54 protein-coding genes are annotated in these 57,155 nt (G+C 60.8%); 6 read left to right on the top strand and 48 right to left on the bottom strand.

Translation table 11 applies throughout. The annotated features are described in order from the left end of the window. Positions 1–264: 264 nt before the first annotated feature. Entirely contained in the window at positions 265–2,433 is a 2,169-nt protein-coding gene (locus tag FH08_RS0115940) for a KAP family P-loop NTPase fold protein (RefSeq protein ID WP_031359273.1), read from the bottom strand. 366 nt (positions 2,434–2,799) lie between these two features. Here FH08_RS0115940 and FH08_RS0115935 point away from each other — a divergent pair, with 366 nt between their 5' ends. Beyond that, on the top strand, positions 2,800–4,062 hold the full coding sequence (locus FH08_RS0115935; RefSeq protein ID WP_031359272.1) for a multidrug effflux MFS transporter: 1,263 nt from the start codon (positions 2,800–2,802) through the stop codon (positions 4,060–4,062). 180 nt (positions 4,063–4,242) lie between these two features. Here the strand turns inward: FH08_RS0115935 and FH08_RS0115930 are convergent, their stop codons facing one another. Then, entirely contained in the window at positions 4,243–5,490 is a 1,248-nt protein-coding gene (locus FH08_RS0115930) for an NAD(P)/FAD-dependent oxidoreductase (protein WP_031359271.1), read from the bottom strand. A 153-nt stretch (positions 5,491–5,643) separates the two neighbouring features. On the opposite strand from FH08_RS0115930, the gene FH08_RS0115925 reads away from it, so the two are divergent. Next, positions 5,644–6,381 (top strand): class I SAM-dependent methyltransferase, encoded by a 738-nt coding sequence (locus FH08_RS0115925; RefSeq protein WP_031359270.1) that lies wholly within the window; start codon positions 5,644–5,646, stop codon positions 6,379–6,381. Positions 6,382–6,429: 48 nt separating this feature from the next. Here the strand turns inward: FH08_RS0115925 and FH08_RS0115920 are convergent, their stop codons facing one another. The 37 genes from FH08_RS0115920 to FH08_RS0115740 form a co-directional block, all read right to left on the bottom strand. Then, entirely contained in the window at positions 6,430–6,867 is a 438-nt protein-coding gene (locus FH08_RS0115920; protein WP_031359269.1) for a hypothetical protein, read from the bottom strand. A gap of 43 nt (positions 6,868–6,910) precedes the next feature. Beyond that, entirely contained in the window at positions 6,911–8,155 is a 1,245-nt protein-coding gene (locus tag FH08_RS0115915) for a beta-ketoacyl-[acyl-carrier-protein] synthase family protein (protein WP_419178008.1), read from the bottom strand. Beyond that, positions 8,152–9,378: a beta-ketoacyl-ACP synthase gene (locus FH08_RS0115910; RefSeq protein WP_031359267.1), complete on the bottom strand. Its 1,227-nt coding sequence runs from the start codon at positions 9,376–9,378 to the stop codon at positions 8,152–8,154. The genes FH08_RS0115915 and FH08_RS0115910 overlap by 4 nt, the downstream gene beginning before the upstream one ends. Continuing rightward, a complete protein-coding gene (locus FH08_RS0115905; protein ID WP_031359266.1) occupies positions 9,378–10,103 on the bottom strand; it encodes a 3-ketoacyl-ACP reductase FabG2 in 726 nt (241 codons plus the stop codon). The genes FH08_RS0115910 and FH08_RS0115905 overlap by 1 nt, the downstream gene beginning before the upstream one ends. Then, complete coding sequence (locus tag FH08_RS0115900; protein ID WP_031359265.1) at positions 10,100–10,579, bottom strand: hotdog family protein; 480 nt, start codon at positions 10,577–10,579, stop codon at positions 10,100–10,102. Before FH08_RS0115900 ends, FH08_RS0115905 begins: the two co-directional genes overlap by 4 nt. Positions 10,580–10,587: 8 nt before the next feature. After that, on the bottom strand, positions 10,588–11,772 hold the full coding sequence (locus FH08_RS0115895) for a beta-ketoacyl-[acyl-carrier-protein] synthase family protein (RefSeq protein ID WP_031359264.1): 1,185 nt from the start codon (positions 11,770–11,772) through the stop codon (positions 10,588–10,590). Then, complete coding sequence (locus tag FH08_RS0115890) at positions 11,769–14,177, bottom strand: MMPL family transporter (protein WP_031359263.1); 2,409 nt, start codon at positions 14,175–14,177, stop codon at positions 11,769–11,771. Before FH08_RS0115890 ends, FH08_RS0115895 begins: the two co-directional genes overlap by 4 nt. After that, positions 14,177–14,824, bottom strand: coding sequence for a LolA family protein (locus tag FH08_RS0115885; protein WP_031359262.1), 648 nt, complete (start codon positions 14,822–14,824; stop codon positions 14,177–14,179). The genes FH08_RS0115890 and FH08_RS0115885 overlap by 1 nt, the downstream gene beginning before the upstream one ends. Further along, positions 14,812–15,249 carry an acyl-CoA thioesterase gene (locus FH08_RS0115880; RefSeq protein ID WP_031359261.1) on the bottom strand — a complete coding sequence of 146 codons (438 nt, stop codon included), beginning with the start codon at positions 15,247–15,249 and terminating at the stop codon, positions 14,812–14,814. Before FH08_RS0115880 ends, FH08_RS0115885 begins: the two co-directional genes overlap by 13 nt. Then, positions 15,242–16,870, bottom strand: a complete 1,629-nt coding sequence (locus FH08_RS0115875; RefSeq protein ID WP_235210377.1) for an HAL/PAL/TAL family ammonia-lyase — start codon at positions 16,868–16,870, stop codon at positions 15,242–15,244. Before FH08_RS0115875 ends, FH08_RS0115880 begins: the two co-directional genes overlap by 8 nt. Beyond that, positions 16,827–18,548: a glycosyltransferase family 2 protein gene (locus tag FH08_RS0115870; RefSeq protein ID WP_031359259.1), complete on the bottom strand. Its 1,722-nt coding sequence runs from the start codon at positions 18,546–18,548 to the stop codon at positions 16,827–16,829. The genes FH08_RS0115875 and FH08_RS0115870 overlap by 44 nt, the downstream gene beginning before the upstream one ends. Next, the gene (locus FH08_RS0115865) at positions 18,545–20,233 is read right to left on the bottom strand and encodes an AMP-binding protein (protein ID WP_031359258.1); all 1,689 of its coding nucleotides are present in this window, start codon (positions 20,231–20,233) and stop codon (positions 18,545–18,547) included. Before FH08_RS0115865 ends, FH08_RS0115870 begins: the two co-directional genes overlap by 4 nt. Then, on the bottom strand, positions 20,230–20,838 hold the full coding sequence (locus FH08_RS0115860; RefSeq protein WP_051888313.1) for a hypothetical protein: 609 nt from the start codon (positions 20,836–20,838) through the stop codon (positions 20,230–20,232). The genes FH08_RS0115865 and FH08_RS0115860 overlap by 4 nt, the downstream gene beginning before the upstream one ends. 53 nt (positions 20,839–20,891) lie before the next feature. Then, the gene (locus FH08_RS0115855) at positions 20,892–21,143 is read right to left on the bottom strand and encodes an acyl carrier protein (RefSeq protein ID WP_031359256.1); all 252 of its coding nucleotides are present in this window, start codon (positions 21,141–21,143) and stop codon (positions 20,892–20,894) included. Then, entirely contained in the window at positions 21,140–21,445 is a 306-nt protein-coding gene (locus FH08_RS0115850) for a phosphopantetheine-binding protein (RefSeq protein WP_031359255.1), read from the bottom strand. The genes FH08_RS0115855 and FH08_RS0115850 overlap by 4 nt, the downstream gene beginning before the upstream one ends. Continuing rightward, positions 21,420–22,241, bottom strand: a complete 822-nt coding sequence (locus FH08_RS0115845) for a lysophospholipid acyltransferase family protein (RefSeq protein ID WP_031359254.1) — start codon at positions 22,239–22,241, stop codon at positions 21,420–21,422. Before FH08_RS0115845 ends, FH08_RS0115850 begins: the two co-directional genes overlap by 26 nt. Then, positions 22,225–22,935, bottom strand: a complete 711-nt coding sequence (locus FH08_RS0115840) for a beta-ketoacyl synthase chain length factor (protein WP_031359253.1) — start codon at positions 22,933–22,935, stop codon at positions 22,225–22,227. Before FH08_RS0115840 ends, FH08_RS0115845 begins: the two co-directional genes overlap by 17 nt. 690 nt (positions 22,936–23,625) lie before the next feature. After that, positions 23,626–24,477, bottom strand: coding sequence for a polysaccharide deacetylase family protein (locus FH08_RS0115835; protein ID WP_035566340.1), 852 nt, complete (start codon positions 24,475–24,477; stop codon positions 23,626–23,628). Between the two features lie 170 nt (positions 24,478–24,647). Then, positions 24,648–25,706, bottom strand: coding sequence for a HoxN/HupN/NixA family nickel/cobalt transporter (locus FH08_RS0115830; protein WP_031359251.1), 1,059 nt, complete (start codon positions 25,704–25,706; stop codon positions 24,648–24,650). A 34-nt stretch (positions 25,707–25,740) separates the two neighbouring features. Next, positions 25,741–26,853: a hydrogenase nickel incorporation protein HypB gene (gene hypB, locus FH08_RS0115825; protein ID WP_031359250.1), complete on the bottom strand. Its 1,113-nt coding sequence runs from the start codon at positions 26,851–26,853 to the stop codon at positions 25,741–25,743. Beyond that, positions 26,853–27,182, bottom strand: coding sequence for a hydrogenase maturation nickel metallochaperone HypA (gene hypA, locus FH08_RS0115820; protein ID WP_031359249.1), 330 nt, complete (start codon positions 27,180–27,182; stop codon positions 26,853–26,855). Before hypA ends, hypB begins: the two co-directional genes overlap by 1 nt. 37 nt (positions 27,183–27,219) lie before the next feature. Next, a complete protein-coding gene (gene hypE, locus FH08_RS0115815) occupies positions 27,220–28,266 on the bottom strand; it encodes a hydrogenase expression/formation protein HypE (RefSeq protein WP_031359248.1) in 1,047 nt (348 codons plus the stop codon). Then, positions 28,263–29,444 (bottom strand): hydrogenase formation protein HypD, encoded by a 1,182-nt coding sequence (hypD, locus tag FH08_RS0115810; protein WP_035566336.1) that lies wholly within the window; start codon positions 29,442–29,444, stop codon positions 28,263–28,265. Before hypD ends, hypE begins: the two co-directional genes overlap by 4 nt. Further along, positions 29,441–30,148: a D-sedoheptulose-7-phosphate isomerase gene (locus FH08_RS0115805; RefSeq protein ID WP_035566333.1), complete on the bottom strand. Its 708-nt coding sequence runs from the start codon at positions 30,146–30,148 to the stop codon at positions 29,441–29,443. Before FH08_RS0115805 ends, hypD begins: the two co-directional genes overlap by 4 nt. Next, complete coding sequence (locus FH08_RS0115800) at positions 30,141–30,470, bottom strand: HypC/HybG/HupF family hydrogenase formation chaperone (protein WP_051888304.1); 330 nt, start codon at positions 30,468–30,470, stop codon at positions 30,141–30,143. The genes FH08_RS0115805 and FH08_RS0115800 overlap by 8 nt, the downstream gene beginning before the upstream one ends. Next, positions 30,461–32,872 carry a carbamoyltransferase HypF gene (hypF, locus tag FH08_RS0115795; protein ID WP_200878754.1) on the bottom strand — a complete coding sequence of 804 codons (2,412 nt, stop codon included), beginning with the start codon at positions 32,870–32,872 and terminating at the stop codon, positions 30,461–30,463. The genes FH08_RS0115800 and hypF overlap by 10 nt, the downstream gene beginning before the upstream one ends. An 11-nt stretch (positions 32,873–32,883) precedes the next feature. Beyond that, entirely contained in the window at positions 32,884–32,988 is a 105-nt protein-coding gene (locus tag FH08_RS54375) for a DUF6893 family small protein (RefSeq protein WP_419178007.1), read from the bottom strand. Continuing rightward, positions 32,985–33,548, bottom strand: a complete 564-nt coding sequence (locus FH08_RS0115785) for a hydrogenase maturation protease (protein ID WP_051888303.1) — start codon at positions 33,546–33,548, stop codon at positions 32,985–32,987. The genes FH08_RS54375 and FH08_RS0115785 overlap by 4 nt, the downstream gene beginning before the upstream one ends. Then, on the bottom strand, positions 33,545–34,942 hold the full coding sequence (locus FH08_RS0115780; protein WP_031359242.1) for a hypothetical protein: 1,398 nt from the start codon (positions 34,940–34,942) through the stop codon (positions 33,545–33,547). Before FH08_RS0115780 ends, FH08_RS0115785 begins: the two co-directional genes overlap by 4 nt. Further along, positions 34,939–35,628: a DUF6084 family protein gene (locus tag FH08_RS0115775; protein WP_031359241.1), complete on the bottom strand. Its 690-nt coding sequence runs from the start codon at positions 35,626–35,628 to the stop codon at positions 34,939–34,941. Before FH08_RS0115775 ends, FH08_RS0115780 begins: the two co-directional genes overlap by 4 nt. Then, positions 35,621–36,268, bottom strand: a complete 648-nt coding sequence (locus tag FH08_RS0115770) for a DUF5947 family protein (protein WP_051888302.1) — start codon at positions 36,266–36,268, stop codon at positions 35,621–35,623. The genes FH08_RS0115775 and FH08_RS0115770 overlap by 8 nt, the downstream gene beginning before the upstream one ends. Beyond that, on the bottom strand, positions 36,265–36,804 hold the full coding sequence (locus FH08_RS0115765) for a NifU family protein (RefSeq protein ID WP_031359239.1): 540 nt from the start codon (positions 36,802–36,804) through the stop codon (positions 36,265–36,267). Before FH08_RS0115765 ends, FH08_RS0115770 begins: the two co-directional genes overlap by 4 nt. Next, entirely contained in the window at positions 36,801–38,627 is a 1,827-nt protein-coding gene (locus tag FH08_RS0115760; protein ID WP_031359238.1) for a nickel-dependent hydrogenase large subunit, read from the bottom strand. The genes FH08_RS0115765 and FH08_RS0115760 overlap by 4 nt, the downstream gene beginning before the upstream one ends. Before the next feature lie 99 nt (positions 38,628–38,726). After that, complete coding sequence (locus FH08_RS0115755) at positions 38,727–39,785, bottom strand: hydrogenase expression protein HypE (RefSeq protein ID WP_031359237.1); 1,059 nt, start codon at positions 39,783–39,785, stop codon at positions 38,727–38,729. Between the two features lie 504 nt (positions 39,786–40,289). After that, on the bottom strand, positions 40,290–41,288 hold the full coding sequence (locus FH08_RS0115750) for a fatty acid desaturase (RefSeq protein ID WP_063177210.1): 999 nt from the start codon (positions 41,286–41,288) through the stop codon (positions 40,290–40,292). Between the two features lie 96 nt (positions 41,289–41,384). Continuing rightward, positions 41,385–42,428 (bottom strand): sugar ABC transporter substrate-binding protein, encoded by a 1,044-nt coding sequence (locus FH08_RS0115745; RefSeq protein ID WP_031359235.1) that lies wholly within the window; start codon positions 42,426–42,428, stop codon positions 41,385–41,387. A 196-nt stretch (positions 42,429–42,624) separates the two neighbouring features. Continuing rightward, positions 42,625–43,734, bottom strand: coding sequence for an S-(hydroxymethyl)glutathione dehydrogenase/class III alcohol dehydrogenase (locus FH08_RS0115740; protein WP_031359234.1), 1,110 nt, complete (start codon positions 43,732–43,734; stop codon positions 42,625–42,627). 108 nt (positions 43,735–43,842) lie between these two features. Between FH08_RS0115740 and FH08_RS0115735 the strand changes: the two genes are divergently transcribed. Beyond that, a complete protein-coding gene (locus FH08_RS0115735) occupies positions 43,843–44,874 on the top strand; it encodes a LacI family DNA-binding transcriptional regulator (protein WP_031359233.1) in 1,032 nt (343 codons plus the stop codon). A 28-nt stretch (positions 44,875–44,902) separates the two neighbouring features. Here FH08_RS0115735 and FH08_RS0115730 read toward each other — a convergent pair whose 3' ends face one another. The 8 genes from FH08_RS0115730 to FH08_RS0115695 form a co-directional block, all read right to left on the bottom strand. Further along, complete coding sequence (locus tag FH08_RS0115730; protein ID WP_031359232.1) at positions 44,903–45,238, bottom strand: Rieske 2Fe-2S domain-containing protein; 336 nt, start codon at positions 45,236–45,238, stop codon at positions 44,903–44,905. Between the two features lie 154 nt (positions 45,239–45,392). Then, positions 45,393–46,682 carry a lactonase family protein gene (locus FH08_RS0115725; RefSeq protein WP_160172474.1) on the bottom strand — a complete coding sequence of 430 codons (1,290 nt, stop codon included), beginning with the start codon at positions 46,680–46,682 and terminating at the stop codon, positions 45,393–45,395. 177 nt (positions 46,683–46,859) lie between these two features. Continuing rightward, positions 46,860–47,936: a mannonate dehydratase gene (locus FH08_RS0115720; RefSeq protein WP_031359230.1), complete on the bottom strand. Its 1,077-nt coding sequence runs from the start codon at positions 47,934–47,936 to the stop codon at positions 46,860–46,862. Positions 47,937–48,038: 102 nt separating this feature from the next. Beyond that, entirely contained in the window at positions 48,039–49,184 is a 1,146-nt protein-coding gene (locus tag FH08_RS0115715; protein ID WP_035566360.1) for an L-talarate/galactarate dehydratase, read from the bottom strand. A gap of 115 nt (positions 49,185–49,299) precedes the next feature. Beyond that, positions 49,300–50,697, bottom strand: coding sequence for an MFS transporter (locus FH08_RS0115710; RefSeq protein ID WP_081889488.1), 1,398 nt, complete (start codon positions 50,695–50,697; stop codon positions 49,300–49,302). A 102-nt stretch (positions 50,698–50,799) separates the two neighbouring features. After that, a complete protein-coding gene (locus FH08_RS0115705) occupies positions 50,800–51,108 on the bottom strand; it encodes a Dabb family protein (protein ID WP_031359227.1) in 309 nt (102 codons plus the stop codon). 37 nt (positions 51,109–51,145) lie between these two features. After that, entirely contained in the window at positions 51,146–51,598 is a 453-nt protein-coding gene (locus FH08_RS0115700; RefSeq protein WP_031359226.1) for a nuclear transport factor 2 family protein, read from the bottom strand. Next, the gene (locus FH08_RS0115695) at positions 51,598–52,404 is read right to left on the bottom strand and encodes a dimethylmenaquinone methyltransferase (protein ID WP_031359225.1); all 807 of its coding nucleotides are present in this window, start codon (positions 52,402–52,404) and stop codon (positions 51,598–51,600) included. The genes FH08_RS0115700 and FH08_RS0115695 overlap by 1 nt, the downstream gene beginning before the upstream one ends. 171 nt (positions 52,405–52,575) lie before the next feature. On the opposite strand from FH08_RS0115695, the gene FH08_RS0115690 reads away from it, so the two are divergent. From FH08_RS0115690 to FH08_RS0115680, 3 genes are all read left to right on the top strand, one after another. Next, complete coding sequence (locus tag FH08_RS0115690; RefSeq protein WP_031359224.1) at positions 52,576–54,198, top strand: IclR family transcriptional regulator domain-containing protein; 1,623 nt, start codon at positions 52,576–52,578, stop codon at positions 54,196–54,198. 247 nt (positions 54,199–54,445) lie between these two features. Beyond that, on the top strand, positions 54,446–55,354 hold the full coding sequence (locus FH08_RS0115685) for a glycosyltransferase family 9 protein (RefSeq protein ID WP_031359223.1): 909 nt from the start codon (positions 54,446–54,448) through the stop codon (positions 55,352–55,354). Positions 55,355–55,358: 4 nt separating this feature from the next. Further along, positions 55,359–56,291 carry a glycosyltransferase family 9 protein gene (locus FH08_RS0115680; RefSeq protein WP_035566330.1) on the top strand — a complete coding sequence of 311 codons (933 nt, stop codon included), beginning with the start codon at positions 55,359–55,361 and terminating at the stop codon, positions 56,289–56,291. Between the two features lie 21 nt (positions 56,292–56,312). On the opposite strand, the gene FH08_RS0115675 is transcribed toward FH08_RS0115680, so the two are convergent. Then, positions 56,313–57,104 carry a winged helix-turn-helix domain-containing protein gene (locus FH08_RS0115675; RefSeq protein WP_051888299.1) on the bottom strand — a complete coding sequence of 264 codons (792 nt, stop codon included), beginning with the start codon at positions 57,102–57,104 and terminating at the stop codon, positions 56,313–56,315. Positions 57,105–57,155 lie beyond the last annotated feature (51 nt).

Raw genomic sequence — 57,155 nt, 5'->3', positions numbered from 1 at the left:
GGTGAGGGTAGCGTGGTGCGGATTGGTGTTAGGTAGAGGGTAGGCAGGGAACGGGAACTGTCAGTATTTTTGTGTGCAAGGCGTTAAAGGCCTGCTTCGCAGCAGACCAGAATCGAATCAAGCGTTATGAGCTCGGCCGGGTGAATCGATCTTCATAAAGAATAGCAAAGTGAATCGCCGTCGGCGCCGCAATCGCGCGCCGCGGAGCCAAGTTGAACCATCTCGCCTTGACTTACCTGCGGACGTGACGACACATCTAGCGAATCAGTCGTCGAAGTCCTCGAAATAGAAGCCGTCAGGATCTTTGCCCTCTCTGATCAGCTGTAAGCCTTTCAGATATCGATTGGTAGCAGCCCGTTGACGGACGGTAAGGTCCCCCCGGGATTGAAGCGAGAGGATTCGAGACTCCATCGCGTCGAGATCCATCACGACCGCCAGAGTCTCCATGGGGAGATGATAGGTTTCTCTCACCCTGTTGCCCGATCGCCTCGTACCTGTCCTGACGAATCTGTCGAGCAAAGTTAACAGTCGATCGTCTTCGAGCACGGGTTCGAAGACTTCGCGAATGCGCGCCGGGTCACCCCAAGCCTTCCATCTGTCGACGATGTCGTCGAGTGCAGACATAGACAACAGATCTTCGAGACTGGCTTGATTCAACCGTTTGCCGACGATGGCGGCAAGGTTTTCTGGGAATGCATCCTCAAGGTCAAGCAAACCCTTCGGGGCCTTCGATGGGTCACTTTTGGACTCCAACACCATGTCGGCAATTTCCACCAGTCCCGATAGGCCCGGCGAAGACGTTGCGAGACTTTCCAATAACTGTTGCCGAGCATGCGGCTCGATTCGCTCCATCAGCTTGGTTTTCAAGCCGAAAATACGCCAGCGGAAGGGCGTCAAAGAGCCGCGCTCGTCCTCTCCGCGAATCAAAAGGTGTGAGTGGGACATTAGTGCGGTTACTAGCTTGGCCGCTTGCCCGGCTTCGAGATCGTCGAAGTCATAGAGCCGCTCGATCAGCTCGCGAGCTTTTGAGTGGCCATCTGGGAAGACATGCTCCCTCGCTTCGAGCAACAGCGCGGCCATCTCTTCTGGCGTGTCTTGGCTTAACAAGCGATCCAACTCGGCCCGGGAAATGTGCCCTGCCGGGACGCCGAACCTGAAATACACGTCGAAGCATTCGGAACTGCATGGCCGGAGCTCCTTCCGCCAATCACCCTCATTACCGGAGGCCCAAGAGCGGCTTCCAAGTGCTTGAGTAACCTTGGGAAAGAGCCTGCCAATCAGCGAGACCAGCCACTCGCGCGAGCCTTCTGGAAGCGACTCCCGCCATTTCTCGAAATATGCCTTCTCGGCTGCCTTGCGGTAATCGATTTGGGTAAGGCGCCCGCAGAAGAATTCTTTGCCGTCGCGAATGCTAGCGTAGGCGGTCGGCTCAAAGACACGTAGGAACTCTAATGCGATGATATCGACCGGGTTAACCTCCCCCGCTAGCGGTGGGTACACGACCGAGATCGCATTGATGATACGGACAACGTCCCTAGGCTTCTCGACGCAACGATTTAGGCCGCCATGGAACACTTCGCCCCAGCGGCCATCGTCAAACGCGAATGGCATCGGCCCCGACTCGATGATCGCATCCAGCTCTTTGAACAGTTTCTGCTGCAACCGGCTCCTGTCGACCGCTGGCAAATGAAATGGGGCCTGGATGATCTTTTCGAGATACGCTTCTCCGTCCATCTTCAAGGAGGCGCTCAAAGCCTCGGCGACCTGCTCGCGATCGAAAAAGAGGAGATAGACCACCTCTGGGAAATCGGCCAGAGCCTTGATTGCTCGGAAAAAATCTCTAGCTTCGTCGGGCGTCAGCCGGTCAATATCATCGACGAAGAAAACGAAGCGCTTGCCACTGGCCTTCAAGGCAGCGGAGACTTTCTTCTTGACCTGAGGCACACCAGTTTTCTCGGCCAAGAATTTAAACCCAGGAAACCTGCCGAGCAACCAAGTCAGTGGAGTTTTGATCCAGGAATGCCCAGAATAATCCGCCGCAGCCGAAGCGATCTGCTTCGAATAATTGCCAACAAGTTTGGCAAGAGTGCGGACATGCTTCAGCCTGTCCGGAAGTTGCGCGGAAAATTGTTCTAGAAGCTGCGTGGCGATCTGCTCCCGGCCTTCGAACCACCAGGGATTGAAGTCCACCAAGACTGGGCGCTTATCCTCCGGCAACGCTTTCAAGTCATGCTTGATGAAATTCAACAGGCTCGATTTGCCGCTGCCCCACTTGCCGTGAACAGCCAGAACTAACCCCTGAGGATTGATGTTGCCCATTACAGCTTGAGCAAGCTGGGAAGCGAACGGTGCATACTCGAACTCGTCCTGCGCAGGGTCAGTTAGCGGTAGATCCGATCCCAAGTTCCGGCTGGGGGCAGTTGTTTGAGCCATCAAAACTTCCCTTTAAAACATCCACGCTTGATGAGCTGGCCGCGCGTCAAGGGTATAAAGCACCCCGGGAATCGTGGAAGCTGGTGGGTTTCAGTTGATATGCGAGCGGCTGTTGTATCTCAAAAGCTGCCGTCTCGGCAACCTAGATCGACGGGCGGCAACGGGTCGACCACGCCCGACCCCGCGGGGCGGCAGTCAACCACAAAACGACGCGCGACGCTGTTTTCAAACCATGCACTCGCAATGGGCATCGAGTCGAATTTCGAGACGACAGGCACAATACGCGGCTATGCCGCCGTACTGCGCCATGTTCGATCTTCGAACGCGCCGTTACCGCATCACCAAATTCGCCTCTCCAATGCCTTCATGAACCACACTACCCTCGACCGATCTGTCCCTCCCACCCCCATACCGAACTCCCCGCGCTTCCTGCTGTTCGTGATCTGTCTGTTCGCCTCCGCCGGGCAACTCGCGATCGACATCTACGTGCCGGCGTTACCCGCGATGGCGCGTTTCTTCGCGACTTCGCCTCAGGCAATCCAGTCGAGCGTTTCCGGCTACATGGTGGCCTACGCGCTCGGCCAACTCGTCTTCGGGCCCGTAGCCGATGCATACGGACGCAAGCCCGTGCTGGCTTTCGGCCTCGTCATTTTCACAATCGGCTGCCTGCTCTCGCTCGCCGCGCCGAACCTGGAGACGTTCCTCCTCGCCCGCTGCCTGCAGGGCTTCGGCATCGCCGCCACTAACCTGCTCGCGAAGGCGATCATTACGGACTCATTCTCCGGGCAAGCGCTGATGCATGCTTTCACCTACATGGCAATCGCGTGGGGGCTTGCGCCAATCGTGGCGCCGGTGATCGGCGCCCACCTGCAGACGTGGTTTGGCTGGCAGGCCTGTCTCGTCTTCCTGCTCGTCTATTCGCTCGTGATGTGGGCGGTGATCTGGCGATACCGCGAAACGTTGCAGCGCCCGGTACGCCTGGAACCGCGCACGCTGGTGACAAACGCGGGCAAGGTGCTCTCGAGCCCGGTGTTCCAAAGCTGCTTCCTCGCTCAGGGCCTGTGCTACAGCATCTTGCTCGTATTCAACATCATCGGACCGTTCATGGTGCAGAACACGCTGCACAAGCCGCCAACCTATTTCGGCTTCCTCGCGCTCGGCATCGGCATGATGTATTTCCTGGGCGGCCTGTCGAACCGTGTGCACAGTCCGCGTCTGCCGAGCCCGGAGCGGCGGCTGTACATTGGTGCGCGCGCGATGGCGGCCGCGTCGATTGTCATGCTGTTGCTTGCGCTGACGGTCGGCCTGCGCGTATGGACGCTTGCTACACCCGTGCTCGTGATGGGCTTCTGCGCAGGCGCGATGTATCCGACGTTGATGGCCAAGGGCAACTCCCTGTTCCCCCACATCGCGGGCCTGACGAGCGCGATCCTCGGGTGTGCACTGCTGCTCGTGTCGTCAGCTACCATGGGGCTCGCCGGCTTCTTGTCGGTGCAGGTCCTGACGCCGCTCGCGGTGTTCTTCGTGATCCTCGCGTTCGGTGTCGTCTGGATGGTGACAAAACTGCTGCGGCATCTGGCGCAACAGCAGCCCGACGCAACCGTGTGCCGCAACGGCAAGGTGGCGTAGCGAGTAGCTCCTGGGGATACTTCTGCCCGACGCGAACCGATCAATGGCACCCTCCCGCCAGTTCAACGTCGGAGCTTTATTTGCCGCATTGCGCTCGCTGGAGGTAGCTGTCCAATCCAACAAGCGCAATGCACGGCGACATCGCACGGATGGTCCTGCTCTCAACGCAATCACGCCCCCTCAAGCGCCCTTGCATATCTCATGAAGCGCGTTGAGCCTGCGCACGGGATCAGCCACATACGGATTCGATTCATCCCACGCGTAACCCGCCAGCACCGCACTGATAAAACGCGCGATCTGAGGTGTTTTATGCGGATAAAAGATGATGTCCTGCAACTCGCCCGTGTACCAACGCTCGACGAATGCACGGAACGTATCAATCCCTTTTCGTAGCGGCACATCGTACTCCGCCTGCCAGTCCGGCACCTCCCCATTGAACTGCCGCTCAAGCGTTTGTACGGCCAGATGCGCGGAGCGCAGCGCGATTGTCACGCCCGATGAAAACACCGGATCGAGGAACTCGCCCGCGTTACCGAGCAGCGCGTAACCCGGACCATGCAGCCGCTCGACGTTCGCCGAATATCCGCCGATATGCCGCACCGGCATCAGGAACGGCGCCTCCCCGATGAGCCGGTTGAGCGTCGGCTCCTGCTGGATCAACGCTCGCAGCTTTGCATCGCGTTCGCTTTCGGGTCCCTCCATAAAACTCGCTTCGGCTACGCACCCGACCGACGAGCGTCCGCCCGCCAGCGGAATCATCCAGAACCAGACATTGCGATGCTCAGGATGCGTCGCAACGCAGATCTTGTTGCGGTCCGTGGCGCCAACCGGAATGCCATCGCGCACATGCGTAAAGATGGCCGCACGCGTGGGCATGCGCGTGGGCGTTTCCAGATCCAGGAGACGCGGCAATACGCGGCCAAAGCCGCTTGCATCGAACACAAAACGCGCTTGCACGCGGTATGAATTGCCCGCTTCATCGATCACGTCCAGCACGGGCGCATTGCCGGTTTGCATCGCCTGCACGGTGTGACCAAAACGCACTTCGGCACCCTGGTTAGCGGCGCATTGGATCAGCAGGTCGTCGAATACCGCGCGTTCGACCTGGTAGGTCGTGCCCCATCCCGGCGTGTGTTTATCGCGGAAATCGAAGGACGACGACTGGTCCCGGTAAATGAAATGCGCGCCGTTCTTGTACTGGAACCCCGCCTCGACGACGGCCTGCAGCATGCCGGCTTCTTCCAGGTACGCCATGCTTTGCGGCAACAGGCTCTCGCCGATTGAAAAGCGCGGGAAATGCTGGCGCTCGAGCACGAGTACAGAACGGCCCGCCTTTCGCAGCAGCGCGGCCGCGACCGCCCCTGAGGGGCCCGCGCCAATGATGGCGACATCGACAGTCGTGTCTTGTTTCGAAAAATTAATATTCAAGCGTGCCTCGTCTAGGCCCTGGGGCTGTCTGTGGAATGTCGTGCGGTCCACGTTACATTGATCGTCTTTCCTGCTCGTGCTTCTACGCGTGCCATGCTTGCCAGTACAATGACGTGCGCCCTGTTCGCATCCTTTGTTGCCGGAGAGAAATTCGTGTCGTCATCCGAAATATCCAACGTTGCCTTCGTGCCGGAGACGGCCTTCGGGCTATGGTTTCTACGTACTGCCACGTGGGAGCATCACGTGCTGCGGGTCGCGATCAACGATCTCAAGCGGCTGGTCGATACGCCCCTGCCCGCGGCTCCGGTAATCGTTGATGTAGGCTGCGGGCAAGGTCAATCGTTCCGGCTGCTCGGTAACGCGTTCAAACCTGGCCGGATCATCGGAGTCGATTTTCATGAGCCTTCGCTCGTCGAAGCCCGGCGTGCCGCGCAGGCTTGCTCGCGAGACGATGGCTGGGCGACCGAGATCGAACTGCTGCAAGGCGACTGCGCGAGCCTGCCCTTGCCCGATGCGAGCGCCGACATCGTGTTCTGCCATCAGACATTCCACCATCTCGTGGATCAAGGCCGCTCCCTGGCTGAATTTCGCCGCGTACTGAAACCCGGCGGGGTGTTGCTGTTCGCTGAGTCCACCGATGCATATATCAAGTCCTGGGTGATCCGCTTACTGTTTCGCCATCCCATGCAAGTGCAGAAAAGCGCCGACGGTTACCTCGATATGATCCGCAACGCCGGCTTCGCATTCGGTCAACAAAACGTTTCGATGCCCTACCTGTGGTGGAGTCGTGCCGCGGACTTCGGACTCCTTGAACGACTTGGATTGCATCGGCCGCTGCCTGGCAAGCGTCGTGAAACGCTGGTCAACGTGGCTGCGATCAAGGCCGGTTGAATCCGTTGATCGCAGCTTTTGCTTCAAATTCCCGCGTTGCTTCCCAATTTACTGCGCGCCAAGCACAACAACATCCCCATGCACCCGCAGGGCCGCCGCGCTTGGGCTTACGCCACAGGTGAACTCGGTGGCCGACGCCGATTCAGTGCTATGGAAACTCGTCCCAACGTTGATGACGGCGTTCGCGTGATGGTCCCGGGCATACGCGCGCAACTTCTCAAGCGCAGCGGCGAGCGCACGGTTGCATGCTGCATCCTGCCCGTCAGTCTCACGCGCGATACGCACCGACGCAGTGGTTTGCCCAAGCTGACTTTGCACGGCCGGATGATCCTGCGAGCCGAAATACAACGCGACCTGTGCGCCCGGGACCGACTGAATGGACTGAGCAACCACCGGTGCAAGCGGTAACGACTTAACCTGCGTTGCACACCCGGACAACGCTGCCACAACCACCATCAGCCCGCCAAACGCATACTTGCTCTTCATCTTGTTTCCCCGGTTAGTTCTTGTTACGGTCATCAGAAAATCTTCAAGCACCCTTCCACGCATCGAAGACCAGGCTGGCGCAACTGCCGCCGAACCCGAATGAAATTGACATCGCAGTGTCTATCTTCATCGGCCGCGACGTTCGCACGAGTGGCATGCCATTCGTGCGCGGATCGGGCGTTTCGATCGGCCCCGTCCCGGCGATAAAACCATCGCGCATCATCAGCAAGGCGTAGATCGCTTCGTGCACCCCACAGGCTCCCAGCGGATGGCCGGACAATCCCTTCGTCGATGAAAACAACGGCATGTCATCGCCGAATACATCCCGTAGCGCATCCAGTTCTTCGACGTCTCCAAGTGGCGTGGAAGGTGCGTGCGTGTTGATATACGACGGACGTGTGCCTGCATCGTCGAGTGCGCCACGCATGGCGCGCGCGATGCCCGACGCATGCGGACTCACCATGCCGGCACCATCCGTGCAATGGCCGAAGCCCGTCAGTTCGGCGTGAATGCGTGCGCCTCGCGACAACGCGTGGTCCAGCGACTCAAGCACCATCACGCCGCCGCCCGATGCAATCACGAAACCATCGCGCGTGCTGTCGTAGGGACGCGAGGCACGTTCCGGCGCGTCGTTAAAACGCCTCGACAATGCACCCATTGCGTCGAACATCAGCGTCATGTTGTCGTGCAAACCTTCGCTGCCGCCCGCGAGTACGATCTGCTGGCGGCCGGTCTGGATCAGTTGCATCGCCTGGCCAATTGCAAGCGCCGATGTCGTGCAAGCCGACGACGGCGAATAGGTCATGCCTTCCAGCCCAAACACCTGAGCCACGTTCGCCGATGTGGTGCTGCCCATCACCTGTGGGACCACATACGGTGGCACTTTCTCGATACCGCGCGCGTGGGCAATCGCCATCGCTGCGTCGTACGCCGAGATCGTGCCGGTGCCCGAGCCGATCACCGCGCCCGCACGCGGCGAACGCAACACGGCGGGATCGAGGTTGGCATCGTGTATTGCCTTGCGCGCCGCATGGCATGCGAAACGCGCCGTATCGCCCATGAAACGCTCGAGCTTGCGATCGAACGGCGGTTCGCCTGCAATCGATGCTACGCCCGCCACCTGACTTGCCAGACCGCGATCACGCCACGCATCGACGCGCGTAATACCGCTTCGACCTGTGCGCAAGGCAGCGGAGACTTCGTCGAGCGTATTACCCAGGCACGACACAATGCCCATGCCCGTCACGACCACGCGTGACAGGCCACGGGGTTCAGGCATAAAGGTCATGGCACGCGCCTGAAAATCAGCGACGTATTGATACCGCCGAACGCGAAGTTGTTGCTCATCACATATTCAGCATCGATGGTGCGGCCGCTATCCACGATGTAGTCAAGCGGAGCGCAAGCCGGATCGACCTGCGTCAGGTTCAGCGTCGGTGCATACCAGTTGCGTTTCATCATCTCGATGGTCCACCACGCTTCCAGCGCGCCGCACGCGCCCAGCGTGTGGCCGACGTAACTCTTCAGCGAACTTATCGGCAAACGCTCACCGAAGGTCTGTGCTGTCGCGTGGCTTTCCGCTACATCGCCGCGATCCGTCGACGTGCCATGCGCGTTGACGTACGCGATGGCTTCTGCCGGAAGCTGTGCATCGCGCAGCGCGAGCTGCATGGCGAAGGCCATGGTCTCGGCCGACGGCTGCGTCATGTGCGCTCCATCCGAGTTACATCCAAAGCCTACGATCTCCGCATGAATGCGCGCCCCGCGCGCAAGCGCGTGCTCATACTCTTCGAGCACCAGAGTCGCCGCGCCTTCACCGACCACAAGGCCGTCACGGGCGACATCGAAGGGACGCGGCGTGAGATGCGGCTCGTCGTTGCGCGTGCTGGTGGCATAGAGCGTGTCGAAGACAGCAACGGCCGGCCCGGACAATTCTTCCGCGCCGCCCGCGAGCATCAGCGTCTGCTTGCCGGCTGCAATCATCTCGTACGCGTAACCAATCGCCTGGCTGCCCGATGCACACGCGCATGACGTTGGCACTATCCGGCCCTTCAAGTCCCAGAACAGGCTCACGTTGACGGCCGTGGTATGCGGCATCATCTGCACGTAGCTGTTCGAGGTCACGTCGCTCATCGAACCGGTTTCGATCATCTTGCCGAATGCGCGAATCGGCTGGACCGATCCGGACGATGATCCGTAGGCCACGCCCATGCGGCCGTCCTTGATCGTGAGGTCGTCGGCAAGACCGGCATCGGCCAGCGCAAGTTCACTCGCGCGCACGGAATACAGGGACACGGGTCCCATCGAACGAGTTTTCTTGCGCGGGTAATGAGCTGGCGTGGCGAAGGCGGGCAAGGGGCATGCGAGCCGCGTATGTAGCAGTTCGAAATAGTCCCACCCGTGCATCCGCCGCACGGCGTTGCGGCCGCTTCTCAAGTTTGCTTCGATCTCGTCCCAGGCGTTGCCGAACGCCGTGACGCCACCCATGCCGGTAATGACGACGCGCTTCATCAGATCATCCCGCCATTGACGCCGATCACCTGCCGCGTGATGTACGAGGCCGCATCCGACATCAGGAAGCTCACCACGGACGCCACTTCGGCTGGTTGTCCAACGCGGTTCATCGGCACGGTCTTCAATGCCTGATCCAGAGGTACACCCTCGAGCATGCCGGTGTCGATCAACCCAGGCGCCACGCAGTTGACGGTAATGTTTCTTGTCGCCAGTTCGACGGCGAGCGCCTTCGTGGCGCCGATAAGCCCGGCCTTCGCCGCGCTGTAGTTCACCTGGCCGCGATTGCCCATCACACCCGAGACCGACGCGATAGTCACGATGCGCCCGCCCTGTTTGGCACGCACGAGCGGCATGGTCAGCGGATGCACGACGTTATAGAAAGAGTCGAGCCCGGTTTCGATCACGATGTCCCAGTCCTCTTCGGTGAGCGCCGGGAACGCCGCGTCACGGGTCACGCCCGCGCAACAGACGATGCCGTAATACGCGCCATGGCTGGCTACATCAGCTTCTAGCACTTCGCGGCATGCGGCGCGATCACGTACATCGAATTGCAGCACGCGCGCCGTGCCGCCCTGCGCGGCGATGCCGGTCGCGACCGCATCGGCTTCAGTGCGGCCACTGCGGCAATGCACGGAGACCGTGAAGCCGTCGGCCGCGAGTTGATACGCTATCGCGCGGCCAATGCCACGGCTTGCGCCCGTTACAAGAACACGCCGGCTCATGATCCGAAACTCCCAACGATAAACGACTGAAAATCAGCCGGTTGATACACCTTGATGACCGCCTCGGCGCAGCACGCGCTGCCACGATCCTGGTCGTAATGGATCGTGCATTCGTACGCACCGTGACCTTCTTCACCGCGCAGCAGTTCTTTCGCATCGATCCGCAACCGGGCGCCGCACGCAAACGCCGGTAGATGCGCTTCATACCGGCGCGATCCGAGCAGGACACCGGGACGTGCCTGACCGCCTGCGCGCATCGCGAGCAAAGCGACATGCGCCGCAATGGCCTGCGCCATCAGTTCGATGCCGATCCACGCAGGCATCGCACCGTCGGCATCGGCGTACCACGCATCCGCGCGCACGCTTGCGTAAGCGGTCACGGTTTCGTCCGTGCAGTCGCTGACGCCATCGAGCAGCAGCATGGTGCCCCGGTGGGGCAAGATTGTTTCGATGGAGCCAAAGCTTTTGTTATTCATAAAGGTCGTCATCGGCCGAGGATCAGGCTGACATTGCTGCCGCCGAACGCGAACGAATTGCTCATTACGTACTGCGCGCCTGCCGTGCGCGGCAGGTAGCGCACGCTTTCGACCAGATCGAGCGGCGGCAACGCCGGATCGGCCTCACCGTCCCACAGATGACGCGGCAAAGCGACGTCATCGCGTGCGAGCGTCAGCCACGCGAACCCCAGCTCAGTCGCGCCCGCTGCGCCAAGTTGATGCCCGGTCAACGGCTTGGTGCCGCTGGCCGCGACGCCGTCCCTGAACACGCGCGTCATCAGGTGGGCTTCCATATCATCGTTCTTGCGCGTTGCCGTTGCATGGAGATTCACATAAGCAATATCCGCCGGAGCAATACCGACGTCTGCCAGTGCGGCGCGCAATGCGATCTCACCGCCCGCGCCGTGTGGATCGGGCGCGGAAATGTGATGCGCATCGCTCGATTCACCCACGCCCGCAAGCAGCACCGGGCCTTCGTCACGGCTCATGAGGAACACGGCCGCGCCCTCGCCCACGTTGATCCCGCAGCGGTTGCGGCTCATCGGATTCGAGCGGACCGCACTGGTCGATTCGAGCGACGCGAAGCCTTGCACGGTCAGTTCGCATAATGAGTCCACGCCGCCGACCACGACCGCATCGCACAGGTGCAACTGGAGTAATCGACGCGCGGAGACGAACGCCTTGGCGCTCGATGTGCACGCGGTCGAGATCGTATATGCAGGGCCATGAAGGTCGAGCGCTGCGGCGGCGAACGGGGCTACGGTACCAATTTCGACTTGCCGGTAGTCGAAGCTCATCGGCAACTTGCCCGCTTGCGCCTGATACACGAACGCAGCCTCGGCGGCTTCAATGCCCGAAGTGCTCGTGCCAAGCACCACGCCAATCCGATGCGCACCGTAACGTTCGCGCGCGGCTTCCACTGCCGGCGAGATTTGCGCGAGCGCCGCAAGCAGCAGCCGGTTGTTGCGGCAGTCGTAACGCGCAAGCAACTCCGGTGGTGCGAGATCGAGCGGCGCGGTCGCGCTGCCGGCAAACGCATCGCCGATGCCTGTATGAATCGTTCCCATGCCGGGCGACATGCCGGCCGCGAGCGCCGGCACGATCGCGTCGATGCTATCGCCGAGCGCATTGATCATCCCCAGCGCATGCAGATAAACCCGTGGCCCGTTCATGCGGCCCTCCTTCGTTCCGATCGCATGCCGATCGGTGCAAGCAGCACCGATACCGCGATACCCAGTGCGAGCGTCGCTCCAAAACTCCTGAGCGCAGGCATGGCGCTCATGGCAAGCAGGCCGAAGGAAAGCAAGGTCGTTGCCGCCGACAACAACACGCCCGTCCACACCGCGCCAAGATCGGCGTTCGCGCGCGCGGCGCCTTCGCGCAGGAACACCGCATAGTTTGCGCCCACGCCGAGTACGAGCATCAACGCCAGCCAGTTAAACAGATTCAGCGGCACGCCTGCATAGCCAAACACGGCGAGCGTCACGCCCACCGCCAGCAACACCGGCAGCGTGACCACAATGCCGCCGAGCAGCCGGTAACGCGCCATCATCAGCAAGAGTATGCACAGCAGCGCGCCCGCCAGCCAGATGCCGCTATCGACACGATAAGCACCGAACAGCGTGGACACGCTCGCCGCTTTATCGACGAAGGTAACGCCCGGTAATGCATGTGCGGTGGAGATCAACACAGGCTGGTTCGCCGGCGTAACGCCCTGCGGAATCACGACGGCGGCATATCCGCCCGATGTTGATGCCGGGTCGACTCTGCCGAGCCATAGATGACGGAACGGCTGCGACCACGGCGCTGCCAGCCACCTATCGACGCTCAGTATCGCGTGATCCGACTTCGCGTAGGCCGCGAGCCACGCATCAGCGACTTCATCGCGGAAACCGGCTTGAACGAGCGTGGTGCGTAACGCGGACGGATCGTTGAATACATGTTGACTAAGCACCGCACGGTCCTCGCGCTGCCGCTGCGCCGAAGGAACGAATGACGTTATCGATTGCCAACTGCTCAGCTTGGCCGCGCCTGTCAAACCGTCGAGTTTCGCGCTCAATGCCTCGGCTCGCTCCAGCACTATCTCCGGCGTTTGGCCGCGCACGACGAAGAACTGCGTGCTGTTATCGAAGCCGACTGCGTCGCGGACCTTCTGCTCCTGCGCCATGAGCACAGGGTCCCGTTGGATCAGCAGATGGATGTCATCGTCGCTAGTGAGCCGCAGCCAGCCCGGCACGGCAACAATCAGCAGAAGAGCCGCCACTCCCCACGCCCGTCGGCCGCCGATCACTGCACGCCACACACCAAGCAGACGTGCCGCCGCGGCGAATACACGCTGCGGGCTTCGCTTGGGCGCACGGACCAGCAACGCCGGCAACAGCCAGAGCACCGACGCAAACGCTGTACAGATGCCCACGATCGCAAAACAAGCGATCTGCTTGAGCGCAGGAAACGGTACCCACGTTAGGATGGCATAGCCGAGCAAGCTTGTCGTCAATGCGACCATCAACGCCGGCCGTACAGCACGCACGCCGCGCTGTGCATCCCAGTCACGCCCCGCACCAAGATAGACAACGAAGTACTGGATCGAATAGTCGACTGCCTCGCCTATCAGGCTCGCGCCGAACACGAGCGTCAGCAGATGCAGCTTGCCGAATATCAGCATGGTGGCGGCAAGCGCGCAGACAATGCCGAGCGCCGTCGAGACGAAGCCGAGCAGGATCAGCCGAGGCGAACGGAACACCCACAACATCAGCAATGCAATCCCGCAAAGCGACGCGATGCCGATCAGATGCACCTCACGCTCGGAGGCAGCGCGCGCCGCTTCGGCGTAGAAAACAGCGCCGGTGCGGGCCAGGGTGACATCGGGGAAACTTTGCTTGAGAGCGCCTTCGCCGTGAGCCACAGCTTCATGGACCGCGTGCTGGACCTTCGATTCGTACGCCGAACCCGGCAACGTTGCCATCACAAGAACACTGGTTGTGTTGCCTTGATGCGCCACCAGTAGACCGTCTTCTAGTTCCAAGTTCGAGGTCGCCAGCGGCAAGCCTGCAAGCCAGTGTTCGAGCCAGCCGAACGGATCGTCGGCGAGTTGAGTCGCGAGGCCGCTGTGCAGCGGGCTGTAGAGGCGTCGCGCGAGTGTGTCGTGTAAAGAGACCGTGCCGTCTGCTAGCGCGGTGCGATCGGCCGGTGCAAGCAAGCCGAATCGATAAGGCATGTACAGCCCGGAAATCGTCGATAAATCGAAGGGCGGCAGCTCCGCTGTTATCGAGCCGAACGCTTTGCTTGCCGACAACGTCGCCCCGAGCTGTTTCGCCGCCGCTTTGGCATGCGCGGGATCATTGCTGGTTACAAGAAAAACCGTGCGGTCACCCAACGCGGTTGCCAAGGTATCGACGGCTTTTTCAGCAACCGGATCCACTTCCGTTGCGGGTAACAACGCAAGCAGGTTCGTCTGCAGTGGCGACGGTCCGGCAAATCGCCACACACAATAAAGCGTAGCGGCAAGCGCAAGCAGCAACCAGCCGAGGCGCATGCCCCAGGCTGGTTTTGCGACTTGTGATTGCGGCACCTGCATTACGGCGCTCCGAACAGCGTGCGATCGGCCGGTGGCAACTCACTCACCGCAGCGCTATTCGCAAAGTCGATGCGCGTGACGTCGCCATTCGCGAGCGTAATGCGCAGCGCCTGCAAATAGTCGCCGCCGCTCATCTCCAGGCCCTTGATGGACTGCGCGAGTTGCGGTTGATTCGGCGTCAGTTGCATACGCCATTGCGCGGGTGTGCCGTCCGCGTGCACGTCGAATTGTGCGTAGAGCGCCGAGAGATCGCCACCCAGCATTGCGCGCATCATCCGCGAAACCTGCGCCACGCCGCGCACGCCGTCGCTGCTCTTCGAGTTCGTCCGCTGGCCATTGGCCTTCACTTCGCTGCCGCCGGTATCGGTAATGACGTAGGTCGCTTTGTACGGGGTATCGATCTGCCAAATCACACCGCGTTCGCGGAAAAACACCAGCGACCCCGTGCTGACAAGCGGCTGTTTCATCGCGGCCAGCGTTTGGGTTTGCGTGAATTGCGCGCGAACGCCCTTCGCTTGGGCGAGATGCCCCGCGATCTGCGAGACGAGGCCCGTATCGCTCGCCGATGCAGGCTGCGCTGCGAACACCGGCATGGACAACGCAATCAACAAAGCCGCAGCGGCTCCACGCCATCTCAACGTGCCCATGCGCGCTCCAGTTTCTCGAACACCACGGGCGGCGACACGAACTGAAGTTCCTGCGTCGCGGCATCGATAGCAACCTGGATCGTATAGCCCTTGGTCAGCCGCTCGCCTGATGCGGCATCGACAATCTCGTAGCCAATTTTCAGGCGGTTTTCATATTCCAGTAATTGCGCCCGTACCTCAATCTGCTGCCCGTAGGTCGCCGGGCGAACGTACTTGAGATGCACTTCGACGATGGGCCAGAGATACCCCGACGCCTGCATCTCGCGATAGTCGTAGTCGAACACGCGCAGCAGTGCAGCCCGGCCGATCTCGAAGTACTTCAAGTAGTGGCCATGCCAGCAGACATTCATGGCGTCGACGTCGTGGAACGGGACTTCGACTGCCGCGCTCGCCGTCAGGATCTTGTGGACCGCAGCTTCACTCATGCTGATCCTCTTCGTGATAACCCCCGACCAGTTCACACGCCGCGATCCTTGCAGTCAATGCACGCAGGTCGCTTTCAAGCGCGCGGTCTTCATCGACGAACGGCGATCCGGCTGTCACGCTCTCCATGAATTTGCGCAACGGCGGGGGGATGGGTGTCGTGTTGTTGATGCGCAGACGCAAGCGCGCAGCCTGCACCGTAGCGAGCGTATGTGCCGCAGCGACTTGCTCGGTCAGCTCCAGAATACGCAGGCAATCACGCGCAGCAATCGTGCCCATGCTCACCTTGTCCTGGTTATGCGCTTCGGTCGAGCGCGAGAACACGCTCGCGGGCATGGTCAGCTTGAGCGCTTCCGCGGTCCATGCCGACGACGATATCTGCACCGCCTTGAAACCGTGATTGATCGATGCCCGCTCAGGCGCTGCGCCCGACAAGCTGCGCGGCAGGCCGTTGTTGAATTTATCGTCGACGAGCAGCGCCATTTGCCGGTCCATCAAATCGGCAAGGTTCGCCACCGCCACTTTCAGCGCGTCCATTGCGAAGGCAATATGGCCGCCGTAGAAGTTGCCGCCGTGTAACACGCGTTCACCATCGGGATCGATCAGCGGATTGTCGTTCGCGCTGTTCAGTTCGTTCTCGACATCGCGACGCACCCATGTCAACGCATCGCGCGCAACGCCGATCACGTGAGGCGCACAGCGAATGGAGTAGCGATCCTGCAGGCGATGCCCCGGCGTGTCCTCACGGCCAGCGAGATCCTCGCGAATCCATGCCGCGGCTTCGGCCTGCCCTGCGTGGGGTTTGACTTCGAACAGCATGGGGTCGAAGTGCGCGGCGCGGCCATCGAGCGCGACGGTGGATAACGCGGTCAGGCGTGCTGCGAGCCGCGTCAGGTGAGCGGCTCGGACGAACGCAAGGCACGCGAGTCCCGTCATGACCGCCGTGCCGTTCATCAGCGCGAGCCCTTCTTTCGGCGCGAGCGTGAGCGGTGTGTGGCCAAGTCTGGCCCAGACGCTGCGGGCATCGCATAGCTCGTCGCGAAAGCGCACGTCGCGCTCGCCCACCAGCGCTGCCGCCACGTAGGACAACGGCGTCAGGTCACCGCTCGCCCCCACCGACCCCTCCGATGGAATCCGCGGCAGCACGCGATGATTGATCAGGTCGGCGAGCCGTTCGAGCAATATGTGCCGCACGCCCGAAAACCCGTATGCGAGCGAATTGAGCCGTGCGGCGATGACGGCAAGCGTCTGCGCGTCGTCGAGATGCTGGCCCATGCCACAGCCGTGATAACGCAGCAATTGCAGGGGCAGGATTTCGACGAGTTCCATGGGTACATCGACCACGCACGAGTCGCCGTAACCGGTGTTGACGCCATAGACGGTCGCCCCCTGGGCCAGATGCCGGCGCAGGAATTCGGCGCCGCGTTCAATACGTGAGCGCCACGCCGGGTCCGCACTCAAAGCAACGGGCGTTCGCCCATGAGCAATCGATACCACCTCTTCAATCGTCAGCCGCCTGCCGCCGATGACGATTGCCTCTTCGGTTGTACAAAGTAACTCGGCTATCTCGCCGCTCGGATCATGTTCGGCCACTCGCGCCTCCAGTGCCATTACGATTGCCATTGGGACGCGCCCAGAAATCGAAGAAATTGAACCATTGATAAGGCGCCTTGCGGCAATAGTGTTCGAGACGCGACGCGTAGCGCTGCGCCCACGCCGCGAGATGCTGGGCGCGTTCCCGGCGCGGCAACTCGATGCGCTCCGCGAACGGCTCGAAATAAAGCCTGTATCCCTGCTCTTCCTTCAGGCAGAAAAACAGGTACACGGGGCAACCGAGCGCGTGCGCCAGCACGTAAGGCCCTTGCGCGAAAGGCGCCGTCGACCCAAGAAACTGCGCCTCGGTTGTGCGGCCGGAATCATGCGCGGGCACACGGTCGCCAACAATCACCAGTAGCTCTCCTGCGTCCACCCGATCCTGCATCATCATCGCCGTCTCGGGGCCGAAGTCGCTGACCTCGACGAGCCGTTGCGCGAACTCGCTATTCGCCGATGCCAGCACGCTGTTGAAACGGCGCGCGTGCTCCGTATAGACAACAGCGGTGACTTTCGCATGCCCGCCGCGCGTGGCAAGCGCGCGGGTCATCTCGAGATTGCCGAGATGCGCGCCGATCACGAGTGCGCCACGGCCGCTGGCGCTCAATGCTTCGAACGCGGCCGGGTCGTCGAACTTCACGTCGTCCATATTGACGCGACCCGACCATGCAGCGAGTTTATCGAAACCGGATCGCGCGAAGGCGAGCATGTGTTTATATGCTGACCACCATCCTGGCCGGGGCGTTTGATCCTGCGGTGCGGCTTGTTGCAGATGCGTGAAGTAAGTGCTCGACGCAGCGCGTGCGCGGCTCCCGGTCAGCAGGAAATAAGCAACGATGGGATGCAGCCACAACGCAGTGAAGCGCGTGCCGAAGAGACGGCAACTCAGCGCGAGCAAGGACATGCCGAGATGACTGCCGCGTTCCGCGATATGCCACCAGTGCTTCTCGTCTTCATCCGGCGCGCGCGGCATCAGCTTGTGTGCAAGCAGCACGGGCAGCCGCGCCAGCATGCCCACAGCGAGCCGCGTGTGGGTACGGCTGATGCGCACGTTGTCCCACAGCATGTCGAAGTGCGAAACGCCATCGCTTGCGTAGGTAACGCGCGTCGGAATCGAACGGAACGCCGTCCGGCGCCAGTAGAGCCGCACGAGTATCTCGATGTCGAAATCCATGCGCGTCGGCAACTTCACGTCATCGATCAGTGCGCACACCGAGTCAAGCGGATACAGGCGAAAACCGCACATCGAATCGCGGATCGTGAACGAGAGCGTCTCGATCCACACCCACACATGGGTGAGGTATCGGCCGTAGAGACGCGACTTCGGCACGGATTCATCGTAGACGGGGCGACCGAGGATCACAGCGCGCGGCGCAGCGCGTGCAGCATTGATGAAGCGCGGGACATCGGCGCTGTCATGCTGTCCGTCCGCATCGATCTGCAAGCCATGCGTGAAACCTGCCTTCTGCGCCGCTCGCAGGCCCGCCATCACCGCCGCGCCCTTGCCAGCGTTCACCGGCAGGCGAATCAGCGTGAGCGTGTCCGCGTAGCGTTGCTGAAGCGTGGCGAGAACATCCTGGGTCGCCTGGTCGCTGCCGTCATCAACGATAAAAATCGGCAGTCCATGCCCGCTGAGATTCGCGACGGTCGCGCTGATCGCCTCCTTGTGGTTGTAGATCGGGATGATGACGCACGGCGCGAAGTTCATGCGATACCCCGATAAACAATGACGCCCGACGTGCAATCCCGGCCGCGCAGCCGATACGCAAATTGCACACGATGGCGCGACACGTCATGCGTCAACGTGAGATCGAGCAGTGCGCCCGGGGGCACCGGGGCCTTGAACTTCAACTGCTCGATCGATGCCAGCGTGCGCACGCCCGGCACTTGTTCGGCCGCTAGTCGTATCGCCCAGTCGATCTGTACAACGCCCGGCAGGATCGGCAAGCCGGGGAAGTGGCCGGCGAAATGGACCAGTGTCGATGGCACGCGAAGTTCGTAGTGCAACGCGGTCTCGCTGCGCGCTTCAGAGAGGACTTCCACGCCGTCAGCGCGTGCATCGAACGCAGCGGCAACTGCGGCTGCCGGCAACTTCCCTCGGGCATCGAACGGAAGTGCGAAACGGAAACGCCAGAAGCGCGGCAGCACCACGATATCGAAATATGCCGCAAGGTGGCGGCGCAGGGTCTTCGCGAGCGTGACGCGCCCTCGCTCCTGCAGCGCTTCGCTACCGGCTTCGGTCAACGCAACCACCGCGCCGACACGCTCGCGCGACATCCCCTCAAGAGACACCACCGCCGCCTGCGCCACGTACGGATGCTGCCCAAGGCGAGCTTCAAGTTCGGGCAGCGACACCCGCTTGCCATCGAGCTTGATCACGCGATCGAGGCGGCCTTGCAAACGAAAACGACCATCTGGATCGAACACGATGGTGTCGTCGGTACGATGCCAGTCATTGTGGCCCAGATGCGGTGAACGCAGGTTGAGCGCACCGTCGTCACCACGATTGATCTCGATACCGTTCAGCGCTTGCCACGCATCCGTCTGATCCTGCCGACGCCATGCAATGCCGCCGGTCTCCGTGCTGCCGTAGATCTCGACCGGCGCCGCGCCGAAGGCGGCGGCATATTTGTTCGCCGCATCTGCCGCAAGCGGACCGCCCGATGAAAAAAACACGCGAGGTGCTGGGCTCAGGCTTGCGAAGCCATCGAGTTCAGGCCAGCGCGATAGTTGCGCCGGCGTCGATACCACGACCGAGCCGCCCGGCCCGCTTTGCGCAATGCGCTGCTGCAAATGCTGCGGTTCAATGCTGAGCGCACGGTCGAACGCGCGCCCAGCCGCAATCGGCCAGAACACGCGAAACAGCAGCCCGTAGATATGATGATGCGGGACGCTTCCGAGCACGGTTGCGTCGCCGACAAGGGCGCCCCACTGCGTCTCGAGCGTATGAACTTCGGCGTTGAATTGCGCGAGTGTCTTGCGAATCGGCTTCGGTGTGCCGCTGCTGCCGGAGGTGTACAGCGTGAGCGGCGCGTGCGGGTCGATCAACAATGAAGATCCGACGTACTCCGGCTGTGTAATCAGCGCAGGCATATCGGTATCGGTTAATACAGCATCGTAGGCATTCGAGAGATCGGCCAGATAACCGGGCGCTGCATGCGCTGGAATGACCGGTTCCTTACCGCAGGCAAATAACGCAAACAGCGCGCAGGCGAAGTTGAACGGATCGTCTATACACAATGCATAGCGTCGCGCCGGCTGCTCGCTCAAACGCGCAGCGATAACCCGCACTCGCGCCACGAACGTGGCGAAATCGAGCACGTCGGCACCGTCGCGGCAAACGGGCGTGGCGGCATCACGGCGGCCCAGCAACAGATCGTGCAACGCGATCATGCCGCCTCCGAGCGCGCAGCTCGCGGCAGCACGGCCACGTAGCGCCATACGATCTCACCAACCAGCAGCACCCCTATCAATCCATACGCGATCGCACCGTTATAGAGCGACCACGCAGCACGCGTCCAGCACAACGCGGTGTAGGCGGAAAACGCACCGTTCAGCGTGAAAAACACGCACCACATTTGCGTGACCCGGCGCGTGTACCGCACCGCGTGCGCGCCAAGCGCCGGATTGCCCATGCGCGCGAATTTTTCAATCATCGATGGACCGCGCACAAGCGTCGCGCCGAACGCGACCAGCAGTCCGAGGTTCACAAACGAGGGATACAAATGCAACAGCAATTCACTGCCGGACAATACGATCGCAGCCGATGCGCAGCTCAGAAGGCCGGCGACGCACCAGTCGGTCGCGGTAAGCTGGCGCAGCGACGTCGCGAACGTACCGGTACCGGCCCAGCGCTGCAGCCATAGCAGAGCGAACAATGCGGCGCCGATGTATCGCGGCTCATCCCAGCGCCATGCACACAAGATCATCAACGGGTAAGCGACCTTCAGGGCGACTTGCAGAACCACTCGCAGGAACCCTTGCGGCCTCGCCTGCATGCCATCGGGCGCAGCGGCGCCCTGCACGCCGGAACGTGGATGCTCCGCTTGCATCACCCCTGTTCCGCCAGCAGCGATTCCACTGCACCGATCACATCGCCGACGGTACGCACCGACTTGAACTCTTCGGGCTTGATTCGCCGTCCGGTCATTTCCTGCAGCTTGATAGCGAGATCGACGGCGTCGATGCTATCCAGGTCGAGGTCCTCGTACAGATGCGCTTGTGGCGTCACGCGATCGGGCTCGATCGCGAAGTTCTCTTTGAAGATGGCGCGGATGCGCTCAAGGATCTCTGTCTCGGTCACGATTTACTCCCCTTTTCCCCGATGTCGTTCGCAGCGCTCAGTCCGTCTTGCTGGCTGGCGACCAGCGCTGCGAGCGTGCTGATCGAACGGAAGTGCTCTCGCGTGCGCTCGTCGTTCGCCGCGATCGTCAATTGATAGTGTTTGCGCAGCACGATGCCGATCTCGAGTGCGTCGATCGAATCGAGGCCGATGCCATCGGTTTCGAACAGCGGCGCATCGTCATCGATGTCGGCAGGCGTCAGGTCTTCCAGATCGAGTGCATCGATCAGAAGCTGCTTAATTTCCAGTTTCAAAGAATCCATAGTCGAACAGCCGCTGGTTAATGTGCGCCTCAATAGCGCTGGTCAAAGTGCGCGCGGCCAGGGCCGGAGAAGGAGTTTCATGCGAGGCATCCGGGGAGCCATCATGCCCCATGAGCTGGTCGGCCGCGACGGGTTCAAGCACGCTCACGCGGATGCGGAACGCCCGCGACGGAACGTCATACCAGCGCATCTGCTTGGTGAAGGCCGGCGGGTCGCAATCGATCAGCACGGGCAGGATCGGCGTGGCTGCCTTGAGGGCGATGTGCGCAAAACCGCGTGAGAACGCGTGCAACTGGTTCGGCGCCGGACTACGCGTGCCTTCCGGAAAAATGATCATGGTATAGCCCGCGGCGATCTGGCGGGCGCTGGCTTCAACAAGTTCGATCGGGTCGACGTTGCTCACGTATTCAGCCGCCCGCACGATGCCCCAGAAACAGGGATTACCCCAGTGCGCGTTCTTGACGACGCAACACGCCGAAGGCGTGAGCGCGAGCAGCACTACCACGTCGAGGTAGGTTGGATGGTTGGCCACGACAACCACGGGGCCGGTGTCGCGCAACGCGGCGGCGCCCGCGACGTCCAGTTCCATCACGCCGACCCACTGCAAAAAGGCCACCAGCGCCCGGAAGAACCAGTGAATGATGGTCGTGACCATACGCTGACGCGACGCGCGATGCGGCCACAGCCACGCGAGCGGAAACACCAGCACCGAGAACAGCAGTCCGCAGACGCCGAACACGACGAAGCTCATGCCTGTGGCGACCAGCCGCCAGCCGTGATTAAGCCGCGCCTTCATGCCAGCTCCAATGCCAGGTATTACCGGCGTTTTGCCATGTGGCGGGCGAGCGCGTGTCGAGACAGCGCTGGACCGCTTCGCTCTGCGTAAGGAAAGAGTCAGGCACGGCCGGACTTCGCAATACCGACTCCGGTGCACCCGAAAGGGTCCCCGATATTGTGCATGTGAGCTGCCCAGCCGCACGGGTGTCGAGCAGGATCGCGAGCGCACCGCCTTGCACCTCGTCTTCAATCGTGCCGTAGGCGGCATCGGCTGGCTCATCAGCATAGACCACCAGCACGGGTGACGACGGGTCCGCCTCGAATTGCGCGTGCGCTTCAAGCAAGGCAAACCCAAGCGTTTGCGCCCCGGCGGAAATTGCGCTGGCGGGCGAACGATCGCCGCGGGCGATGCCGAATATGCCGGTCATTGCGTTGAGCACCGACAGGCTGAAAGCAGTGGGAGAAACCGGCTCGCCCGTGCTGATGGCGCGCAGTATCTCGGTCGTGCGCCGCAGTTCACCATGCCGCGATGCGAACACCACGCGCACGCGGTCGAGTTCGGCCACGCAGTCGTGGGCGACCTTCAGGGCGCTTCGGGACAGGCTGCTCAGGCGACGGCGGACGATCGGCTCGATGAAGCTGATATCGGCGGTCGCCGCGGCAGCGGTGGCGGACCATCGGGAAACGGGCATGGTCCAGCGCAGATCGTGCATACGATTTTTACGATTTGAAAGGCACCAGCACCTCACCAGGATTCGCCTGTGCGGGCAGCGCATGAATGAGCACACTCCCGCCGGACGATCTTCAACCGGCTGTCAAGAGATGACAGTTGGATAGTCCAATGCCTGTACCGACTTAACGGCAGTTTGTGCCGATTGTTTAATGCCATTTGGAGTATGTGAGGGTACGTGCAGCGGGTAAATGAATTATCTGGACCTGGATCGGCTCCGCATTAAGGGGCGAATCATACTGAAAGTTTCCCGCTAAATCAGCCAGAAAACGGTTCGCGCGTGGATAAGTCTCACATATACGACGGAACGTCATGGATGTTCAAATAACCCCAACCGGGATTCGCTCGACAATAACGGAAATCTAACCATCGTTCCCCCGTCGTCCTAATCGAAAAAGTTACGGAATGTATGTTCTGCCGGGGGTGCTGGCTAAGTCTTTCCGTCTTCCTCGCCTCCGTTCACGCGCGCGATGGTCGTGAGAGCCATCGAAAACAACGCTTGCCCTGAGTTCTACAGAGAGTGCCGGAGCGTTACTTCACGCAAAGTATCCGCACGGAATATAAGTCAGGTAATCGTGACTTAATCGACGCTTCGCGCGGGTTCGTACAATGCGTAACGTCTCTTACTTGATCGCGCGACAGGACGTACTTTTGGCTCTGGCTGGCAGCAAGGTCAGAAGGCTTCTCGTAAGGTTACGAAGTGCAGCCCTTGTTTTTTGGCGGCATCGAAAACCCGTGGTAATACTGAGAGCAAAACAGGTTGACCGTCGTCGGTAATAGCGGCGCCGCCATCGTGGAGCAGCAGAATGTCTCGCGGTGCCAGATCGCGCAGCAGCCGCCGTGCGACGATTTCAGGATCGCGCTCGCGGGTATCGAAGCCGCGTCGCGTCCAGGCGGCCAGCCTTAGATCGAGCTTCTGCAGGACGGGCTCCAGCAGGACATTGCGCAAGCCCGCCGGTGCACGAAAGAAAGCTGGCCGCTCCCCCGTCAGTTCCGTCAGCGTGCGTTGCGCCGCATCGATTTCCCGGCTTAGCGCCCCCATCCCCGTCACTGAAAAAGTGTGCACATGCTTCTGCGAGTGGTTCTCCACGCCATGCCCTCGCGCGACGATCTCACGGGTCAACGCGGGATACCGGCGTGCGCGTTCGCCGATCAGGAAGAACGTGGCGCGAACCCGGTGTGCGTCGAGCAGGTCGAGAACCTGGGGCGTGACAAGCGGATCAGGACCGTCGTCAAGCGTAAGCGCTATGGCGTTTGCATTGCGCGGGATAGCGGGCAAGCGAGTCCAGTTGGCGCCGAGCAGCGTTGAGCGCGGCCATAAGCCCGCTGCCGTGACGCTCGCGTGGTTGATCGCCGTGCCGGCCAGCCACCATGGCCACATCTCCGGCGCAATGGCGAAGCCCGCCAGTGCCACCACATGCCAGGCGGCCGTGACCTTCAGTGCGAGGGGATAGCCTGTCACAGGCCAGCGACGCTCGGACGCCGCATCCGGATCGAGTTGCAGTCGCGGATGAAGTTTGAGCATGCGTGTTCCTTCTTTGATTCCGATAACGTTGTATCTGTTTATACGCCGGTAAAAAATTCCCAAGGCGGGCCGGGTTGAACAAAGCCAAGCTTACCTATTTCCGGTGTAAGGAATTCGGAGGCATGAGCACTTCTTTGTGCGCACATGAATTTTAGCGTCTAGCCGTAGCATCACAGCGTTTTCACGGTGATATCGTCGTAACGCCTGAGCTTATAGATTGCTATGGAGACGATCCAGCTCACAATGAATATGCCTATGACGATGTAGCCCAACAGCCCGAAGTGCTCGTTGAGGCTGCCGATAGAATCCCAGAACGAGCCCTTGAGCCCGAAGTTGTCCTGGAGCAAACCCAGCACCTCGATCCCGCCGATCAACACAGCGACCACCACCGAAACGAACGTGATCGTGATGTTGTAGTAGAGCTTGCGCATGGGCCGGACAAAGGCCCATCGATACGCGCCGAGCATCAGGATGCCGTCGGTGGTATCGACCAGCGACATGCCTGCCGTGAACAGGATCGGCAACACGAGCACTGACCAGAATGACAGACCGTGCGACGCCTGGGCCGCCGATATGCCGAACAACGCAACCTCGGTGGCGGTATCGAATCCGAGCCCGAACAGGAACCCCACCGGATAAAGATGCCAGCTACGCGACACCAGTCTCAACAATGGCCGGAGCATTCGCGAGAGGAATCCACGATTGTTCAGCAGGAGGTCGAGATCGGTTTCGACCAGCGGTTCCCCTCGGCGCACGGCACGAAACGTCCTGATCACGGACGCCAGCACGACCAGGTTCGCGATGGCCAAGACGAACAGGAACAGCGCCGAAACACTGGTGCCGATAAGACCGCCGAACCCTCTCAGGTCATCGAAATGCGTTGTCAGCGCGGTTGCCGCGAACGCGACGCCAACGGTGAGCGCGACGACCACTGTTGAGTGGCCGAGCGAGAAGAACAAGCCGGCGCCAAGCGGACTGCGGCCGACCTGGAGCAGCTTGCGGGTGACGTTATCGATAGCGGCAATGTGGTCCGCATCCACCGCGTGGCGCAGCCCGAACGTGTACGCTAAAAGCGCTGTGCCCAGGAGCGCCGGCTGCCCGCGAAAAGCAGTCAGCGCCCATGTCCACGCGACCACATTGAATACGAGGAGGAGCACGTAGATACCGGTGATTTTATGGCGCAGACCTGTTGGACGGTCGTTAAAAAGCTGCGACATTTGTTTTAGCATCATGAGCCTCGCGTTCTTGCTTGTACCGTAACCTTCAACACGATCCAACCGCTGCGTTGCTCGTTCCTTGGCGCACTGTCTCCGCAACTTCCACCAACGCCGCTGCTTCCAGCCACGCGTACCACGCCTTCATCCCCGCCCCCGTTTCCGCCGATACCTGCAGCACTTCAATTGCAGGATTAACCTGCCGCGCATATGCAATGCAGCGTTCGACATCGAAGCGCAAGTGCGGCAGCAGATCAATCTTGTTCAGCAGCATCAGGCGGCTTGCACGGAACATGTGCGGATACTTGAGCGGCTTGTCCTCGCCCTCGGTCACCGACAGGATCACCACCTTCGCCTGCTCGCCGAGATCGAACAACGCGGGACATACAAGATTGCCGACGTTCTCGATCATCAGCCACGACCGGGGTGGCGGATCGAGTTGCGCCAGGGCACGCGACACCATGCCGGCATCGAGATGGCAACCCGTGCCCGTGTTGATCTGGACCACGCGGCAACCGGTCGCGCGAATTCGCTCGGCGTCATTGAGTGTCGCCTGGTCGCCTTCGATCACCTCGATCGACTGGGTACTGTGTAACGCCTGGAGATCGCGGATAGTACGTTCAAGCAGTGTAGTCTTGCCCGCGCCCGGTGAACTGACAAGGTTCAGTGCAGTGATATGGCGGCTCGCCAGCCAGCCACGGTTGTGTTCGGCAAGCAACTGGTTCTTTGCCAGGACATCCTGTTCGAGCGCGATCGTGGTCCCGTGGGTTGTTGCCGCAAGCGCCACTTCGGAGAGAGGTATGGGCGAGTGTTCGGTGCCCGGGTGCTTAGGGTGATCGAGGGCCGCAGGCGCTCGTGCGTGACGGCGTTCATAAACGTGCTCGCCGCTATCGTGCTCATGGATGTGTTCATGACTGTGCACGTGACCGTCGTGTTCGTGTTCGTGAGCATCAGCATGAGCTTCATGAGCGTGCCGATGCGCGCGTGCATGCAGATGAGCGGCCACGCTCGAGCCGGCCGGCCCGGTCGCAAGTTGCCGCCACGAACCAGGTTTGCGCGCCGCACCGCTTTCCCCTTCCGCCGGGGTCTCAATCCGCTCGCCGGTCTCAGGGTCGGTGATCACCGTGCCGGCACCTTTCGAGCAACCGCATGTGGTACACATCAAATCACCTCCATCTGTTTTATCTTCAACTCGCTGCCAGCCAGCAGTTCGAGATTGACGCTTCCACACGCGCAGTGTTCGAGCAGGTCGGTCATGTCCACGCTGCCGCCGCAGTCCAGGCACCGTGCGAGGCCCGGTGTCTCGACAATCTCCAGCGCCGCGCCTTCGACCACGGTGTCTTTCGCACAGACATCGAAGCAAAAGCGGATGGCGTCCGGCATCACCGCCGACAACCGGCCGATCTCCAGCGTCACGCGCAACACCCGTGCGCCCATCGCGCGTTCGGCGCACAGCTCGACGACACTATTCGCGATGCTCAGTTCATGCATGACACTGTACCCCTCTGCCCCTTGTGTCTGACGCTCGCTAACAGATGCGTGGCAGTTGCTCGCCCGTCAGCATGTCCACGATTCGCTGCCCACCGAACACCGTATGCAGCACCACGATGCCCGCGGGTTCGTCAACTACCTCGCCGATTACAGCCGCCCGCGTGCCGGCCGGGTGCGCATGCATCGCCGCGAGCACGCTTGACGCAGCGTGTGCCGGAACGATCGCAACCAGCTTGCCTTCGTTGGCCAGATACAGCGGATCAAGGCCGAGGATCTCGCAAGCGCCCTTCACTTCCTCGCGGATCGGCAGCGCGTTTTCCCGGATGCGGATCGCCACACCCGACGACACCGCGAACTCGTTCAGCACCGTGGCCACCCCGCCGCGGGTTGCGTCGCGCATGCAGTGGATGTCCTTGCATGCACCCAGCATTGCATCGACTAGAGACCCGAGCGGCGCGCAGTCGCTTGCTATATCGGACTGCAATGCAAGCTGTTTGCGTGCGACCAGGATCGCCGCACCGTGGTCACCCAGAAAACCGTTCACTATCACCGCATCGCCTGGCTGCGCCCGTCTCGCCGATATGTTCACGCCGGGCGGCACGACGCCCACTCCCGCAGTGTTGATGAAGAGCTTATCCGCACAACCGCGCTCGACCACCTTGGTGTCGCCCGTAACAATAGACACACCCGCTTCGATCGCGACACGCTGCATGCTTGCCGCCACGCGACGCAGAACATCGACCGCAAGGCCCTCTTCAATCACCATCCCGCACGATAGAAACAGCGGTTTCGCACCCGACATGGCGAGGTCGTTGACCGTGCCCGATACCGCCAGCGTGCCGATGTCGCCGCCCGGGAAAAACAAGGGATCGACGACGTAGCTATCGGTAGTGAACGCGAGCCGGTCACCTAGCCGCGCGAGGTCCGCGAGCGGAAACACCGCCTGGTCTTCGAGCGCGGCTAAAGCGGGGTTATCGAAGGCAGGCACAAATACGTCTTCGATCAGATCGCGCATCGCCCGGCCTCCGCCGCCGTGCGCGAGATTGATCGTGACATCGCGTAGCCTGCCGATCCGGTCGTTCATGCCTGTACTCCCTGCTTGAGCGTGTCCGACGCAGCGCCATGCCTATACAACGCCGATGTATCGATACGTGCATAACGATAATGCGCCGCGCACGCGCCTTCGCTCGATACCATCAACGATCCGAGCGGCGTTTCCGGCGTGCACGCGCTGCCGAATACCTTGCACTGCTGCGGCTTGATCACGCCCTTGAGCACTTCCCCGCACTGGCAGGATTTCGGATCGGCGATCTTCAGGTTCGCGACGGGGAACTTACGCTCGGCGTCGTAAGCGGCGAAGCGTTCACGTATCCGCACGCCGGAGTGATCGATCGATCCCAGGCCGCGCCACTCGAAAAATTCACGCAACTCGAACACTTGCTCGATCGCCGACAGCGCCTGCGCATTGCCATCTTCCGGCACGATCCTGCCGTACTGGTTCTCCACTTCGCAGCGGCCTTCAGCGATCTGCCGAAGCACCATCCAAACCGATTGCAGCACGTCGAGCGGTTCGAATCCGGCGACGGTAATCGGCCGCCGATAATGCTCCGAAATGAATCGATAGGGCCGCGTGCCGATCACCATGCTCACATGTCCCGGTCCAAGAAAGCCATCGAGATGCAGATCAGGGGAATCGAGAATGGCCTTGATCGTCGGGATGATGGTGATGTGATTGCAAAACAGCGAGAAGTTATTGATGCGTTGGGCGTGAGCTTCCAGCACGGTCATCGCGGTGCTCGGCATCGTAGTTTCAAAACCCAGCCCGAAGAAGATCACCTCGCGATGCGGATTTGCGCGCGCAACGGCAAGCGCGTCGAGCGGCGAATAAACCATCCGTACATCGGCTCCATCGGCCTTCGCTTTCAGCAGGCTCTTGCGTGAACCGGGTACGCGCATCGCGTCGCCGAAGGTCGTGAAGATCACTTCGGACCGCTCAGCGAGCGCTACGCAGTCGTCCACACGGCCCATCGGCAACACGCAGACGGGGCAACCCGGGCCGTGGACGAATTCGACTTCGGGCGGCAGCATCTGGTGAATTCCGTACCGGAAGATGGAATGCGTATGACCGCCGCAGACCTCCATGATCTGCAACGGCCGTTTTAGCCCGCCACGGTCGCGCGCGATCCGCTCGACCAGCCGATTGATCGCGAGCGTAAGCGTACGGGCCTTCTCCGGATCGCGGAATTCGTCGACGTATTTCATAACGCGCGCTCCGCTGCGGCTGTGTCAGGGACATTCAGACTGCCGCGTTCATCGGCGAGCAGCGTGTGGACCAGGTCCCACAGGATGTGGTAAATCGCGACGTGAGTTTCCTGGATACGATGAATGCTGTCGCTCGGCACCACGAGGCAATGATCGAGTGCACCCGGCGCTGCCATCTTGCCGCCGTCGTGCCCGGCGAGGCCAATGGTCACCACGCCCATCTCACGCGCTTTCGCAAATGCGGCGAGCAGGTTGTCGGAGTTACCGCTGGTCGATACCCCGATCAGGCCGTCGCCGCGACGCGCCTGCGCCACCAGTTGCCGCACATAGATATGCGCGAAGCCCACGTCGTTGCCAACGGCCGTCATCATGGCGGTATCGGCGACGAGGTTGACCGCGGTGAGCGCCGGACGCCCAGCCGTGACCGGATGCAGGAATTCCACCGCGATGTGCGCGGCGTCGCAACTCGAGCCGCCGTTGCCCATCGAAAAGAGCCTGCCGTCACGGCGATAAACATCCGCGATCGCATGCGCAACAGCGACCACGGCAGTCGCGTTATCCGCGAAGAATGCGCGCTTCGCGTCGATGCTTGCCTGCGCCTTCTGCGCGACCGATTCAAGCAGCGCGGCATCGAGTTTCGCCGCGTCCTGATGCTCGCCGTGAAGAAACGGATACAGGCCATGTAGCGCCCTATGTTCAGTCATGGCGCACTCCGTCGTGGTGATTGAACGGGTCAGGAGGTAGCGGTCCACCGCCGCCTTCCATCATCGCGGCCATCTCCGCCTGTGCTTCGCCAAGTTCACGCAACAGGGCAATCGTGCGCATGGCTTCAACCTCGTCGAGATGGCTCATCGCGAAGCCGACATGCACCAGCACCCAGTTGCCGATACATGCGGTCGGCGGCCAGTCGTCATCGACGATGAACGCGATGTTGATGATCCGCCGCACTCCACCTACATCGACTAATGCGAGGTTATTGTCCGTGTCGGTGATCTCGACGATCTGTCCCGGGATGCCTAAGCACATGACGTACTCCGTGGTTCAACAAACGCGGACGCCAGGGCACGCGCAGCAGTGATGGCAGCTTGCCCCAGCGCAATGCCGCCGTCGTTGGACGGTACCTGGCGATGGGTCAGTACGTTGAAACCGCCTGCCGCAAGGCGAGTGGTGAGTTGTTCGAACAGCACGCGGTTCTGCATCACCCCGCCGGAAAGTGCGACGGTGCAGACCTGCGTGGATGCACACAAACGAACGGTCATCCGAACAATCGCTATCGCAAGCCCCTTGTGAAAGCGCGTAGCCATCACTGGCACGGGAGTGGCACGCAGCAAGTCGTCGAGCAGCGCGATCCACATGGGCTTCGGGTTGATCAACAGCGACGTATCGGCTTCAATGATTTCAAACGGATACGCCAACGCGTCGTCTTCATCGTGGAGCGTTCGGGTATCGATCATCGCTTCGAGTTCGATCGCGGCCTGCCCTTCGTATTGGACGCGTTCGCGGCACACGCCTAGCGCTGCGGCGACTGCATCGAACAGACGCCCGGCCGAGCTGGCAACGGGGCTATTGATCCCTCTTTCGATCATCTGATCGAGGAGTGTCAGCGGACGGCTGGCGAGAAAATGATGGAGGTCGAGTTTCGCGTATTGCTTCGTGAAACGCGGCCATCCGAGGCTTGCGGATAGATGCGCGTACGTGTTGCGCCACGGCTCATAAACCGCGTATGCGCCTCCCGGCAGCGCGACCGGTGTGAAGCTAGCAAGCCGCTTGAAATTGACGTAGCCGCCGAGCAAAAATTCGCCGCCCCACAGCGCGTTGTCCAGCCCCATGCCAAGGCCGTCAAGCACAATGCCAAGTACCTCAGTGCCCAAGTCGACATCATTTTCCGCAAGGCACGCCGCGAGATGCGCGTGATGGTGCTGGATCTCGGCAAGCGGCAAATACCGCTGCCGTGCGATATCGATACCGCGCTTGCGCGACAAATACTCGGGATGCAGGTCGACCGCGACGAAGCCCGCGTCGTGTTCGAACAGATGTTGATAACGCGAGAGCGACACCGTGTAGTCGCGATACGTCTCGCCGTTCTCCAGTTCGCCGATGTGATGCGACAAAACCGCTTCGCCATCGCGCAGCAGGCAGAACGTGTTTTTCTGCTGAGCACCCATTGCGAGGACCGGCGGCGCAGCAGAAAAATCACGTGGCAAACGCAGTGGCGCAGGGGCATAACCGCGCGAGCGCCGTATCAAGCGTGGTACGCCGCCCATGATCCGCGCGACGGAATCGTCCACGCGCCGGGCGATGTCGCGGTCGTGCATCAGCCAGGCGTCGGCCATGCCGGCGAGGCGTTGGCGGGCCTCGCCGTTATCAATGCACTGCGGTTCGTCGACGAGATTGCCGCTGGTCAGCACAACCGGGCCGTCAAGCGATTGCATCAGCAGATGATGCAGCGGGGTTGAAGGCAGCATGAAACCCAACGTCGCGATACCCGGCGCGACACCGGGAAACGGATCAAGCATCCCGCGATCGATCATTGGCATGATGACGATCGGTCCAGCCGTGCTCGCAAGCAGGACCTCGTCTGCTCCGCTCACCACGCAATAGCGTTCGATCATGGCCACGTCACGCGCCAGCAGCGCGAACGGCTTGGACTCGCGATGTTTCAGCGCGCGTAATTTCGCAATGGCAGCATGATCCGACGCAGCGCATGCAAGCTGAAAACCGCCAAGCCCCTTGATGGCGACTATCTTGCCGCGCTCGATAAAACGGCGCGTGACATCCAGGACATCGCCTTCTGCAACTGAACCGTCGGCCAGCTCCAGCCACAGACGCGGCCCGCAAGCCGGACACGCAATCGGCTGCGCGTGGAAGCGCCGGTCGTTCGGATCGTCATATTCACTTGCACAGGCATCACATAACGGAAACGCCGCCATCGTGGTGTTCGGACGGTCATACGGAATCGCCTGAATAATCGACAAGCGTGGCCCGCAATGCGTACAGTTCGTGAACGCATAACCGTATCGACGGCTCGACGGGTCCAACGTTTCATCGATACACGCACGGCACGTGACCGCGTCCGGTACCACGCCCGTATGCGCACGGCCACTTGCACTCGCGACAATCCGGAAGCTGCCCGAGGGCGGTGTCTCGTGGAATGCATGGCGTTCGATGGAATCGATACGCCCAAGCGGCGGACAACTGCTGCGCAAGCGCTCGGCAAAATCATCGAGCGTATTTGCGTCCGCCCAAGCGTGGATCAGTACACCCTCGCTGTCGTTGCTTACATCGCCGCTTATTCCGCAAGCGTGCGCAAGACGCCATACTGCGGGCCTGAAACCCACGCCCTGCACCAGTCCGCGCACACGCATCACCTCACCGGCCCGGGACATCACGGGCGAGTCGTCGCGAACCGGAGGCGGACACAGGCTCATGGCCGTGCCCGTCACATGTTGCGGATACGAATATAGCGGCGGATATCCTTCATGTTCGCCGCAACGCCAACAATCAGCCCGGACAATAACAAGTACTTCAGCAAGAGCTTCATCATGCTCTCCAGTGGTCCTGCGACACGCTCCCGGCGTTGGCCACGGTGGTCTGCGCCTGCATGCTTTCGATCATCGTTTCAATGGTGTCTACCGCTTCCTGCACGGCCGCCCCGACGGGTGCGCTCAGTCCCATGCGGCCCTCCTGCCCGTCCTCCGTGCCGAGACTGTCGGGCTCACAACCGACCAGGACAATGCGCCCCACTTCACCACCCATCGCCTGCACTGCCTGAAGGACTTTCGCCGGATCGAGGTCGTGCGCAGACAACAGGACGGGCGAGGCATCATCTGTGAAATCTCCATTGGTGTTCGGTATGGAAGGTTCGATGACATACAGCGTGCCCGGTGGTCCGTCGCGATGCGTCGCATCGACGAGGACAGCCAAATCCACACCGTCGAGCAGCGCGTAATACAGATCGATCCCCCGGATTCCATAGTCGATCACCCGCACATCTGACGGCCACGCGTCGGACCGTCTTTCGTGCAGACGCCGCACAACCTCGACGCCAAAACCGTCGTCGCCCAGGAAGATGTTGCCGACTCCCGCTACCAGGATCGAAGTCATGACGACCGCTCCTCGCGCAGCGGCTCAATCTCGTCGGGCGCGAAAAAGAAGCGATGACCCGGCATGCGTGCAAGGCCGAAGTCACGCCCGGGATCGCAGTCGATTGTCACCGCCACGTGAACGTGGTCCTCGAAATCGCGCTCGATCGATTCGATGGTCGCTATCTGATCGCGCAAAGCCAGGTCGAAGATATCGGCGCGTGCATGGGGATGCAGCACGACGCGCGAGCCGACCTGCAACGCCACGCCATCGACGTTGACGCACGCAAGAGGAGGTTTGGCGTCAAGCTCGGCCCAGGGGGCTGTGTCTTCAGGGGCCTCTCCAGTTTCTTCCGATACATCCCGCCAACCGCCCGACCCGGCGCGCACTTCGCGCAAGGTTCCATGCAGCCGCTGCAAGTCGCTGGCGGTGAGGTTTTCCGTGCGTTCGAGCAACGCGCGTGAGCGTTCATCGCCTGCGGCCATCTCGCGCTTTTCGGCGTCGGTCATGGTGAGGATTCGCAGCGTCAGGATCTCGTCTATCTCGGTGGCGTCGAAGAGATCGCCTGCGCTTTCCGGCGCGACCTGCGGGTAGTCGTAGAGGATGATCGGCGCCGCGAGCATGGTGTCGTGGCGTTCACCGGAGCCGACCAGCACCGGCCATAAACCAATATTGGTGCAACCCGCGACCGCCTCAGCGAGTTCGTCCGGCGGCTCGATCGAGGAGACGAACGCCGCGCCCTCCACAGCCAGTACCGCGTGGCATGACAGCAGCGCAAACGACGAAGCGGCATCGCGATTCAAACGCTGCGGTTCGTCAACCGGCGTCACGTTGACAATGCGGACGGTGAGCCTGAAAGTGCGTGCATCGACCCGCGTTGCGCAGCATTCCACACGACCTTCTATAGCCGCTCGCGTGCGCACGAGCGCACCGCGCACGCGGCCGTCCGCTTCCATCAATGGCTCTACAGAGCGGCTTCCGGCCAGTGAAAACGGCAGACGCAGCCCCTCGATACACAGTTCGTCAAGCTTCAATGCGGGAACCTCGAGGTGCTGCTCACCGGCTTCCTGCCACGTGTCGAAACGCCGGCCGCCCACTTCCAGCGAAGCCACCGACCGCGTAGACAACTCATCAAGCCCTGTCCATGCAGCCACAGGTTCGTTCAATTCACGCACGTCCCGCTCAATCAGGTGCAGGAAACATGGACGCACCGTTACGCGCGTTTCTTCATCGCCTTCGATCAGGCATTCGGTCTGCATCATCGATGCATCGCTGCCGGACCAGTCGGCCCACGCTCGCGGATACACGCTGCCAAAGGTCCAGCGCTGCCGGTTCTTGACCGAGGACGGTCTGTACGGGTAAAGCATGTATCCCTCGTACAGCACGGCCCGAACGATCCCGTCGATGGCGTTCATTGCAAACCTCCGTGCGCAGGCCACGCCTGTTCGCTACGGGTCTCGTCCAGCAAGGACGTGAGTGCTTCGTCCCAGCCGGTCAAGCCTCGCTCGACCCGATACCGCTCCAGCCGCTCGAACACGCCGCGCTGCACGCACATCCATGCGGTGTTCGGGTAGTAGTAGTCCCGCATTGCGCGCCACGTCGCGACCGGCAAGCGAAACGAGGTTTCCTTGTGCCACGGAACACGCGCGACTTGCAGCGTACCGTCGCTTTCACGATAAAAAATCGTGCCGCTGAATTGCAGCATCAACGGAATTTCTCCGTCTCCGAGCGCATCGAAATACTTCGCCGCCGCGACATTGAAGTCGAACGTGCACGGCACGGGAAGATCGACTGTGCAGTTATCGGTGAAAGAAGGAACAGCCGCATTCGCGTGGGTCCACAGAAGGGTCCGCAACGTCTGCGACCAACGCTGCGGTACGCCGAACAAATCGCTAAGCCGTGCCTGATCGACCGGCTCGTAAGTCCGCCGGGTCGCTTCTATCTGGATCTGGCAATGCAGCGCGAGGCTCGCGATTTCCTCCCGGACCGGCGACCCGTTGGACACGCTCTTGTTAGTCACGCGCAGCTTGAACACCAGCAACGGTGACACCGAATGCAGCGCAATCTCCGCACCCTCAACGACGAAGTCAAGATCAGGCATTCGGCACTCCCTCCGGCAAACGCTCGCCTGCTTTCAGTGCCGCAAAACACGCATGGATTGCACGCCATGCGTCCACGCCACCCGACAATCCGCGCCAGCGCGCCCGGATCACGCCGGTCAGTGCATAACACTGGTCGATAGGCACGCGGTAATACTCGCGCGCGCCTTCCACGCGATTCACCAATAGCGCTTCGACATCGGGTTCGAGGGTATCCAGGACCGGGTTGTCGGCAACCAGGCGATCCCACGCGCTCAGATCAAGCGACGACTGCAGCGCGCCGGCAGCGCCCGGGTACATCGCGATCACGCGCTGCGCGGCCGAGTCCCTATAGAAAAACGCTATGCCGATCGGGATCGCCAATGCGTCCCATTGTTCGTCGCTCAGACGAAACTCACCGAGCCAGCGGACGCTTTCCGTCACCCGCTTATAGCGCGCGTTTTGCTGGTTTCCGAACAGCAGCGCGCACGCGCGGCAGCAGCAGCGCAACGCGTGCTGTTCCAGTTCGAGCAGATGAGGATGAGTGCCGTCGAGAGGTTCGCCGCACAGTTCACAGAGCGTCATCACCGGTGGGCGGGCGAACGTGCGCAGCGCAGCCACCCAGCCACGTTGCCCGGGTTGTTCCCCCCCGCGTGCGTTCATGATGTTGGCAGCGTTGCGACAAACCGCAGCTCGTGGACATTGACGTCCGGCATCCCGTCTATTTCAATGCGCGCCACGTCCGGCGCCTGTTCAAAAATCGCCCGCTCGATATCGTTCTGCACATCGGCAGGGGTGACGTGCTTGCCAGTCAGCACGCCCGCCAGACGAACGCGTACCAGGTCCTCCCGTGTATCGACCAGTTCGATCCTCACGCCTTGCGCACCAAGCGGCGCCCGCAGCCCTTCGACCGCATGCTCGACGCGGCTAGCCAGGTCTTGCGGATGCAACCCATGCAGCAACAACACTGCGCTGACCTGTTTGTCCTGCATCAGCCGGGCGACGATCGGACCATCAGCGCCATCCGCCTCGGTCACGATCTCGGCCAGCCGGGCAAGACCGCTTGCATGCAGCTCGAGCACCACCTGCAACAAGGCCTGCGCAATATCGCGCGCACGCGTGTCATCCAGTGCCGCCAGTGCTGCAATCAGTTCGTCGATGCGCCGTTGTTGTTCCTCAAGTACGCGCGCGCCGCTCATGAGTGCCCTCCCGGTTTCATGCCCGGCGGAACGCCAAAGGTCGGTGAATGCGCGACATCGACGGTCTTGCCATCCCCGACGTACATATGAACTCCACACGGCAGGCACGGATCGAAGCTGCGCACGGCCCGCATGATGTCAATGCCTTTGAACTTGTCCGGCCCGTTCTCTTCGAAGATGGGCGTGTTTTGCACCGCATCTTCATACGGTCCAGGGGTGCCATAGATATCGCGCGGATTCGCATTCCACGGGGTCGGCGGATAGGGATGGTAGTTCGCTATCTTGCCGCCCTTGATCACCAGGTGATGCGATAACACCCCGCGCACCGCTTCATGAAAACCGCAGCCGATCGCTTCATCGGGTACCTCGAACGGCGTGAATGTGCGTGTATGGCCGGCATGCAATTCGGCCAGCGCCTTCTCCGCGAAATGCAGCGCACACGCGGCCGCATAGGCCTGGAAATACGTGCGTGCGCGGTCGCGTTCGATCGCGTTGCTCCACTTCGGGATCTTCCATTCGAACTCGACTTCGGGTTTAAGCGCGGTCTTCGGCAAATAGATCTTCACGCTGTGACCGGTCGACTTCACATAGCCGATATCCACCAGGCCCGCGAGCGCGGTCGTCCACAGCCGTGCGATCGGACCACCGCCGGTATCGAGCGCGAGGTAATCGCCCGTGCGCTTGTCGTACCAGCGCGGTGACATGACCCACGTATAGTTGCCGTCGAACTTGCGTTTCTGCGGCCGTGGCAAGGTGGTTTGGTTCCACGGATGCTTGCGATCGATCGGATTGCCAAGCGGGTCTTGCCGGACAAAGGTTTCCTCGTGATCCCAGTCATCGTAGAACGAACTGCCGAGCAAAATGCGGATGTTCAGGTTGATCTCGACCAGATCCGTGGTGACCAGTTCGCCGTCCACGACCACGCCGGGTGTGACGAACATGCTGCGGCCCCAGTCGGTCATGGTCTTGTAGTCGTAGTCGCAAACCGCCGGGTCCTGGAACGAGCCCCAGCAGCCCAGCAGGATGCGCCTGCGGCCGACGTCCTCGTAACCCGGCAGCGCTTCATAGAAGAAGTCGAACAGGTCGTCGTGCAGCGGCACGACCTTCTTCATGAACTCCACATACTTCATCAGCCGCGTGATGTAGTCGGTGAAAAGCTGCACGGTCGGCACCGTCCCCACGCCACCGGGATACAGCGTTGACGGATGCACGTGCCGCCCTTCCATCAGACAGAACATCTCCCGCGTATAACGGCTCACATGCAGCGTCTCGCGATAGAACTCGCCGGTGAATGGATTCAGCGCGGTCATGATGTCCGCGATAGTCTTGTAGCCGTGAATCTCAGCGTGCGGCGCGGCGGCCTTCTGCGCTTTGGCCCACACGCCGGGGTTGGTTTCCTTGACCATCTGCTCGCAGAAATCCACGCCCACCAGGTTGTCCTGGAAGATGTTGTGATCGAACATGTACTCGGCCGCTTCGCCGAGATTGACGATCCATTCCGCAATGTTCGGCGGCTTGACGCCATAGGCCATGTTCTGCGCATACACCGAGCAGGTCGCGTGGTTGTCGCCGCAAATTCCGCAGATACGGCTGGTGATGAAGTGCGAGTCGCGTGGATCCTTGCCCTTCATGAAGATGCTGTAGCCGCGAAAGATGGACGACGTGCTGTAGCACTCGGCGACCTTGCGCTGCTCGAAATCAATCTTCGTATATATGCCGAGACTGCCGACGATACGCGTGATCGGGTCCCAGTTCATCTCCACCAGTTTGGCAGGCTGTGACGCCTGGCCCGACTTCAATTCAGGTGCCGCAATATCCGCCATGACCCCCTCCTGGATACTTCCGTCTACTTCTGTCTCTCGTGGAACCCGCCGTAATGCCGACCATCAGCGGCGGTTTCCAAGTGTGTTCCGCGAAACCGTTCAGCGACGATAGCCCGTCGTCAGCGTGGGACGGTTGTGCCGCCATTTCGGTTCCTGGTTGACAGTCGAATTGGTCAGCTTGCGCAGGCTGCGAATGAGTCCGCCGTAAGACTTGATGAGATTCGACGAGAGGACCGCACCCGGGGGCTCGTCCATGAACGGCATGAACTTGTCAGGGAACCCGGGCATCGTGCAGCCGATACAGATTCCTCCGACGTTCGGGCACCCGCCCACGCCATTGATCCAGCCGCGCTTGGGGACGTTGCAGTTGACCACAGGCCCCCAGCATCCAAGCTTGACGATACAGTTCGGACTCCCATATTCCTTCGCGAACAGTGCCTGTTCGTAGGAGCCCGCGCGGTCGCAACCATCGTGCACGGTGCGCTGGAATAGCCACTTCGGACGAAGCGCTGCATCGAGCGGAATCATGGGTGCGAGGCCCGCCAGTTGATACAGCAGGTAGAGCAGCGTCTCCATGAAGTTGTCCGGCTGAACCGGGCAACCCGGGACGTTCACAATAGGCAGGCCCGCCTTCGACTTCCAGTCCCAGCCAAGATAGTCCGCGAGGCCCATGCAACCCGTGGGGTTGCCTTCCATCGCATGAATGCCGCCGTAGGTCGCGCACGTGCCCGCGCCGACGACGGCCAGCGCTTTGGGCGTCAGGCGATCGAGCCATTGCGGAATCGTGATGGGCTCATGCGTGTCGGGATCTGTTCCCATGGCAGCCCAGTACCCCTCTCGATTGATCTTCTCGTTCGGGATCGAACCTTCCATGACCAGCACGAAGTTATCCATCTCACCCCGCGCTGCAGCATGAAACGGCGCCATGAATTCCGCACCGTTTTCATAAGCCAGCACCGGATTGTGCAGATGAACCTTGGGCAGTCCGGGAATGGCGCCGAGCAGCACATCTTCAATGCTGGGTTGCGTAGCGGCGGTAATCGATACAGAATCGCCGTCGCAACCGAGACCCGCGGTAATCCATAAGATGTGTACTTCTTTCAGTGCAGGGGCGTGTTGAGTCTTGCGGCCATAGGGAATGGCGCTTACCGGATCCATGGTGGAACCTCCTCGCCTACTGGCGAATGTGCGACGTCCCCGCGGATTTGCAACGTGTCTGTTGCCGGCCGTGGCGGGGAACCGCCTTTAGCGAACACGCGGGCACGGCGATCAATGAATAGTCGCCATGGCCCGGCTGTTCGCTCGTCTCTCCGGTGTGCGTTGGGGCGATAGTTAGACCGCGATGAACCTTATCGCCTGCATGACCGTGTTTTTTTATTCTCTTAAATATAGTTCGTAATGCCGTTCAATCAACCGGATTCTGCGAAGGTTTTCCCGAATCGTGTTGCCGGAACGCAGCGATGAGCGCGGCGCCGGCCGTTTAAACATGCGATTAAAGTCTTGGTTTAAAGGTCTGTCTCAGCAACTATTGCACTCCATGGCTTTCAGCGTTTGCGAGGCAGCGGCATTATTTGCCACTGCCTCCTCGCAGACGGCTGCCTTGTCTTAACAGCCCCGATGCATGGTGTCCGTTACGTCCTTCTCTACCCCGGCCATTCACGATCACGCAACCGCTGTGCCCCGCTGTCCATCAGGAAGCTCGCGAACGATCACATATTCTGGATCTCGTCGTTGCCTTGCAAAGACCACAAGAATCTCACTCCAGGTCTCCCAGAGGCCGGAGTACGGACGCGGCATTTGTGACGCGACACTTGCGTGCAAGTTTGGAAGAGCATGAAACGGAATACTGGGAAACATGTGATGTTCAACATGGTAATTCATGTTCCAGTAGAGAAACCGCAAGGCCGGATTCAGAATGACAGTGCGGCTCGATACACGATGATCGAGCACGTTCTCCTTCAAGCCAGTGTGCTGAGTCGATGCACACAATTCATGCAGCCAGGTCCCATACGCGCGCGCCAGAAAAAGGAACATGATCGGAAGCCAGCTGTGCGCGAGGATCGCCCACACGAAGACGGCGACGTAACAGGCCAGCAGCACCCGTGAGTTGTCGCGCATCTTCTTGTATTCGGATTCGGGAACGACCTCTTTCGCGCCCCTGGTAATTATCCCGAAGCTGTGAAGAAAGATCGCACCGAGGAACTGGATACCGTGCGAAACGCGTACGAAATCCGTGATCAGTTTCACATAGCTGGCTGGCCGGCGGAACGCCAATTCCGGGTCCTTGTACGGTGCAGCAGTCAGGTGCGTGAACGTGTGGTGTTTCGCATGCAGCCATCTGCTATAGACCTGTTCGCGCCAGGACATAAAGCAAATGATCCAATACGCAGTCTCGTTCATCCATCGAGTCTGGAATACGGTCCCGTGGCCGAGTTCGTGTGCAGCGGCTTCGCTGAAGGCGAAGACAGTGCCGTAAAGCAGGAACGCCGGGATAACCCACGCGGTGCCGAGGGAAAAATACGCAAGTACGCCGGTCGCAATGACCAGCCCAAGAAATCCTCCCACCTGCAGCAGTCCACGGGCGTCGGATCGCGATGCGAGCTTCTTGAATTCTTTCCGGTCCACGTCGACCTTGTACCACGAGTTCATATCAATGTTCACGGCATGTCTCCATCGCGATGTTGGACCCACAGGGAGGACTGGAGCTTTCTCGTGGGTGAGCTCCCGTCCCTGTGCAGCCGGGTCCAAATAACTTTTTTATCGATACGTGCCGGCGTATTTCTCGACCGGTGTAATGTTTGTTTTGGTGACGAAACTAGGCCCTGAGCTGACCGTCGTTCCGGTATAGACAGGCTTCAGGTCATACTTCACCAGTCGCGCTTTGACCTTCTCGTCTGACTTCAGCGCGGCCACGATGTGAGCGCCGTCGGTGGTCTTGTCCCGGATCGCAATCGCGAGCGCTGCGACCGAAAGGTATCCCTGCAGGTAAGGCTGCTGGTCGACAGCAAATGCGATATCTCCCGACTGGATTGCCTTGAGAATGTCCGGTGAAAGATCGAATGTCGCGACGTAAATCTTGCCCTTCATCCCGGCGTCGTTCACGCCTTGAAGAACCCCAGTTGCCTGGTCAGGGCCCAGCGCCAAAACGGCCTGAGTTGTCGGGTGGAGACGAAGGTAGGCGGCGACCTTGCTTTTGATGACCGTCGGATCTTCACCGCTATCTATCGTCGCCTGCTTGTAGTTGACGCCGATTGCATCCGCGAACCCTTTGCAGCGGTCCCACAGAGCCTGGATATCGGCACCGTGGTTGACGCAGAGGAAGCTGTGAATGCCTGCAGCCTTGGCCCGTTCCCCCGCCGCCTTGCCGGCCTCATACTCGGGCTGGCCGATATGCATGATGGCGCCGAGTTTCATGCCGAGGTCCGGGCCGCCATTGATGGTCACGAGGGGAATATGCTTCGCGCTCACCCCGGCCAATCCTTTCTGGATCATCTCGAAGTTAGGGACAGTCGTGATCACGCCGCTATAGTTACGCGCCGCAGCCTGTTCGAGGATACGCACCATGTCACCGGTGTCACCGGTCGGCGGATTGCGGTAGTCAACCGGGACGCTAAAGTCCTCGCTCGCATCGCGCATACCGTTCTTCACGGTGTTCCACCACACGTTCGAATCTGAGCCGTGACTGACCATTACAAATCGCTCTTCAGCACCTGCCGTGCTGATACCAAAACCCGTGACGAGCGCCGCCGCGGCCAACACTGCGAGCACGCGCCTGGCCATGCCTGATTTCGTTTGTTCCATGATCCTTGTCTCCTGAGTCTGCTTTGTGGTTGTCGTTCTACATCGGTTCGCTGGCATGTCAACAGCGAGAGAATAAAAAATCGGCACGCGTGCTGCAGCCGTACCGTCGGGTCTTCCAAGCACCCGAAAAACACCAGCTTTCACCGGTGGAGACCCTTTGCTGTCGTCGGCATCTCTGCACCGATCGCAGTCCGTTCTAGTACAGCACGACCGTCCGGATGGACTCGCCGCGTGACATGAGTTCGAAGCCTTCGTTGATTTGTTCGAGCTGAATGCGATGGGTAATAAGGTCATCAATATTGATCTTGCCCTCCATGTACCAGTCGACAATCTTCGGTACATCGGTGCGGCCGCGTGCGCCTCCGAAAGCGGAACCCTTCCACACGCGGCCCGTGACCAGTTGAAACGGTCGCGTCGATATTTCCTGCCCTGCCGCCGCCACTCCGATCACGGTGGAAACGCCCCAACCCTTGTGGCAACACTCCAGGGCCTGGCGCATCAGTGTGGGACTACCCACGCACTCAAAGCTGTAGTCGGCGCCGCCGCGGGTAAGCTCAACGAGATGGGCAACGAGATCACCCTCAACCTCTTTGGGATTGACGAAGTCGGTCAAGCCGAATTTTCGCGCCAGGCCCTCACGCGCCGAATTGACATCGACTCCAACGATCCTGCCGGCACCCACCATTCGTGCACCCTGGATCACGTTGAGACCAATGCCGCCGAGCCCGAAGACCACGACGGTCGAGCCCGCCTCGACTTTCGCTGTAAACAACACCGCACCGAGCCCGGTTGTGACGCCGCAACCGATGTAGCAGACCTTGTCAAAGGGAGCGTCGGGACGGATTTTCGCCAGTGCGATTTCGGGCACGACCGTAAAATTCGCGAACGTCGAGGTGCCCATGTAGTGGTGCAGCGGCTCGCCTTTGAACGAAAAACGGCTGGTGCCGTCCGGCATCTGCCCGCGCCCCTGGGTTGTTCGGATACGCTGACAAAGGTTGGTACGCCGGGAGAGGCAGTATTCGCATTCGCGGCATTCCGGCGTGTACAAAGGGATGACATGGTCCCCCTTGCGCAACGACCGAACGCCCGGGCCTACGTCAACAACGACGCCTGCACCTTCGTGACCGAGGATGGTCGGAAACAGGCCTTCCGGGTCCGCGCCTGACAGGGTGTATTTGTCTGTGTGGCAAATGCCGGTTGCCTTGATTTCGACCAGGACCTCGCCTTCTTTCGGGCCACCCAGTTGTACCGTTTCAACACTAAGAGGTTGGCCGGCTTCGAATGCGACGGCTGCGCGAACGTCCATCAGAGTCTCCGTCATGTTTTGTGTTGTTCGATGGCTAAATGTAGTTGATTGACTTTTTGCGCTCAAACGCTATCTTGATGAGAATTCCTCAAAACCAAAGACTGCGAGATGAATAGCCGGCGTAAGACAAGCATGGGCGATGTAGCCAAGGCCGCTGGGGTGAGCTATGCGACCGTGGAGCGGGTTCTGAATGGGCGTGGGGGTGTCGCAAGGGAAAAAGAGTCGCGTGTCCTTGAGTGGGCGCGAAAGCTGAAAATAGACCGGTCCCTGGACGAGGTCTCGGCGCGATGGCTCAGAATTGCCATCCTCATGCAGAAACCAACGTCGCCTTACTATGGGTCGCTCAAGCAGGGGTTCGAACTCGCTCAAAAGTCATTTGAAGCGTACAGGGTGATGTGTCAACTGACGTTCTTCGACAACCTCGAGCCGCAGACGATCGCCGCGACGCTCAACCGGACCTCCCAGAAAGCCGATGGCGTAATCATCGTTGCGCATGAACATCCTGTCGTAGTCGACGCAGTATCAAAAGTTGTCCTGAAGATCCCTGTCGTTACGCTCGCGAGCGATTTGCCCGGAACGGGGCGGCTTGCCTACGTCGGAATTGATAACCGAAGTGCCGGGCGCATTGCGGGCGAATTGATGGGCCGGTTCCTGGGCGCCGATGGCGGACAGGTCCTGGTCATCGCGGGCTTGCGCAACTTTCTGGGTCACGAGGAGCGCGATGGCGCCTTTCGTTCGGTGTTGCGTCGCAGGTTCCCCGCGTGCGAGGTGGTCGCCACGGTCGAGAGTCGCGAAAATGCGGAGTCAACCGAACGCCTTACCCGCGACGCATTCAGGAAATATTCCGGGCTGCGCGGGATCTACAACATCTCGGTTGGAGATGAGGGCATTGCCCACGCCCTCAGGGCGTTGGGACGCGTGCAATCAACCATATTGATTGGCCACGAACTCACCGAGATCAGCCGATCCCTTTTAATCGAGGGGGTCATGGATGCCGTGCTCGACCAGAGTCCGTTCGTCGAGGCCGTCCGGTCCGTGGAAGTGATCCTCCGGCACTACAATCGTGGTGCGCCATCGGGCCTTCCGCTGCAGACGCCGCTGTCGATATACCTCCAGGAGAATCTTCCTCCGACCGCATGACTGACGATGACGATAGCAGCGCCCGGCTTCATGATTGCCCTGCCACCGACAGACCAATCAACACGTTGCCGTCTTGCAGCTTGACCGGATGGAGTCGCAGTTTCTTACATACCGGCGGATTGAGGGGATCGCCAGTCTTGATGTCGAAGCGTCCAAGGTGCATCGGGCATTCGATCTGGTCACCAAGGACGAGCCCGTCCGCCAGATGGGCTCGTTCGTGAGTGCACCAACCATCCGAAGCGAAAAAGCCGTTGCGCAAGTGGTAGATAGCGTAAGTTTGTCCAGTATGGTCAAACCGAAGAACATCCTCTTCTTCGATGTCCCCTGCACTGCACGCCGCCACCCATTCAAGTTCTGTTGTCATGGTCGTCTCCAGTCGTTTGCGATCTGCAGTCAATTTATTTGAAACAGAACCGTCGTACATCCGGTTTTTTGACGATATTTCCTCAGAAAACTATGGGCACAACATCGGCATCGAGCAACGCTTTCCTGGATCGCAAAAATCGAAGTGACAGACTTCACGTGTCTGCACGCAACGGCACCATGCCGCACCAGAACATCCAGTCGGTGCCCGTTTCAACGTCGTATTTCCGTACGCGCCGAAGCCGACCGTCAGCGGCGATCTGAAACACGCTCAGCGCCGCGCTGACCGTGCGCACCGTGTTGCCGTCACGCACATCGAGCGGTTCGATTGCAGCGGAAACAAGCATGCGTCCATTTGGATGAAGGGAAAACGTGCGCGGATGAAAGCTGTCCGTGGCCGCCGTCTGGATCAGTACTGGTTCGCCAGTCTCCTGGTCGATACGAAACACCGCTATGCTGTTTTCTCCTCCCGTGAATACTTTCTCTCCATCGAAGTCCATCGTGGCATCGGCACGATTGGCGACATAGACCAGGCGCCCGTCATGCGACACATGGATGGGACCCGCGAGCTGTTGCGGGTGAATGTCGTTGGGACGAGCGAGAGTAGTCTTGATGAAACGCGCCTCTGGCGCGAGCCGTCCCGCTTTCAGGTCAAACTTCTGCAACTCGTTTTCACGTTCCATGGATACATACATCCAGGGCTTCGTCGGATGAAAATCAACATGACGCGGGCCGAAGCCGAATCCGCCATGCGGCGCAACCGATTGCTCGCCTGTGAGTTGCCCGTCTTCGAGACGGAATACTTTCAGTGCACCGGGGTCCTCAGGCTTGCTTGCGGTTGCGTCGTTGCCGCGTGTGGGAAGGACAACAGTGCGATCGTCGGGTGCAACGCGGACCTGATGAGCATAAATGCCGGCGTCAATGGCGTGGTGCTGGTTCACCGCTTCGCCCATCGCGCCATCTGCCGCAAGCGGATGCACCGTAAGGTCGCTCGGGGCGTTATAGGCGACCAGCAAGTATTGGCCTTCAGGGTCGAGCGTGATATTTACCGGCCGGTTCTTCAGAATCAGAGGTTCGCCAAAAGGCGATAGCCTGCCCGTTGTCTGATCGATCCGCAGAACGGCCACGCCGTGATGATCGTCGGCCTTGGTGGAATAACGGTTGCTGAATGCAACATATAGCAAGGGCAATGCAGGATGCGCCCACGCATATTGAACCGCCTCCGGCAATACAGTTTCGCTGTCGCGTCTCAACGTTTGCGCTTGCGTGTCCGGTCGATAAACTGTCAACGTTGCACCGACCGCCACGTAGAATGCGGCGTCTTCCGACACACGTGCTGCCCTGCTTAGCGAAGGCGCGACCGCTACGGCCGTTGCGGCAGCGACACCCGCACAGAATCTGCGGCGCCCGATTTTCCGGGGCCGGTCGCCATAGTCTTGCGTCATTGTTTTGTCTCCCGCTTCGATATTTATATGAGCCGGTTTCATTGCGTCCGGCAAAGTCACCGCGCCGGCTGTTTGCATGCCGCAGCCCGGCTCGTGCATCAAAAGCACGATCCGGTTTGCACCTTGGATTTTGGACAGCCGATCGAGCGTTAAAACGTTGGCTCGTCGCGCGAATGTTCAGGCCGCCACGCGGGACTGCAAAAGCTGCGCACGAGCCTTCTCTTTACCAATACCTTCCCACAGCCCTTGCAGATACATGATGCCTAGCGCGCGGTCATAAAGGCCATACCCCGGCACACCCGTTTCGCCCCAGATCATGCGGCCGTGGTCAGGACGAGCATAACCCTGAAAGTTGGCGTCATGAAGCGCCTTCATGATCTCGGCCATATCGAGCGAGCCGCATTCGGTTGGATGCGCCGACTCGTAGAAGTCGCCGTTATCGCTCACCTTGACGTTGCGAAGATGCACGAAATGCACGCGTTGCCGCGCCGCGAATTCGTTGATGAACGTTGGCACGTCATTGCCCAAATCCGACCCCAGCGTACCGCTGCAAAGCGTCAGCCCGTTCGCTGTTGAATTGACAATATCGAGCACGCGACGATGGTCGTCGATATTCTTGATGATGCGCGGCAGACCAAATACGGAGCGCGGCGGATCGTCGGCGTGTAGCGCGAGCTTCAGCCCAAGCTCTTCCGCGACCGGCACGAGATGCGAGAGAAAATATTCCAGATTGCGCCACATCTGCTCCGTACTGACCGTGGCGTATTCGTCAAGCAAGGACTGCAGCTTCTCCGGCGTATAACGGGTTCCCCACCCCGGCAACGGAATGCCCTTTGAGACATCCAGCGCCTCCACCATGGCCGCTTCGAACGATAGCGTATTCGAGCCATCGGGCAACGCATAGTCCATCTGCGTGCGAGTCCAGTCGAACACCGGCATGAAGTTGTAGCAAACTACCTTGATGCCGCTGGCCGCAAGATTTCTGAGCGTCGCGATATATTGGGGCATCAGTTGCTCCCGCCCAGGCCGGCCGAGCTTGATCTCTTCATGCACCCGGAAGCTGTCGACTACTTCCATCTTCAGGTCGTGCGCCGCCGCGGCGCTCTGGAGTCCCTTGATCCGCTCGATGGGCCACACCTCGCCGAGCGGCAAATCGTAAAGCGATGACACAATTCCATAGAGTCCTGGAATCTGACGAATGTACTGCAGGCTGATGGGGTCCTTCGGACCATGCCAGCGAAAAATCATCTTCATGATTGACACACTTCCTGCTAAGTCGCTAAGTTGATGAGGCTGCGTTGAAATTCGTTGCGATGCAGTGCGGCCCGAATGTATTCCCCAAGATTAAAAAAGCGCTCAAACACCCGAACCGAACGACGCCGTGTCCTTGGTCCAAGCACGCGCCTGATCACTGAGACTGAATCCGAGGCCTGGGCGATTCGGCACGTGCATGCGGCCGTCGCGCAACTCGAGACGTTCATTGAACATTGGCTCAAGCCATTCGAAGTGCTCGAGCCACGGTTCACGCGGATACGCGGCGGCGAGATGGAGGTGAATCTCCATCGCGAAGTGCGGCGCGAGGCTGAAGCCCTTGAAGTCGGCCAGGCTCATGATCTGCAGGAACGGCGTGATGCCCCCCACGCGTGGTGCATCCGGCTGGATGAAATCCGACGCCTGCGCCGTAATCAACTGCGCATGTTCGCCGAAGCTTGTCAGCATTTCGCCGGTCGCGATCGGCGTATCAAGCGATGCGCTCAACGCCGCATGTCCTTCCACGTCGTAGGCGTCCAGCGGCTCTTCAATCCATGTGAGATCGAACTGTTCGAGCACACGGCCAAAGCGCTGCGCCGTGCCACGGTCCCATTGCTGGTTCGCATCGACCATGAGAGGAAAGCTGTCACCCAGATGCTTGCGTACGGCCGTCACCCGTTGCAGGTCGATGGCTGTCTGCGGCTGGCCCACCTTGATCTTGATACCGCCAATGCCGCGCTCCCTCGACGCGTCAATGTTCTCGATCACCTGTTCGAGCGGCATCGACAAATAACCGCCCGAGGTGTTGTAGCACTGCACAGAATCACGATGCGCGCCAAGCAGCTTCGCCAGCGGCAAGCCGGCGCGTTTCGCCTTCATGTCCCAGAGCGCGATGTCGAACGGCGCAATGGCTTGCGTCGTCAGGCCGCTGCGCCCCATCGATGCACCGGCCCAGCAGAGCTTGTTCCAGATGCGCGCAATGTCGTTCGGATCTTCGCCGATCAACTCGGGCGCGATCTCCTTCGCGTGTGCGTACATGCCCGGTCCTCCGGCGCGTTTCGAATAGCCGAAACCGATGCCTTCATGACCGCCTTCAGTGCGGATCTCAGCGAAGATGAACGCGATCTCGGTCAGCGGCTTTTGCCGGCCGGTCAGGACCTTGGCGTCGCTGATGGGGGCGGCAAGCGGCAAGTAAGTCAGCGAAACCTTCACGCCGGTAATGCGGTCCGTGCTGGCTGCGCCTCGCGCCAGATGGGCAAGCGGGTCTTTGCCCGACGATGGTTTAGATGATGTGCTCACGACTTCTCCTTACGAAAAATGGATGCGACTGACGGGCGCATGAATTCGCGGTCCCGTCTCCTGAAGATTAGTCCTTCAATTTATAACGCTGGATTTTCCCGACGATCAGCCCGTAGCTCAGCACCGCGATCAACCCATGCGCCCCGACATAAACAAGTGCGGCGGCGAACGACCCCGTGCTCTGCAGCAGGTAACCAATCACCACCGGCGTGACAATGCCCGCGCTGTTGCCGAGCGCGTTGAACACGCCACCCGTCGTACCGATGATTTCCCGAGGTGCGGTGTCCGCGAGAATGGTCCAGCTCAGCGCACCGAAACCTTTGCCGAAGAATGCGAGGCTCATCAGGCCGACCACCAACCATTGCATGTTCACGTAGTTGCAGAGAATCATGCTCGCGCTAAGCAGAAAGCCGAGGATTACGGGTCCTTTGCGGGCGATGCTCAGTGAGCCGGTCTTTTTCAGCAGGCCGTCGGAGACAAACCCGCTAGCCACGCCGCCGATCAATCCCGCTGCCGCCGGAATGGAGGCCACGAAGCCCGCTTGCAGGATGTCGAAGCCGCGATCTTTGACCAGATAGATCGGGAACCATGTGACGAAGAACCAGGTGATCGCGCTGATGCAGTACTGGCCTATGAAGATGCCGACCATCATGCGACTCTTGAAGAGCGAGCCGATGTCACGCCACTGCGAACGTTTGGGTCCGGTGCGCTCCAGCTTCTGCGTCGCTTCGAGATCAACGAGTCCATCGCCTGCCCGGATGTATTCGAGCTCGCTCGCACTCATGGCCGGGTGCTTGATCGGCAGGTAGTAGTTCTTCCACCAGATAGTGCCTATCACCAGGCCGACGCCACCCATCACGATAAACACGTATTCCCAGCCGAACGCGTGACACAGCCAGCCCATCAGCGGCGTGAAAAGCGCGAGCGCAAGGTATTGCGCACTGTTGAAGATGGCGCCGGCCACACCTCGCTCCGACGCCGGAAACCAGGCGGCAATGATCCTGCCCGACGCGGGGCCGACCGGCGACTCGGCAATACCGAGCAGAAACCGAAGCGCAAGCAACAAGGGCACGACCAGCCCGATGAAGTGCACGAGGCCCATGCAGACGGTGAAGATCGACCACACCACGATTGCGCTGAACATCGCTTTCTTGGAGCCGATGCGGTCCGTCAGCCAGCCCGCCGGGATCAGGAAGATTACGTAGGCCCAACTGAACGCGGAGAAGATGTAGCCCAGTTCAACCGATGTAATGCGCAGTTCCTTCGCCATGTCGGAACCGGCGACGGACATCGCTGCACGGTCCCCGGAACTGAGCGCGAGGACCACGGTGATCAAGGCCAGCGTGACAAAACGGTAGCGTGTACGTGTGCTCGCGGCCAGACCGCTGTGCGCCGCGGCTGCGTTTGTGGCCGTGGTAACCGCCAGCCCCAAGTCCGCGTGTGCGGACGACGGGTGCTTGTTCATTGCGTTGTCTCCAGTCGGCTCGCGCGGTTTCAAGCGCAGCCGTCATGCGTGTGAGCGAACCGGCGAAGCTGTTCCGCTTCTTGTCGAACCGGGTTCGAATGTTCAGGTGACCGGTGAGTCCGTGAAATCGATGGCGGCCCAGTCGAAGTAGTGTTTCAGATCGGCGATCAGCGCAACATGTGCGGGATGCGGCAGGTATTGCTCGAGCGCTTGCCGGTCATCGAAGGTGGATTCGAGCAGATAGTCCCAGCAGATCGCGCGATCCAGTTCGTTCGCCGAGACCTTCCATCCGCGCACAAATGTGATCTCGCTGTCCAGTCTGCGCATGCGCTCGACGAGTTGCGCTTCAAGCCCCGGCTGACCCGCCACGTCCGCTCGCCGCCGGAACATGACGATGTGTTTCATGACCATGACGTCCCTCCCCGCTTCAAGACTCTTCCTGGGCCGCTCATGATGTCGCTAGCAGATGGTAGCCGCGCGCTTCATAAGCGAAATCGACGAGCTCGTTGATCTTCACTTCCTTGTCCGCCGGCGATGCGTAATACGCGCGGATCTCCTTGATGAGACCACTGGTTTCGTCGAAGACATACCACTCGTCCCCGCGCAACGCCGTGCCCAGCTTCGCCTTCCAGTGAGTCCACTCGATCACCGCTTCGTGGCTGTCGTGGCTCACCAGAATCTTTTCGATGGTCCATTGCGAGCCGAGGTTTGCCACGCACCATTGCCATTTGCGCGCAATGGTGTCGGCGGTGCGCCACGGGATTTCAGGTAGGCCCGCCGGGAAATAATGGACCGCGTCGGGCGTGAAGCACGACACCAGCTTGTCGTAGTCCGCTTCATTGCAGGCATCGAAATAACGGCGGATCAATGCGGCGTAGCGAGCGTGATCAATGACAGCCATCAGCGCTTCTCCTTGCCGATGACAGACGCAATCTTCGGACGCCCCGCAGCCACCCACGCGTTGTAGTCCTCGTAGGCTTGCGGGCTTGGCGGGTAGACGCCCCACAACGCTTCCCCTGCAGCAATGCGCATGGCGAGATAACGCTCGAGGTCGTCCTGCTGCGTACAGAAATCCGCGAGCTCTTGCGCCAGATGCGGCGGCACGACCGTGATGCCGTCTGCGTCGCCGACAATGATGTCTCCCGGATACACCGCCACGCCTGCGCAGCCGATTGGCACCTGCAAGTCCGCCACGTGGTGGTACGAGATGCGGGTGGTCGCCGTGACCTCGCGGGCATAAGCCGGCAGCGGCAGGTTGGCGATCTCGCTGCCGTCGCGCAATGCGCCGTCGGTGATGATGGCTTTGGCGCCGCGCGCAAGCAAGCGGGTGACCAGGATGTTCCCCGCGGAAGCCGCACGCGGATCGTTCTGGCTGTCGATCACGAGCACGTCACCGGGCTTCACCTGCTCCACGCCCTGCCACTGCAAGTTGTCCATGTTCGGCTTGGTGGTCATCGTGCCGTAGGTATCAATGCCCTCGCGCGCCGGGATGAAGCGCATCGTAAAAGCGCGCCCGGCGAACGGTTCGACATGCTTGTTCAGCGCGCGCAAACCCACCAGCGCCGGTTGCCGGTAACCGTGCTTGAAAAGCTGCGTGGTGAGAGAACCGCTGCTGACTTTCGCCAGTTTCGCGAGCGTTTCGTCGCTCACCTCCACGTCGCGAGGCGTAGCGGTGGCGAGTGAATCTGCATAGTGATGGATCTTCACTGGAGTGTCCTGTTGTAGAGGCCGGAGGCGTGAATCGAAGCGCCAGTTCCACATTCTGGAACCTGACCCGATGTTTCTTCGTTCACCATGGATCGAATGCTAATCCTGTGATCCACACATGAAAACCAGTGATATCCTCATTTCGCCTCTTGAGTTCCAACGGATGGGAATATGGCAATAGGAGAAGGAACCGCTTCACTGGATAAAGCGCTGGGCGTGCTCGACCTGATCGGCGCGGCGCCTCACGGCATGAGCAATGCGGAGCTGCTGGACACGGCCGGCCTGCCCAAGACAACGCTGTACCGGATTTTGGCGACGCTGGTCGAGCGTGGGCTTGTGCGGCGCGATCAGGTCCGGCGGGTGTATCGGCTCGGGTTCCGCTATCTCGAACTCGTGCGCAACGCGTACCTGATGCCCGATCTCGTGGCGGCAGCGAGCGCCGAATTACGCTCGCTGCGGGACCTGACGGGCGAGACGTCGTATCTGGCCGTGCTCGACGGGGGCGCCGTGCTGTCGCTGGAACGTTGCGACGGTGCGCACTCGCAGCGCTCCGCCGCGACGCTTGGCCAAAGCAAGCCGCTGCATTGCACGGGTCAGGGAAAAGCGATCCTGTCGCGCTTGCCCAAGGACGAATGCGAGGCGCTCGTGCGAAGCATCACGCTCGACCCGTTGACTCCGCACACGATTACGGATCGCCGGCGCCTGCAGATCGAACTGGGCATCACCACGGCACGCGGCTACGCGATCGACGACGAGGAAATCGTGCTGGGCGTGCGCTGCGTGGCAGCGCCGATCGTCGATTCGGCGGGACAGGTCCGCGGCGCGCTGAGCGTCGCCGGGCCGGCGTATCGACTCAGCCTTGCACGGCTCGAACTGCTTGGCCCGGAACTCGCCGAAGCGGCCCGACGCGTGGGTTCGCAACTCGCCGTGAGCAAACATCAGCCGGGCGCGGAGGAAGTAGAGCCCGTCAGCGAAGCCTGGGCGTTCCACGGTGCGTTTCCCGTGTGGTCGCAGGCGTCGGGCTGCCTCTACTGGGCCGATACACTCGCGCCGGCGGTGCATTGCTTCGACGGCAAGACCGACCGCATCGTCGCCCGGCTCGATGCACCAATCACCGCCATGCAGCTTTATGGCGATGGAATCATCGTGGTGCATGGCGCCTCGCACTCCCGGCTGGGCGCAAATGGAGAACTCGTGAGGATCGCGGACACGTCCGCGTGGAACGACCCTGCGGTGAAGGCACTTTGCACGGCTCCGGACGGGGGATCCTGGGCCGCGTACTGGAACGAAGCTGCCACCGACTGTCAGTTGGGCGTGATCGGCGAGGATGGCCGTTTCAAGTCGCATTGGCATTTCAGCGAGCGGATTGAAGCCATGACCTGGGCCAGCGACAGCGTGACCGCCTACGCAGTCGCGCCCGATTCGGGAACCGTGTTCGTATTGCAAAAAGGCGCGTCGATCGTGCGGCGGCTGGCATCGATGCCCAAGGGGTCGGGACGCTTGTCGGGCATCGCGCTCGACGACGGCGGCGGTCTCTGGACCACGCTCAAGGACGGCTGGAGCGTCGTGCGGTTCACCGGCGACGGCAGCGTCGACCGGCTGGTCAGCCTGCCCGTCGCCGCGCCAACGGGCCTCGCTTTTGTTGCTGAAGCAACCGGCCCCGCGCTGTACGTAACGAGCGACCGGCATTTGCAGTCACTGGAATCGCTCACCAGCGCGCCTTGGTCGGGACGTCTTCTAAAAGTACGCCTCGGGCTTGACTCCGTGGGTGCAGGCGCCAGCGGCCACGCCTGAAACCACGATCAGATGCACGTCCGACACACGGCGGTCACGTGGATACCGCATGATCCGGTTCGCCATCGATTCGGGAAATCCGCGCCGCATGGGGTGTTCTCGTCGCCAAACATCCCGCTCCTTAAGCATTGGTAAGTTATGCCGTAACCCACGTAATGGAGCGTGATCTTAGACTGCCTCCGGCTCGGGGATCCATCCTGAGCGGAAAGCGCTCCCCCGACAGCGGAGTGCCTTGCCGGAAGCATGTATGCCGCACGCAATTCAGCCACTGTCGAGTGTGGCCTTGATCCTCTCGTCGGCGCTCGGCGACTCGCTGCTGATGATGACCGTTGCACGCAATCTCAGGTTGAACGGTGTGTCGGTCACTGTGTTCGGCCAGCAAATCGATAGCATGCGGAACTGGTTTCCCGGCATCGATATTGAACCCGAACTGAAACCGGACGACTGCGCGGCAAAGCTCGCCCGCTTCAATACAGTGATCCAGCTCCACGCCAACAAGCCGTTTGTGAACCTCGAGCGGCTGCATCCCAAAGTCATCGTCCTGGCTCACCTGTGCAGCGCCAATTCGACGGAGTCGATGGCAGAACGCCTGACCCGCTTCTGCCGCGACGAACTGCGCCTTACCCTCGTCGATAAAGGCAACGGCATCACGCCGCTGCCCGGCCTGACGCATCGCCAGCGCTCGCTGCGCGTCGCGATCCACCCCATGGCGAGCACCACCGACAAATGCTGGCTGGCGTCACGCTTCATCGGGCTTGCGATCAAGCTGCGGGACAGCGGCTTTGATCCGCAATTCGTCGTAGCGCCCGAGGAGCGCGCGCACTGGACGCATATTGAGCAATTCGGGCTCACGCTCGCCGATCTCGGACCACTCGATCAGGTCGCCGCATGGCTCTACGAGTCAGGCTGGTTCATCGGCAACGATTCGGGTGTGGGCCACCTTGCGTCGAGCCTTCAGATCCCCACGCTATCGCTCTTCATGCGCCGCGGCACCGCTCGCACATGGCGTCCCGGCTGGGGCGTGGGCCAGGTGCTGATCGGCAGTGCCTATCTGCCGACCGGGCGGCTCAAGGAGCGTTACTGGAAATACATGCTGTCGGTGAACAAGGTGTCTCAGGCATTCGACCGGCTGCGCGCACTCACTGCAAACGCATGAACGCATGACTAACCGCACCAGCCCCTCGTCACTTCCGCTTGGCCCCTTCGGCCGGGTCGCGTTCGTCGCGTCCAACGCGATCGGCGACACGCTGGTGTCCATGGTGATTGTCAGGAACCTGATCGATAACGGCATCGACGTCACCGTGTACGGCACGCCCGCCCATGCGCTTCGGCGATGGTTTCCCGGCGTCACGATCCATGCGCTGCCGCAGGACCATCTCGCCACTGCGTTCGCTCAGTACGACACGGTCTTCCAGATGCAATGGAACCAGCCGCTGCACGATCTTGTCGATGTCCATCCTCGCGTGGTCACGCTGCATGACGTCGAATTCGGCGACCGCCCGGGCTGCATGGCGCAGCGCTTCGCGGACTTCTGCCGCGACGATCTGGCGTTGAGCGCACCAGTGCTGGAAAACGGCATGTCAGCGCCTGCGAGCCTCGTGCATCGCAGGTACGGCAAGCGCGTAATGATCCATCCCGAGGCCAGCACTGAGGACAAGCGCTGGTTCTCGCACCGCTTCGTGAGGCTCGCACAGCGCTTGCGCAAGCGCGGTTACGACGTGCAGTTCGTGATCGCGCCGCATGAGCGCGAACGCTGGCGCGATCTCGAGACGCTGGATATTCCGGCGCCCCATTTTGCGAACCTCCACGAGCTTGCCTGCTGCGTGTACGAGTCGGGCTGGTTTATCGGCAACGACTCGGGCATCGGCCATCTCGCGTCGAATCTCGGCATTCCGAGCCTGAGCCTGTTCCGGCGTCGCCGGGTGGCCGAGCGCTGGCGGCCTGCGTGGGGAATTGTCGATGTGGTGCTGCCGTGGCAGTGGGTGCCGACCGCGTATCTGAAAGAGAAACTATGGCGGCAAACGCTGACCTGCAATCGCGTGCTTGCGGCATTCGCACGGCTGACCCGGCAGGCAGCCCGCTTGCAGGGTTAGAGGTTGTTCTCAACGCAACGTCTACGCATAGCTGTTCACCGCAGCGGCTCGCTGCCGCGCCGGTTCCGGCGGCATGACGTCGAGCTCCTCATAGTCCATGCGGGCGGCGCTCATCCCGGACGGGGTAAAGACATAACCGCGTCCGCGGATGGTCTGGATCAGGCGCGGCGTCGACGGGTCGGGTTCGACGATCCGCCGCAACCGGCAGACCAGTACGTCCAGCGAACGGTCGCAATGCCCTTCGCCGGCGCCGCGCAGTTTATCTGCGATGATGCGTCGGGACAGCACCTCGAGTGGATGTTCCGCGAAGAGGCGCAGCAACGCGAACGTGCTTGAATGGAGCGCCACGGGCACGCCGTGGCGGGTCAGCATGCGGGTCCGCAAATCGAGGACGAAATCGCCAATGTCGCATCGTCCCATTGCATTGGCTGACGCGTGGGATTTGTGCGGGGCGCGGCGCAGCACGTTCTCGACCCGCGACAGCAACTCGCGTGGATTGCAAGGCATCCTGATGTAGTCATCGGCGCCCAGTTCAAGGCATACGATCAGTTCGACCGAGTCGAGGGTGTCTCCGATCACGATGACCGGCGTGTCATGGCCGGCTTGTTGCAGCGTCCTCAGGACGGCCGATGCTCTCATGTCGGGTAAGCCGTCGCGCAGCACGATCAACGCGGGGACGTCGTGGTCCATGCGCCCGATCAACGCGCGGCCGCTGCTTAGCGTATGGACATCCATGTAGCGGCTTTCCAGGACATCGCGAAGGTTTCCGTGAATCGCCGGATTGGCTTCGACAAAAAAGATGCGAGTTTTCATCTGGGTGTTTCCTGAGGGTTTGGTCTTATGTTTTTTTGGGTTGGGGCTGTC

Origin of the sequence: Caballeronia sordidicola, from assembly GCF_000729995.1 — a bacterium.
Taxonomy (GTDB): domain Bacteria; phylum Pseudomonadota; class Gammaproteobacteria; order Burkholderiales; family Burkholderiaceae; genus Caballeronia; species Caballeronia sordidicola_A.
Note: the sequence above shows the minus strand (reverse complement) of the source record. Positions and strands in the feature narration are given on the sequence as shown.

Excerpts from the sequence above, each read along its gene's own strand:
- FH08_RS0115895 (WP_031359264.1), bottom strand. The coding sequence starts at position 11,772 with ATGAACGGGCCACGGGTTTATCTGCATGCGCTGGGGATGATCAATGCG.
- hypA (WP_031359249.1), bottom strand. The coding sequence starts at position 27,182 with ATGCATGAACTGAGCATCGCGAATAGTGTCGTCGAGCTGTGCGCCGAA.
- FH08_RS0115800 (WP_051888304.1), bottom strand. The coding sequence starts at position 30,470 with ATGTGCTTAGGCATCCCGGGACAGATCGTCGAGATCACCGACACGGAC.
- hypF (WP_200878754.1), bottom strand. The coding sequence starts at position 32,872 with ATGAGCCTGTGTCCGCCTCCGGTTCGCGACGACTCGCCCGTGATGTCC.
- FH08_RS0115755 (WP_031359237.1), bottom strand. The coding sequence starts at position 39,785 with ATGGATCCGGTAAGCGCCATTCCCTATGGCCGCAAGACTCAACACGCC.
- FH08_RS0115900 (WP_031359265.1), bottom strand. The coding sequence starts at position 10,579 with ATGAATAACAAAAGCTTTGGCTCCATCGAAACAATCTTGCCCCACCGG.
- FH08_RS0115710 (WP_081889488.1), bottom strand. The coding sequence starts at position 50,697 with ATGAACAAGCACCCGTCGTCCGCACACGCGGACTTGGGGCTGGCGGTT.
- FH08_RS0115685 (WP_031359223.1), top strand. The coding sequence starts at position 54,446 with ATGCCGCACGCAATTCAGCCACTGTCGAGTGTGGCCTTGATCCTCTCG.
- FH08_RS0115835 (WP_035566340.1), bottom strand. The coding sequence starts at position 24,477 with ATGCTCAAACTTCATCCGCGACTGCAACTCGATCCGGATGCGGCGTCC.
- hypB (WP_031359250.1), bottom strand. The coding sequence starts at position 26,853 with ATGTGTACCACATGCGGTTGCTCGAAAGGTGCCGGCACGGTGATCACC.
- FH08_RS0115840 (WP_031359253.1), bottom strand. The coding sequence starts at position 22,935 with ATGCACGATCTGCGCTGGACCATGCCCGTTTCCCGATGGTCCGCCACC.
- FH08_RS0115680 (WP_035566330.1), top strand. The coding sequence starts at position 55,359 with ATGACTAACCGCACCAGCCCCTCGTCACTTCCGCTTGGCCCCTTCGGC.
- FH08_RS0115845 (WP_031359254.1), bottom strand. The coding sequence starts at position 22,241 with ATGAAGGCGCGGCTTAATCACGGCTGGCGGCTGGTCGCCACAGGCATG.
- FH08_RS0115915 (WP_419178008.1), bottom strand. The coding sequence starts at position 8,155 with ATGACCTTTATGCCTGAACCCCGTGGCCTGTCACGCGTGGTCGTGACG.
- FH08_RS0115690 (WP_031359224.1), top strand. The coding sequence starts at position 52,576 with ATGGCAATAGGAGAAGGAACCGCTTCACTGGATAAAGCGCTGGGCGTG.
- FH08_RS54375 (WP_419178007.1), bottom strand. The coding sequence starts at position 32,988 with ATGATGAAGCTCTTGCTGAAGTACTTGTTATTGTCCGGGCTGATTGTT.
- FH08_RS0115935 (WP_031359272.1), top strand. The coding sequence starts at position 2,800 with ATGAACCACACTACCCTCGACCGATCTGTCCCTCCCACCCCCATACCG.
- FH08_RS0115785 (WP_051888303.1), bottom strand. The coding sequence starts at position 33,548 with ATGACTTCGATCCTGGTAGCGGGAGTCGGCAACATCTTCCTGGGCGAC.
- FH08_RS0115865 (WP_031359258.1), bottom strand. The coding sequence starts at position 20,233 with ATGATCGCGTTGCACGATCTGTTGCTGGGCCGCCGTGATGCCGCCACG.
- FH08_RS0115705 (WP_031359227.1), bottom strand. The coding sequence starts at position 51,108 with ATGGTCATGAAACACATCGTCATGTTCCGGCGGCGAGCGGACGTGGCG.
- FH08_RS0115780 (WP_031359242.1), bottom strand. The coding sequence starts at position 34,942 with ATGAACGCCATCGACGGGATCGTTCGGGCCGTGCTGTACGAGGGATAC.
- FH08_RS0115745 (WP_031359235.1), bottom strand. The coding sequence starts at position 42,428 with ATGGAACAAACGAAATCAGGCATGGCCAGGCGCGTGCTCGCAGTGTTG.
- FH08_RS0115905 (WP_031359266.1), bottom strand. The coding sequence starts at position 10,103 with ATGAGCCGGCGTGTTCTTGTAACGGGCGCAAGCCGTGGCATTGGCCGC.
- FH08_RS0115805 (WP_035566333.1), bottom strand. The coding sequence starts at position 30,148 with ATGACTGAACATAGGGCGCTACATGGCCTGTATCCGTTTCTTCACGGC.
- FH08_RS0115830 (WP_031359251.1), bottom strand. The coding sequence starts at position 25,706 with ATGCTAAAACAAATGTCGCAGCTTTTTAACGACCGTCCAACAGGTCTG.
- hypE (WP_031359248.1), bottom strand. The coding sequence starts at position 28,266 with ATGAACGACCGGATCGGCAGGCTACGCGATGTCACGATCAATCTCGCG.
- FH08_RS0115765 (WP_031359239.1), bottom strand. The coding sequence starts at position 36,804 with ATGAGCGGCGCGCGCGTACTTGAGGAACAACAACGGCGCATCGACGAA.
- FH08_RS0115920 (WP_031359269.1), bottom strand. The coding sequence starts at position 6,867 with ATGAAGAGCAAGTATGCGTTTGGCGGGCTGATGGTGGTTGTGGCAGCG.
- FH08_RS0115910 (WP_031359267.1), bottom strand. The coding sequence starts at position 9,378 with ATGAAGCGCGTCGTCATTACCGGCATGGGTGGCGTCACGGCGTTCGGC.
- FH08_RS0115860 (WP_051888313.1), bottom strand. The coding sequence starts at position 20,838 with ATGCAGGCGAGGCCGCAAGGGTTCCTGCGAGTGGTTCTGCAAGTCGCC.
- FH08_RS0115885 (WP_031359262.1), bottom strand. The coding sequence starts at position 14,824 with ATGGGCACGTTGAGATGGCGTGGAGCCGCTGCGGCTTTGTTGATTGCG.
- FH08_RS0115675 (WP_051888299.1), bottom strand. The coding sequence starts at position 57,104 with ATGAAAACTCGCATCTTTTTTGTCGAAGCCAATCCGGCGATTCACGGA.
- FH08_RS0115720 (WP_031359230.1), bottom strand. The coding sequence starts at position 47,936 with ATGAAGATGATTTTTCGCTGGCATGGTCCGAAGGACCCCATCAGCCTG.
- FH08_RS0115725 (WP_160172474.1), bottom strand. The coding sequence starts at position 46,682 with ATGACGCAAGACTATGGCGACCGGCCCCGGAAAATCGGGCGCCGCAGA.
- FH08_RS0115760 (WP_031359238.1), bottom strand. The coding sequence starts at position 38,627 with ATGGCGGATATTGCGGCACCTGAATTGAAGTCGGGCCAGGCGTCACAG.
- FH08_RS0115870 (WP_031359259.1), bottom strand. The coding sequence starts at position 18,548 with ATGAACTTCGCGCCGTGCGTCATCATCCCGATCTACAACCACAAGGAG.
- FH08_RS0115875 (WP_235210377.1), bottom strand. The coding sequence starts at position 16,870 with ATGGCAATCGTAATGGCACTGGAGGCGCGAGTGGCCGAACATGATCCG.
- FH08_RS0115730 (WP_031359232.1), bottom strand. The coding sequence starts at position 45,238 with ATGACAACAGAACTTGAATGGGTGGCGGCGTGCAGTGCAGGGGACATC.
- FH08_RS0115880 (WP_031359261.1), bottom strand. The coding sequence starts at position 15,249 with ATGAGTGAAGCTGCGGTCCACAAGATCCTGACGGCGAGCGCGGCAGTC.
- FH08_RS0115770 (WP_051888302.1), bottom strand. The coding sequence starts at position 36,268 with ATGAACGCACGCGGGGGGGAACAACCCGGGCAACGTGGCTGGGTGGCT.
- hypD (WP_035566336.1), bottom strand. The coding sequence starts at position 29,444 with ATGAAATACGTCGACGAATTCCGCGATCCGGAGAAGGCCCGTACGCTT.
- FH08_RS0115940 (WP_031359273.1), bottom strand. The coding sequence starts at position 2,433 with ATGGCTCAAACAACTGCCCCCAGCCGGAACTTGGGATCGGATCTACCG.
- FH08_RS0115890 (WP_031359263.1), bottom strand. The coding sequence starts at position 14,177 with ATGCAGGTGCCGCAATCACAAGTCGCAAAACCAGCCTGGGGCATGCGC.
- FH08_RS0115775 (WP_031359241.1), bottom strand. The coding sequence starts at position 35,628 with ATGCCTGATCTTGACTTCGTCGTTGAGGGTGCGGAGATTGCGCTGCAT.
- FH08_RS0115735 (WP_031359233.1), top strand. The coding sequence starts at position 43,843 with ATGAATAGCCGGCGTAAGACAAGCATGGGCGATGTAGCCAAGGCCGCT.
- FH08_RS0115740 (WP_031359234.1), bottom strand. The coding sequence starts at position 43,734 with ATGGACGTTCGCGCAGCCGTCGCATTCGAAGCCGGCCAACCTCTTAGT.
- FH08_RS0115850 (WP_031359255.1), bottom strand. The coding sequence starts at position 21,445 with ATGGATTCTTTGAAACTGGAAATTAAGCAGCTTCTGATCGATGCACTC.
- FH08_RS0115700 (WP_031359226.1), bottom strand. The coding sequence starts at position 51,598 with ATGGCTGTCATTGATCACGCTCGCTACGCCGCATTGATCCGCCGTTAT.